The organism is Devosia lucknowensis (assembly GCF_900177655.1).
Lineage (GTDB): Bacteria > Pseudomonadota > Alphaproteobacteria > Rhizobiales > Devosiaceae > Devosia > Devosia lucknowensis.
Window position 1 is genome coordinate 1 of the sequence record NZ_FXWK01000002.1, and the last position, 57671, is coordinate 57671.

Here is a 57671-nt window from a genome sequence, read left to right on the forward strand (position 1 = left end):
AGATTTGCACCCAGACCAGTTCGCAAGAACCTCGCCGTCCACGTTTCTCTTTCTTCTTTTCTTCACAATGTCAAAGAGCTGACCCATCACCGTCACCGGCAGAAACGTCACTTGGAAGCATAACTTCCGTATTCCTTCAAGGAACAAGATACTCCATCCGGTTGCCCGGCAGCATATCTGCCCTTTCAGAGATCGTCGATCAGTGGGAAGCACCGGGGCGCGTCGCGTCGTCGACAAGCGGGGTTATATGGGAGGGCTATTCTGGCGTCAACACCCATATGAAAGAAACATGACATTTCTTTCCGACGCGATGGAACCAATGTGCATAAGTCGATTCAGGTGTCAGGTTTTCCCGGCGTCTCCAGCACATTAGACCTTCTGGCGCGTGCTGCCTTCGCCGCTTCGCTAGATCGCGCGCTCATGTGACAGGCCTGTCCGCTTTCGGGGCGGAGCCTGCAATAGGGGCCGGCCTTCCGGTATCCCGGCCGAGTGCGGGCTCTTGAACCAGTGAAAGGGCCGGCGAACGAATTCTCGCATGGCGCGCAGCGTGGCAAACGCGATCAGCAACCAGTATGCCGGAAGCAGTACCTGCCATAACCACAGGTGCCTCTGTCCGGTACGATGAAGTCCGACAAGGTTGGTCGCGACGGCACAGGCATGGCCGGTCACCAAAACGAACAGGCAGGCGATCGGCCAGAGCTCCGCCATGGGCAAGGCGGCTTCACCACGAAGCAGATGAACGAAAAGGACCAAAAGGAAGCCGGCATGCAGGAGCGGCGCAAGTATCATGCCGAGAAGCACGACCTGGAACATGGCCCAGCCGCGCAAGCCAAGGTCGCGAACGAGCGCGCCGGAGTGGCGGTTATGGACTGCGTAGGTCTGCATCCATCCCTTCATCCAGCGCGTCCGCTGTCCGAGCCAGGGAGAAAAGGTGGTCGGCGCAGTCTCATAAGTGGCCGACACACTCGTGCCGCAACGCAAGCCCCGACGAGCCAGGCGCACGCCGAGATCGGCGTCTTCGGTAACGTTGAAGGCGTCCCACCCGCCGAGCTCTCGCAGTACGTCGGTGCGAAAATGGTTGGACGTGCCACCAAGTGGCATGACGAATCCCCAGCGGGCCAAGGCCGGCAAAAGCACGGCGAACAATCCGGCATACTCGCCCGCAAAGAGTGATGGCAGGGCGATGGCGCCGCCGTTGTCGATGACGAGACGCGCCTGGATACAGGCAAGATCTGGATCGCGGCGGAACTGGTCGATGACCCGCCGCAATTGGTCTGGCTCCGGTCGGTCCTCGGCGTCGTAGACCACAAGAAACTCGCCGCGACAGAGCGGCAGGGCAAAAGCGAGTGCCTTGGGTTTGGTCCGCGGGGCGGCATCGGGCACGACGACGAGAGAAAAACGGGCGTCGACCAGATGCCGTTTGACGGCGGCGATGGTCGAGGCGGAAACGGCCTCGACAACGAACATCACCTCCAGTTTTTCCGGCGGGTAGTCAATTTTCGCGAGAGCGGCATGAAGCTGCCCCACCATCGACGCCTCATCGCGCAGCGGCACCAGAACCGAGTAAATGGGCAGGTCAGAGTCATCCGTAGGCGGCACGACCGGGGCTAGTTCCGGGTCTGGCGGGCTGCACAGCGCTGCAAGGCGCAGCAGGGCCGGAACCACAACAAGCGCCAACCAGATCGGTGCAAACCATTCCCACCCCCAAAGCGGTGCAACAAGGAGCAGCCCGGTCACGGCCATCAGCATTATGGCAAACGTCCACCGCGCCCACCGGGTAAGGTCCAGTTGCGCAGCAGCGCGTGGCCAACGCCGCGCCATGGTCTGCCGCGCCCCATCAAGGAGGGCCTGCCCCGCTTGATCGACGATAAATGTCCTGAAAGCGGTGGCAGGAACCAGGCACAGGATACGGGAGAGATGCGGGCGACTAGCCTGGGCGGCCCGGAGACGAAGAACGCCATAGAAGTCGGGAGCGGCGAAAAGGACGTCCCGTCCCGGAAGACGAGTTCGATAGATCCGGACTTCGGCAAGGCTTTCGAGGCGCGCCGGAGCAAGGTCGAGGCGATCGATCCTCGGCACAGCGTCCAGGAAGCTCAATCCGGCCCAATCGGCGACACGCCGCATGATCTCGGCATCGCTGACGCCAAGATGGACAGCGCACCAATGGAGAGGATCGACCTGCGCGGCAAAGGCCTGATCAAGCGCGTAGTAGGCGTCCTGAGGGGTAGACCCGGGGGCCAGCAATGCCTGCATCAGGCTGGTGGCCGCGGACATGGCCTGGTCACATCCTCAAAGGGGCGCCAGGAGCCGAACCGCCGACCGATCCGGAACAATCGGCCGACCGAGCTTCTTGACCGACCATATGCTGCGCTTCAGCCAAGGCATGTTCAAGAACGCGAATTCTTGCCGCAATTGCAGACCCCGCCTTACCCATGTCCGGCGCCCCGACGGGCGTGATCCGTCAGACGGAGGCGGTACCTCACGCGAACCTGTGGCCAGGAAAAACAAAGGTGATGAAGCTCCGGCCCCAACGCGGAGCGCATTTCATCACCGGGCATAAAAGGGCTGCAGACTCGGGCGTGCACCGCCATCCTTCGCGTCGACCACGTCGCCCTTGAAAGCGAGTCCGGTCGGCCCCTATCGAGGGATGAGCGGGGAAATCTCCTAGCACTAACCCGTTGAAGACAGTCTGCAGCAAGTTCGGTCGATCCAATGGTGTGGGGCGCGCTCCATCCACCTGCACCATTGAAGTCAGTCAAGACAAGGCTGGTCGCGCGGCCGTTAAAGGGATCGTGTCCATTGCCCCCACCAGCACGAGCGAGCGCCTTGGTGCCCCAAGCGACAATTCCTGGTCGCAACCCGAAACCTTGCCCGAGCAGTTCTCTGCTCTGCTGGCGCCCAGGATGGCGGACCATGTGCATTGTCATCGCGTTGCCCCTACGCGAACGAATTCAATATTCATGATTAAGGCACGCCGCGCGGATGGTGTGGAATTGGTAAAAATCCCAATAATTCGGATAATATTCGGTATCAGAGCGTAATCAGCTTGTGCCGTATCGCCTCGACGACCGTATGCAGCCGATTATTCGTACCCATGCGCTTCTGAGCATTCTCGCAGTGCTGATTGACGGTGCGGGCCGTGAGGCCGGTTATGTCGGCGATCTCGGACGCGGTCTTGCCCGCGGCGGCCCATTTGAGGATCTCAGCCTCGCGCGCGGTGATGATCCTGCGGGCGTTCGGGCAGTCCACGTGGCTATTGAGGTATCGAAGGCGTCCATGCGCGTAGAGTGCGAGCATGTGGAGTTCAAGCCGTGCTTTTTCATCCAGGTGACTGGTCTGCCCGGCAAGCGACACAACACCCTGCATGCCGCCCTCCATATGCACCGGAATACATAGGCCCTCGTCCATGCCGAAGTCGCGCGCTTCCTGCATCACCCGCCGTGCCGAGCCGTCGTTCTCCCGGTCATAGGGCGCATCTGACCAGTCAAACGGAAGCGCCGTTGAAAAGCAGTGACGCGCGACGGGATCGAGATGGACATATCCCTGATCGGTATAGCGCCTGTACCACTCGTCCTCCCATCCGGACAAAAGGACGAACGGGCGAACGTCGACGCCTGAATCCGGGAGGCCCGATATAATGAACCGCTCGAAACCGTAGTTTCCAATGGTCTTGAAGATTATCCGCAGAATAACTTCGGGATCCGATTGTTTTTGAATAGCCTCGATTGTTGACATGATATCGGCATTCATCCGGAGCCCCTATTTCCGCTTGAACACCTCTGGAGATTGCCGCTGTTTGCTCCCAAAAACAAGACGAACGAAACCGGCACCCACGTGCGGGATGCCGGCGTTCGTCCATGATTATTTTGCGATCATTGAAATTGGTGCGGATTGAACCGGTACGCTGTCGAGCAGAACTCGCAAACGACTTCGATTTCGCCTTCGACAGCCATCTCTTCACGCTCCTCCTCGGAGAAGCTGTTCGCAAGCATGTCTTCGATGCGATCCGCCGAGCAGGTGCAGCGCTCGACGAGATCCTGCGGGGGAAATACGCGCACGCCGGTCTCATGATAAAGTCTGAACAACAGGCGCTCGGGCGACAAATCAGGGTCAGTCAGTTCAAGATCGCCAACCGTCCCCAACAGCGCCTTTGCTTCAGCCCAACCGTCGGCCTCGACAAAGTCGGGGTCTGCGGAGTCGGGGTTGTCAAAGTTGCCATCACCGGGCAGGTCGGCCATCACCGACATGCCGTTTTCCGGCAGGTGCTGTACCAGCATTCCACCCGCCCGCCAGCGCGGACGATGGTCCCCGCGGGTCGTCATCTGTGCGACGGCGAGGCGCACCTGGGTCGGGATCTGCTCGGACTGCATGAAATAGGTGTGCGCCACTTCTTCGAGCGAATTGCCGTCGAGCGCTACGATCCCCTGATACCGCTCGGTATATGCGCCCTGATCGATGGTCATGGCCAGATGCCCCTTGCCGAGCAGGTCGGCCGGGCTGGTCGAGCCAGCCTCGGAGGCCTTGAGCAAGGCATCGTGGTCGTAGCGTGCGTAGCCCCTGACCCCGTCGGGGGCATCGAAATCGACGACAATCAGGTTCACCGGCCCATTGGTCTGGGTCTGCATGATGAAGCGCCCCTCGAACTTGAGAGACGAACCAATTAACGAGGCCAGCACGACGGCTTCGCCAAGCAGTCGGGCGACCGGCACGGGGTAGTCATGCCGGCTGAGGATCGTGTCGAGAGCGTCGCCCAGACGAACCACGCGACCACGCGTGTCGAGCTTTTCGAGGGTGAATGGCACCACCGCGTCGTCGCCGGTCTCGGGGCGATCGAGCCCCAGGCTGGAGAGCAGGCTTTCGGTCATGGTCGTTTCCGTCGTCATTCGCTTTCACTTTCCTGAGGCTACGCTCTCAGGGTCGATAGCGCCACCTCTACAGCACAAACCCACCCATGCCGCCTTCGCGAGGCTGGCAGGGTGGGTCATCGATGCAGCTTGGAGCAGCTAGTTCGTTTCGACCCCGAAGGCCCAGCACAAAACGGCTTTTTGGGCATGGAGGCGGTTTTCGGCCTCATCAAACACTACCGACTGGGGACCGTCGATCACTTCGTCGGTCACCTCGTCGCCGCGATGGGCGGGCAGGCAGTGCATGAACAGGGCGTCCTTGTTCGCCAAGGACATCAAGTTGGTGTTGACCTGGTAAGGTTTCAAGACCCGGCGACGCTCGGCGGCATCCACGTCGCCCATCGACACCCACGTGTCGGTGATCACAAGGTCGGCGCCTTCCACGGCTTCGCGTGGGTCCTCGATCAACTTTGCATATTTGCCGGCCCGCGTGATGTCCTGCATCAGGTCCTTTTCGGGGCTATATTCATCCGGAACGGCGATTGTGAGCTCGCATTCGAAGAGCTCGGCGGCGTTTACCCAGGAATGAAGCACGTTGTTGCTGTCGCCCACCCAGGCAATCTTGGCGCCTCTGATATCGCCGCGATGCTCTTCGAACGTCATGAGGTCGGCCATGATCTGGCAGGGGTGAGCGCGCCGGGTCAGGCCGTTGATGACGGGCACGGTCGCCGCCTCGGCAAGCTCGAGCAGATCGGCATGGCTGAGGATGCGGATCATGATGGCGTCCACATAGCGGCTCATGACCTTAGCCGTATCGGCCAGCGTTTCCTCGCGAGACAGCTGCATTTCCTGACCCGAGAGCATCAAGGTCTGGCCGCCCAGCTGACGCATGCCCACGTCGAACGACACACGAGTGCGTGTGGACTGACGCTCGAAAATCATCGCCAGCACCTTGTCCTTGAGGAGCTGGGGCCGGTCACCGTCCTTCAGGCGCGCCTTGAGCGCTGTGGCCTGATTGAGCATGCCGCGAAGTTCGGCATAGGAGAAATCGTCTATCGAGAGAAAATGGTTGAGGCTGCCGGTCGTCATGGCCGGGCTCCTTATATGACGCAATGAACAGATCGGGCGGCTGGGCCGCGGGTCGACGCTCCGCCTCAGAGAGGCGGAGGAAAGAGACCGCTTCGGCGCCGCCCGAAATGATAGAAGGTCAGCATGGGATCAGCCTGCGGCAGCCGTCGAGGCGGTTTCTGCTTCGATGGCATCGAAGGCTGCGCCGAGCTTTTCCATCGCCAGCTCGATGTCGGCCTCGGTCAGGATCAGCGGCGGCAGCAGGCGCAGGACGTTGTCACCGGCGCCAATGGTCAGCAACTGATGGTCATCGCGCAGCCGCGATACGAAATCGCGCACGGGCGGAGAAATCTTGATGCCGGCGAGAAGACCCTTGCCGCGCAGCTCCAACACGTAATCAGGGTACTTCTGAGCCAGTTGCTGGAGATGCCAGGCGAGGCGCTGGCCCATCTGGGCGACATTGTCGAGAAATCCCGGAGCCAGGATGCGATCGAGAACAGCATTGCCCATGGCGCAGCCGAGAGGATTGCCGCCATATGTAGAGCCATGGGTGCCAGGAACCATCGAAGCGGCTGCCGCCTCGGTGGCAAGGCAGGCGCCCAGCGGGAAGCCGCCGCCGATGGCCTTGGCCACCGCGACGATGTCTGGCGTTACCCCGGCCCATTCGAACGCGAAGAAACGCCCCGTGCGACCGAAACCGCATTGCACCTCATCAAAGATGAGCAACATGTCGTTCTCGTCGCAGATCTTGCGCAGGCCCTGCAGGAATTCTGTGCTCATGGCGGTTACCCCGCCCTCGCCCTGCACCGGCTCGATCAGGATGGCGCAGGTCTGGGGTCCGACGAGGGCCTTGACCGCTTCGAGGTCGCCTGGTGCCGTATGCTTGAAGCCCGGCATCGGCGGGCCGAAGCCTTCCAGATAGGACGGGTTGCCGCCTGCCGCGATGGTGCCCATGGTCCGGCCGTGGAACGATCCGGTGAAGGCGATGACCTCATAGCGATCGGGCTGGCCCTTGGCAAAGAAGTAATGGCGGGCCGTCTTGATGGCGCATTCGAGCGCCTCGGCACCGGAATTGGTGAAAAAGACCTTGTCGGCAAACGTGGAATCCACGAGCCGCTGGCCCAACCGTTCCTGCTCTGGAATGGTGAACACGTTCGAGGTGTGCCAGACCTTGTCGGCCGCTGCCTTGAGTGCGGCGACGAGGTGAGGGTCGCCATGTCCCAAGGCATTCACGGCGATGCCGGAATGAAAATCGAGATATTCTCGGCCCTGCTGGTCATACAGGCGCATGCCCTCGCCCCGCTCGAAAGCGAGATCGGACCGGGCATAAGTGCCGTAGAGCGCAGACATGGCAATTCCTCGTATTGGGGTATGGTTGAAACGAGCGTGGCAAAGCTGCCACAGAAATCAAAAACGCGCCCTCTCGGCCGCGCGTTTGGACCTCAGAATTAGGCGAAAAACACGCGGCAAGTCAACGAATAACGGGCCAAGTGCCTGATTTGACTCGCGGATCGTTAGGGCAATCTTAACCAATGAATAAACGGGGAAAAAACGCCCCGACTCTTGATCCTGATTCCTGCGATGTCGTAATCTCCGAGGCGTTGGGGGCACGACATCTCGTGCGGCGGACCCGCTCAACATACGATCTGTAGAGTCAAAAGGCTGCCATGCCGTTTTGGCAGCGCAATGAAGGATTCTGTTTTGTCGATGGTTTCAGGAGCGCAATCGATGGGCTGGACTGACGAGCGCGTCGAACTTTTGAAGAAACTCTGGATGGAAGGCCTCAGCGCCAGCCAGATTGCGGCTGAGCTGGGAGAAGGCGTGACGCGTAATGCCGTGATCGGCAAGGTGCACCGCCTCAAGCTGTCGGCCCGCGCCAAGCCGACCAATACCACGCCACGCGCCCGCCCCGCTGCCGCCCGGCCCGCCGCGCCGCGCCGCGTCACCGGCCAGACCTCGGGCGCGACGCCAATGAGCGCCAAGCCGCGGGTTTCGATGGCCCGGCCGCAGGTAATGGGCGCGACCGCCCTGGCCGCCGCACCAGAAATGGAGACCGAACTCTATGTCGCGCCGGCGGCCGCCGAGCTCTTCATCCCCGAAGACAAGCGCCTTAACCTGTTGCAACTCAACGAACATACCTGCAAGTGGCCGATCGGCGACCCGCTGACCAAGGACTTCTACTTCTGCGGCCAGCACAGCCTGGAGACTGGTCCCTATTGCGAATTCCACTCGCGCCGCGCCTACCACCAGATGGACAAGAAGCGCCGCTGAGAGCCGCAAAAATCAAGAAAACGGGCGCCGAAAGGCGCCCTTTTTTGTTGCATTCTTCGCTCTGGAGGCACGCATGACGCGTTCAGGGTAGCATTACGTCAACGCGCAGGCCCTCGCCCGGGCGAGACTTGATGTTCAGCTGACCCCGGTGCCGCTGAATGATGTGCTTGACGATGGCAAGGCCGAGCCCGGTGCCCTTTTTCTTGCGACTGGCCTCGGCGTCGATGCGGTAGAAGCGCTCGGTCATGCGCGGCACATGCTCGGGCTCGACGCCCGGACCGTGGTCGATGATGCTGACCATGGTGCGCATGCCCAGATGTTGGACAGGCGTCAGACTGACTTCGACGCGCTTGCCGTCGGCGCCATATTTGATCGCGTTGTCGATCAGGTTTTCGAACACCTCGTAAAGCTGGCCACGATCACCGGTGACCATGACCGGCGTGTCAGGCAAGGACATCACGATCTCAAGCTCGGCCGCCTTGGCCTGGGTCTGCAAGCCTTCGCGGACTTCGCGCAGCAAGGCGCTGAGATCCACCGAACCGGTGGGGCGCACATGCTGGTGCATTTCGATGCGGGACAGGCTCAGGAGATCGTCGATCAGCCGGCTCATGCGATCGGCCTGGCTGCGCATGATGCCGAGGAATTTCTCGCGCGCGGCGGTGTCGCGGGCGGCGGGGCCCAGGAGGGTGTCGATGAAGCCGATCAGCGAGGCAAGCGGGGTGCGCAATTCGTGGCTGGCATTGGCGATGAAATCGGTGCGCAGGGCATCGACGCGCTTCAGTTCCGTCAAACTCTGGAAGGTGACCAGAAGCTGGCGGTTGGCATCGGCAAACCAGTCCCGATCGGGCCTGCGGAGCGGCGAAACAACCACGCGATCCCACGTCTCGGAGGGAACGGTCTCGTGCAGTTCCAGGCTGCGCGGCTCACCGCTGCGCTGGCAGCCCTCGATGGCGGCGACAAGATCGGGGTTGCGCATGACGAGCGTCATGGCGCGACCGGTCAGAAGGTTCGGATATTGCCGCGCGGCGGCGGCATTTCGGTAGAGCACGGCGCCACGGGCATCGAGCACCAGAGCCGGATCGCCAAGGGCTTCGACGAATGAGGGGAGCGACTGCTGATCGATGACGCTCGGGACCGGCATCGGCGCGACACGCTCGACCGTGTGGGTGACTGTGATGACCGGCTGCTTCAGCAAAGCCAGCAACACAACCAGCACGGCCAGACCTGCAGCCGCGAAATCGAGGCGCAGGCCACCGAAAAGGACAAAGGCCGCAACGACCAGGATGAGCCCGACCAGTAGCGGCAGATGCCCAACAAGACGCGCCAGCGGCGTATCTGGTTTGTCGGTCAGTCTGGTGCTGCGGAGATCATCCATGTCTTGGGGTCGAATCAATGCTCAGCCCGCCACTTGCGCGGGAGAGAAGTTCATAGCACGGTCTTTATGACAGCGGAGAGACAGCGTGACCGATCCCATCGAGAGCTTTGACATCAATGATCCCGAGCTGCCCAAGGCGATCAGGAAAGCCGCCTTTGGCTCGGGCGGGTTCCCGTACGACACGAAGCTCGACGACGACGAGTATGACACGCAGATGTATGCACTGCAAAAGCAGCTCGTTCTGCACCAGGCCCATATGGCCAATGCCGGATCACGCACCATCATTCTCTTCGAGGGACGCGACGCCGCCGGCAAGGGCGGCACGATCGAGCGGTTTCTGGAAAATCTCAACCGCCGCTACAATTTTAGCGTCGCCCTGCCCAAGCCGAGCGACCGTGAAGCGACGCAATGGTATTTCCAGCGCTATGTCGACTGGCTGCCGGCCGCTGGCGAAATGGTCCTTTTCGACCGATCCTGGTACAATCGCGCTGTCGTCGAACCAGTGATGGGTTTCTGCACGCCCGAGCAGACCGAGCATTTTCTGGAAGAAGCGCCGGAATTCGAGAAGCGCCTGACGAGAGACGGCATCAGAGTCTTCAAGTTCTGGCTGTCGATCGGCAGGGAAATGCAGCTCAAGCGCTTCCACGACCGCCGGCACGATCCGCTCAAGGGATGGAAGCTGTCTCCTGTCGATCTCAAGGCGCTTACCAAGTGGGACGAATATTCGGCGGCACGGGACCGGATGCTGAAGCGCACCGATAGCGATCATGCTCCCTGGACGGTGATCCGCGCCAATGACAAGAACCGCCTGCGGCTCAATGCCATCCGCACCGTGCTGCACGGCCTCGACTACGAAGGCAAGGACGAGCGGGAAATCGGCGCGATAGACCGAAAGATCGTGATGAGCGCCGATGAGTTTGAAAAGGTACGGGGGGAGTAAAGCCCGCGCCTCGCGGCGCCCCACGTTCCTCGTCACCACCGGGTTTGCTCCAGTGGTTCGGGCCTGTTCCCATGGGATTGCCGGGACAAGCCCGGCAATGACGCAGCTGGCACCCGGCGCCGCGGGAAAAACAAACGGGCGCCAAATTCAATCAGCGGGGCGGCGGCTTGCGGCCCTCGGGACAAGCCCGAGGGCGGCACTGTGTTTGTTGCTGGCGCGGCGCCAACCAGAACGTCAATTCACCCTTTTGCATGACGGGTTCGGTCGTCCCGTTTCACACACCCGGCGCGGCCCTCGGGTCAAGCCCGAGGGCGGCACTGGGTTTGTTGCTGGCATGGCGCCAACCAGATCGTCCATTCACCCTTGTGCATGACGGGTTCGGTCGTCCTGTTTCACACACCCGGCGCGGCCCTCGGGTCAGGCCCGAGGGCGCTACTTCGCCTGTTGCAGGTCAGGCGCCAATCAGAATGCCCACTCGCCCTTGCGCATGACGGGTTCGGTGGTGCCGTCGGCGTGCACGCCGTCGATGTCGACCTGATCCGAACCGATCATCCAGTCGATGTGAATGAGGCTCTTGTTGCCGCCCTGGGCGAAAATCTGGTCCTGGGTGAGCGTCTTGCCATTCTCGAAACAGTCGGCGTAGCACTGGCCCATGGCGATGTGGCAGGAGGCGTTTTCGTCGTAGAGGGTGTTGTAGAAGAGAATGCCCGACGCCGAGATCGGAGAGGAATGCGGGACAAGGGCGACCTCCCCGAGGCGACGCGCGCCTTCGTCGGTATCGAGCACCTTGTTGAAGACTTCCTGACCCTTGGTAGCCTTGAGCTCGACCATGCGGCCTTCCTCGAAGCGGGCCTGGATATTCTCGATCAGGGTGCCGTTGTGAGACAGCGGCTTGGTCGCGGCCACGGTGCCCTCGACGCGCAGCCGATGCGGAGTGGTGAAGACTTCCTCGGTGGGAATGTTGGGGTTGCACGTCACGCCATTCTTGGCTTCGGACGCGCCCCCTTTCCAGCGGTGGCCGTCGGCAAGGCCAACGGTGAGATCGGTACCCGGACCCTTGTATTTGAGCGAAGCGAACTTCTTGCCGTTGAGCCAGGTCCAGCGCGCCTTGAGGTTGGCGTTGTGCTGCTTCCACTCCGCGATGGGATCGGCACGATCGACACGGCTTGCCTTGAAGATCGCGTCGGCAAGCTTTGCAATGGCTACATCTTCCGGATCGTTCGGGAAGACCAGCTTGGCCCAGTTGGGCGTGGGATAGGAGACGATGTTCCAATTGATATCGAAACCGGTGATCAGCTCGAGCGCCGGGCGATAGGCGGCCGAATTGGCGCGGTTGGCACGGCTGACCTTTTCCGGATCTTCGTTGGCCAGCATCATCGGGTTGTCGCCCGAAATGGCGAGACGCGCGGCGTTGTTCTTGTAGGCCTCGGCCATGCCGGCATAAAGCCAGCCCGCGGCACGATCAAAGCTGAGATCGCGGGCATGGCGGAACCGCGAGAGCGTCGCTTCTTCGTCCGAATAGATCGTGGTGACGACGCCAGCGCCGGCCTTGTAGGCGTGCTCGGTGATCCGGCGGACCAGCGGTGCAGCGGTCATCGGCCCGGTGATGATCAGGTCCTGCCCTTCGGCGAGCTGCAAGCCAACCTTGATGGCGACTTCGCCAAGCTTGTCGAGTTTGACCGGATCGATGGGTGAATTGCTCATTGGGCGGGAAGCCTTCTTGCTCTTGAATCAATTGGAACGAGCCTAGCCTCCCCGATACCGACGCGCTACCCCGAGCGGCCCAGCATCCAGTTTGACGCCGATCAAAGCATTGCGTGTTGCGCAGTGCGAAAACCATGGCGAACAACAGGAGATGGTCATGATCCCAATTCAAATCCTCATCGTCGCAGTTGGATGCGTATTCGGCGTCTTCGCCGCAGCGGTCGGTTTTGCCCAGGTCAAGACACGCGGGATGGTAGCGCCCGGCGCACTGAAAGTGGATTGAGGGCCAGACTTCGGGTGGGATGGTAGAGGCCAGAGGCGACTATCCCAGACCGGAGTGACGGCCCGGGCTGGCGCTGGCGAAACGTTCTCGTCCTGACGCCCTGACATTTACAGCATTGGCAAAGGCGGACGGTTTGGCTACAAACCGTCCGCCGCTTCATTTCGAACAAGGGGGGCTGTGTATGAAACTACCGTACTATTCGTCCCTCGCCGGCGACGTCCGACCTTAGGTCCTCGCCTGCCGCGGCCCGCCCCGGGACTGTCCCGGTGTCCGCCGCCCGCGGTCTCTCAATTTCCTGCGCAGCCGATCATCCGGCCTTTGCCGCGTCGTAGCGTGCTGCGCCTTCCATATTCCGTTTCAAGGAACCGGATGCCGGACAACGGCACCGGACATCAAAATGAGTCGCAAGAAACTCGACTTCCGGGCCGACGCTTTTCGCAACGTGCTCGGTTTCACATTCCGTCACTGGCGGCACCAACCCATCCGCATCGCCGCCATCGCGCTGCTGGTGCTCTCGGCGACCGTGGCCGAAGCCCTGAGCCCGGTCTTTGCGGGGCGACTGGTCGATGCCGTGGCCTCGGGGCAGGCGGGCTGGGATGTTGCCGTTTCCGCCTTCTGGTTCATGTCGGGGCTCTACCTGGCATCGGTCGCGCTGCGGCAACTGGTGTTTCTCAACATCATTCCGCTGACGCTCAAGATGATGAGCAGCGTGGCGGCGCAAGGCTTCCACCGGGTACAGCGGTTTTCCACCGACTGGCACGCCAACAGTTTCGCCGGCTCGACGGTGCGCAAGATCACGCGCGGCATGTGGGCGCTTGACCTGCTCAACGACACGCTGCTGCTGGCGCTGCTGCCTTCGGTAGTGATGCTGGTGGGTGCGACCATCATCCTGGGCTCGTCCTGGCCGGTCATGGGTCTCGTCGTGGGCCTGGGCTCGCTCATCTACATTTCGGTGACCGTGTGGCTCTCGGTAGGGTTCGTGGCGCCGGCCGCGACCCTTTCCAATGCCTGGGATACCAAGGTCGGCGGCGCGCTGGCCGATGCGGTGAGCTGCAACAGCGTGGTCAAGGCCTTTGGCGCCGAAAGCCGCGAGGATGGCCTGCTCGACCGTGTCGTCGGCAAGTGGCGCAAGCGCACACGCCGGACCTGGCGGCGCGGCACATTCAATGGCGGCATCCAGGGCGTCATGATGGTGGCGATGCAAACCGCCATCCTGGGCACGGCGCTGATGCTGTGGCAAAGTGGGGCCGCCAGCGCGGGTGACATCACCTTCGTGCTCACCATGTTCTTCCTGCTGCAGGGGCACCTGCGCGACGTGGGCCAGCACATCCGCAACCTGCAGAAGTCGGTCAACGACATGGAAGAGCTGGTGAACCTGCATGCCCAGCCGCTGGGAATTGCCGATGCCAAGGGCGCCAAGCCGATCGTCATCGGCGACGGGCACATCCGCTTCGACAACGTGACCTTCCAGTACGGCGCACATCCCACGCCGCTCTATCGCGACTTCTCGGTCGAGATAAAGCCGGGCGAGCGCGTGGGTCTGGTGGGTCATTCCGGGTCGGGCAAGACGACCTTTGTCAAGCTGATCCAGCGGCTCTACGACCTCAAGGACGGCGCCATCCTGATCGACGGGCAGAACATCGCCGAGCACCAGCAGGCGTCGCTGCGCAACCAGATCGCCATCGTGCAGCAGGAGCCCATCCTGTTCCACCGCACGCTGGCGGAAAACATCGCCTATGGACGGCCCGATGCCAGCCGCGCCGAAATCATGGAGGCGGCCCAGCAGGCCAATGCGCATGACTTCATCATGAGCCTGCCCAAGCAATACGAGACCATGGTGGGCGAGCGCGGGGTGAAACTTTCGGGTGGCGAGCGCCAGCGCGTGGCCATTGCCCGCGCGTTCCTCGCCGATGCGCCGATCCTCATTCTCGACGAGGCCACATCCAGCCTCGACAGCGAGAGCGAGGTGATGATCCAGCAGGCGATGGAACGGCTGATGCAGGGTCGCACCACGCTGGTGATCGCGCATCGGCTTTCCACCGTGCGTGCCCTCGACCGACTGCTTGTGTTCGACAAGGGCCGGATCGTCGAGGAAGGCGATCACCAGGCGCTGATCCGGCTCAATGGCGGCATCTATCGCCGGCTGTTCGAGCGGCAGGCGCTCGAGTTGACCAAGGGCCTCGTGGCCTAAGGAAAAGGCGCCCCCGGAGGGGCGCCTTTTTTCACGAGGGGTCGCGGTCCTCGCGCTCATATTCGCGCTTGGTCTCGACCTCTGTCATGACGCGCTCGCCCAGGGTCCGCGTGCGATTGCGCATCGTGCCGTAGATCATTGCGGCCGCCAGCACCACCACGCCCAGCGTGAGCAGGATGAGCCACATGGCCTGTCCACCAAATTCCATAGCCGTTCTCCTTCCGCAAGGGGAACGGCTATCGGGTCAGGCGGTTGCGAGCGCTAGAACACGCGCCCTTGCTGGTCGCGCATATAGGCCAATTCCTCGGGCGTGCTCTGGCGACCCAGAGCAGCGTTGCGGAAGGGAAAGCGGCCGAAGCGGGCGATGGTGTCGCGATGCGCCTTCATGAAATCGAGCGCCTTCTCGTCGCCATAGGCTTCAAAGAGCCGGACGCCTTCTTCCTGCACGACCAGCGATTCGGCATGCATATAGGGCATGTAGAAGAACACGGCCCAGGCATGCTCGACGGCCATGTCATGCCCACCCGCCACGGCCTCCTGAGCCAGGGCCAGCGCCATCTTGTCCTGCGCGAAGGCGACCGGACTGTCGCGATGCAGCTGGCGGGAGAACTGATCGAGCAGCACGAGTTCAGCCAGGCGCCCCTCGGGCGTTTCGCGCCAGGCCCAGGCCTCGCCGCGCGCCACTTCGGCATGGAGCGCCTCGAACTGGCGGCATTTGCTGTCGAACGCGGCCTCGCCGCTGAACCAGTCGTCGTAGCTGTGCTCGACGAACCAGAAATGGATGATGTCCTGATATGTTTTCATGGCGGCAGTCTAGACCGAAATGATGGCCTTGATCAGCCCCTGGCGTGCCTTGGCCCAGACGGGAAGATTGGTCACGGCATCCTCGAAGCTGGTGGCGTGCGTGGCCAGACGGTCGGTCGGGACAGCGCCCGAGCGGATCGACGCCATCACGTGGTCGAAGTCTTCGCGCGTGGCGTTGCGGGAGGCGCGGATGGTCAGTTCGCGGCGGTGGATTTCGGGATCTTCCCAATTGAGCGTGCCCTTGACCACGCCGACAAGCGTCAATGCGCCGCCGTTGCGGCAGTAGGCTACGGCAGCGTTCATGGCCGCGATCGAGCCGGTCGCGTCGAAGACGGCATCGAAACCGCTGCCCATGACGGCCTGAAAGGCCGGTCCCTCGCGCTCGTCCAGCGCTGCCGCGCCGAAATCGAACTGCCGGGCGGCATCGAGCTTGTCGGCGGCGGCATCGAGAATGGTGACCGACGCGCCGGCGATGCGGGCGAAGAAGGCCACGCCCAGGCCGATGGGGCCGCCACCGACGACGAGCACCCGCCATCCGGGGCGGAGTTCGGTGCGCCGCACGGCATGGGCGCCGATGGCCAGGAACTCGACCATGGCCGCATCGCGCAGGCTGAGGCCGTCGGCCGGATAGAGATTTTCCGCCGGCAGCACGATCTCCTCGGCCATGCCGCCGTCGCCGTGCACGCCGAGGACGGTCAGCGTCTCGCAGCAATTGGTCTTGCCTTCGCGGCAGGCCGGGCAATGGTGGCAGGGAAGGTAGGGGTTGATGACCACCGCATCGCCGTCGGTGAGGCCGGTCGCGCCGTTGGCATCGAGAATACGGCCGGACAGTTCGTGGCCCATGATGCGCGGATATTGCAGGAACGGGTGCTTGCCCTCGTAGATGTGGTAGTCGGTGCCGCAGATGCCGATGTGGCTGATGGCGACGCGGACCCAGCCGTCCTTCAACTCGGGCCGGTCGATTTCCACCAGGGCGAGTTCACCCGGTGCATCACAGCGAATGGCGCGCATGACAGTCCTTCCCCAATTCGAGTGGGGAAGGACTAACATGTTAGTTAGTCGGCAGCCACGATTTTTATGCGGTTGCCGAATGGATCGCTGGTCTCGAAATCGTTGCCGACCACGGCAAGCGGGGCGCCAGCGCGTTCCAGCCGTTGCCTGAGTGCGGCGAGGCTATCGGCATCGGGCATGACAATGGTGAACCAGCGAAGACCCGCAGCTCCGGCAGGCGGCAGCGTGGCGTCGGGGCCGGACCAGATGTTGAAGGCCAGCGTATGGGGCATGTAGTCGAGACCCACATCGCCCATGCCGAACGACTCGATCAGAAGGAACCCGGCAAAGCCAAGAACGTCGCGATAGAAGTCCATGGCCTGGCGAAGATCGTTCACATGGACATGGACGTGTCCGATGCGGGTACCGGCCGGCATCCTGGCAGCGAGGGTCGGGGTCTCACCCAGTTCGCCCAGCAGGCCATCGAGGTCGATCGGTTCGCGGCCCGAATGCGGCTTGCCTTCGGCCGTGACGGCATAGGTCTCACCCTTGTCGGGATCGCCCAACGAACCGCGCCAGGGCGTTTCGAAGGTGATCTCGATGCCGTTGCCATCGAGGTCCCAGAGATAGATGGCCTCGGAAACCAGATGATCGGTCGGCGAAATGCGAACGTTGCGCTGCAGCGCACGAACGGCCATCTGCGCCAGGTCGGCGCGGGCGGGGACGTGGATGGCGACGTGATAGAGGCCGATGGTGCGCGGCACGACCGGTCGGGTCGCCCCGGTTTCGAGGACAATCAGGGTCTTGCCGCCTGCGCCCATGTGCAGGGCATTGCCCTGCTCCTCGATCAGGTCGAGGCCGACGACATCCTGCCAGATGGCGAGAGCCTTGGCCCGATCGGTGACGGCAAGGTGGACGGCGCCCAGCTTCGTCGTAAGGGGGAGGACGGGTTTGGAACGGACGTTGCTCTGGACAGATGTGTCGATCATGTCGACCTCCATGAATGGATCAATTGTCCAAAAGATAGTCCTCACCGGCGGCAACAGAAAGTGGACGATGGCGAAGGCATCGTTCGCTGATCGGCTCCAGTCAGAGCCCGGCGCGGGCGGCGATGTCGCCCCACTGACCCATCACTTCGTCGCGGGCGCGCAGCCCGCCGGAGACGTCGTGGCGACGGTCGTCCTGGTTGAGGCGCGCGAAGACCACCCGCCTGCCCTCTTTTTCGGCCCAGCCCACATACCAACCCCATCCGCGCGCATAGTTGAGGGTATAGTCGGCATTGCGCGGATAGGCCGACCCCGTCTTGCCCCAGACGCGCCAGCCGTCCGCCTCACCGGGGCTTTCGACAAGGCTCAGCGCACCATCCATGGCATGAGCTGAAACCGGCAATTGCCTGTTGACCAAGGCCGCGACGAAGCCGGCCTGTTCGAGGGGCGAAACCTTGAGCGACGACGATATCCATGCGCGCATGAGGCCGTTGTCACGGCCGGCATCGCCAGAGAAATCGGCATTGCCGAGATTGAACGCCTGAGCATAGGCGGTGAGTTTTGCGGCGCCGAGCTGTTCAGTGAGGCGCTGGGAGTACCAGACGTTGGAATAATGCATCCACATGGTGGGATCTGTGTCCTGCCGCCAGTCCGCAACCCAATCGGAATACCCTTCCTTGAAGGGGTATTTCGGCTCGGTGGGGGAGGCGATGATGCCGGCGTCGAAAGCCATCACCGCCAGCGGCACCTTGAAGGTCGAGGCGGGGGTGACGCGCGTTTCGCAATCGCCTTCGGCAAGGAGCACATTGCGCGTATCGGCATCGGCGACGATGGTACAGATGGTCGCTGCGTGCACCGGCGCCGGCAGCAGCGCGAAGGCAATGACGGCCAGAACGGCGAGTGGCTTGGTCGGGCGCATGCGTGCTCCTAAGGCAGGGGTCTCGGGATCGATTGATGTTTATACAAATCCGGCGCAAACGGGGCGACGGACAGACGCGGGAAGACGTTGCGCGGACATGCTTAGCAAATCCTTTTTCGATCGCCCCGCACCAGACGTCTCGCGGGACCTGATCGGCGCGACCCTCCTTTACGAGGGTGTCGGCGGCATGATCGTGGAAGTGGAGGCCTATGACGAAGCCGATCCCGCCTCGCACAGCTTTGCCGGACCGACGCCACGCAACCGGGTGATGTTCGGGCCGGCCGGACATGCCTATGTCTACAAGATCTATGGCATCCACTATTGCCTGAACTTCGTTTGCCGGCCGGGCAGCGCCGTGCTGATCCGGGCGGTGGAACCCCTGCATGGAATCGCAACCATGCAGATGAGGCGCGGCGCGATGCCGGAAAAGAACCTCTGCTCGGGACCGGGCAAGCTGGCGCAGGCGCTGGGCATAGACCTGACGCAAAACGGCCTGGCGCTCGACGCTCCTCCATTCGAAGTGCTTGCGGCCGATGGGGTGCACGAGATCGGCATGGGGCCACGGATCGGCATTACCAAGGGCGTCGAAACGCCGTGGCGCTATGTCTTGAGTGGTTCGCGCTATCTCAGCAAACCCATGGCCTGACACGATTTTCGCATTTTGTGATCGAGCAGGCGCAACCACATGGGAGGGGCACCGTTGGCCCGACCACGAGACCGGTGCGTGTCAACCGGACGCGATGGCATAGGGAACGGACCAGGTTTTTCCGGTTTCCCGGTCCGGCCAACGAAACGGCAGCCGAGCCCTTATCCCATCCGCACCGCGTCTCGCCCGATTGCAACGTGGAGAGAGGCGATGCCGCAAGGTGACAAGTCAGCCTATACCGACAAGCAGAAGCGCAAGGCCGAGCATATCGAGGAAGGCTACGAGAAAAAGGGCGTAGGCAAGGAGGAGGCCGAGCGCCGCGCCTGGGCTACCGTCAACAAGGACGATGGCGGCGGCAAGAAGTCGGGCTCCGGCCGCGGCAAGGAAACCGGCCACCCTGCTGCCCACAAGGGTGGCAAGAAGGGTGGTGAGGCGGCCGCGAGCCGCTCCGCAGCCGATCGCTCCGCCTCGGCCAAGAAAGCCGCCGCCACGCGAAAGCGCAACGCCGAGCACCACGCCCATCATTGACCCATCCAGCGGCGGCCAGACGGCCGCCGCGCGCATTTTCAGCACAGAGCCATTGCCATGTCCGAACAGATCAATCCGCCGCAGACCCAGGACCACCAGCCCGGTCGCGAAACCGAAATGCATCCCAAGCCCGAATACATGCCGCGCTATCCCGGCAGCGGACGGCTGGCGGACAAGGTTGCGATCATCACGGGTGGGGACAGCGGCATCGGGCGGGCAGCAGCAGTGCTGTTTGCCCGCGAAGGGGCGCAGGTGGCGCTGGTCTACCTCGAGGAAACAGAGGACGCGGCGATCACCGCAGACGCGGTCAAGCGCGAAGGCAGGGAAGCGCTGCTGCTGCGCGGCGATGTGGCCGACAAGGCGTTTTGCGAGGCCGTCGTGGGTCAGGTGATCGAAAACTTCGGCAAGCTCGACGTCGTGGTGAACAACGCCGCCGAACAACACCCGCAGGAGGAACTGGGCGACATATCGCCCGAGCAGCTGCGGGAAACGTTCGAGACCAATTTCTTTGGTTACGTCTACCTGACGCAGGCGGCCCTGCCCTACCTGCAGGAGGGCGCCGCCATCATCAACACCACGTCGATCACCGCCTATCGGGGCTCACCGTCGCTGGTGGACTACGCCTCGACCAAGGGGGCCATCGTCGCGTTTACGCGTTCGCTCTCGGCTCAGCTTGCGGAGAAGAATATCCGCGTGAATGCCGTGGCTCCCGGACCGATCTGGACTCCACTGATCCCGGCCACCTTTCCCGCCGACAAGGTGGCAGAGTTCGGCGCCAGCCAGCCGCTCAAGCGGCCGGGGCAGCCCAACGAGGTGGCCCCGAGCTACCTGTTCCTGGCATGCGAGGACAGCTCCTACATCACCGGGCAGGTGCTGCATCCCAATGGCGGGGAAGTGATCAACGGTTGAGCGGCGGCCCGAATTCGGTGGGGGCGAAGATCAAGCCGACCTCGCCGCCACGCCTCCAGATGACTTCGCAGGGCTCAAGGCTGTTGCCGAACAGGACATAGAATGTCGGGGGCAACATGGTCCCAGCGATGCGAATCCGCGCACCCCAGCGATTGATGTTGGTGATGGTAATCGGCGCGCGCGTGAGGCCATCCTCGTCCACGGCAGTGGCAAGGATCTTGACCGGTTCACGCGGGTGTCGACGACGTTCCATCGGCCATAGTTAGGCGCCGAACCCTAAGCACTCAACGTGTGCGCTCAGCAGCATTTTACTCAAATGCCGCTCTACTCCCCGGATTTGAACATCGGGCTCGGTTGCCTCCTTACCGGCCGCGTGATTCAACAGGGGCGTGGAAGCCATTGAGTCGCTCGACCTGTTCTCGCCCCACCGCCACGAGCGGCCGAGCCCGCTCGCGGTTCTGCGCGATATTTTCGGCCATCGGGAATTCCGTGGCCAGCAGGCCGACGTGATCGACCATGTGGCCGGGGGCGGCGACGCCGTCGTGCTGTTCCCGACCGGCGCAGGCAAGTCGATGTGCTACCAGATTCCGGCCATCTGCCGGTCCGGCGTCGGCATCGTCATTTCGCCGCTCATCGCCCTGATGCGCGATCAGGTGGAGGCGCTGAAGCAGGCGGGCGTCGCGGCGGCGGCGCTCAATTCATCGCTGAGCGCCGAGGAAAGCGCCGAGGTGCGGCGCAAGCTGCGGCGAGGCGAGCTCGATCTTCTCTATGTTGCGCCCGAACGCGTGGCGACGCCAGGCTTTGCCAACATGCTGGCCGATGCCGACATCGCGCTTTTCGCCATCGACGAGGCGCATTGCGTGAGCCAGTGGGGCCACGACTTCCGGCCCGAATATCGCGAGCTCATCCACCTCGTCGAGCTTTTCCCCGGCGTGCCGCGCATCGCGCTGACGGCGACGGCGGACCCGACGACGCGCGAAGACATCATCGAACGCCTGGGGCTCGAACAGGCCGAGGTGTTCACCACCAGTTTCGACCGACCCAACATTTCGTATTCGATCGTCGAGCGCGACAAGCCGCGCGAACAATTGCTGGACTTTCTCGCCGGCCACAAGGGCGAGAGCGGCATCGTCTATTGCCTCTCGCGCGCAAAGGTCGAGGACGTCGCAGACTGGCTCTCGAACAAGGGCATCCGCGCCCTGCCCTATCACGCCGGCATGAGCGCCGAGCTGCGCAGCGCCAACCAGGACGCCTTTCTCAAGGAAGAAGGCCTCTGCCTCGTGGCCACCGTGGCTTTCGGCATGGGGATCGACAAGCCTGATGTGCGCTACGTGGCGCATATGGACCTTCCCGCGTCCATCGAGGCCTATTACCAGGAAACGGGACGCGCCGGGCGCGACGGCCAACCGGCCGATGCGTGGATGAGCTACGGCATGGCCGACGTGGTGCAGCGCCGCCGGATGATCGACGAGGGCAATGCCCCGGACGAGATCAAGCGGCTCGAGCACGGCAAGCTCAATGCCCTGCTGGGGGTGTGCGAAACCGCGTCGTGCCGACGCCAAGCCATACTCAACCATTTTGGCGAGGCGCATGCGGGCGGTTGCGGCAATTGCGACACCTGCCGGGCGCCAGTGGAAAGCTGGGACGGGACGGAGGCGGCCATCAAGGCGATGGCGGCCATCTATCGTACCGGCATGCGCTTCGGCGCCGCCCACATCATCGACGTGCTGGTGGGCAAGGAAACCGAGAAGGTCACCCGCTTCGGGCACCAGCACCAGAAGGTTTTCGGCCAGGGGCAGGAGCTGGATGCCAAGGCCTGGCAATCGGTAATCCGGCAACTGACGGCCATGGGCCTCATCGTGGTCGATCACGCCAATCATGGCGCATTGACGCTGAGCGCGGCCGCGCATGACGTGTTCAAGCGCGAACGCAGCGTGACCCTGCGGAAGGACCGCCCCAAAAAATCCGTGGAGGTGCGCCGGTCGCTGGCCCGATCGGTGGACGTGCCCGACCATGCCAAGCCACTGTTCGAAGCGCTGCGCTCCGAGCGCCTGCGGCTGGCCAAGGCGCAGGGCGTGCCGCCCTATGTGATCTTCCACGACGCCACGCTCAAGGCCATGGCCCTGGCGCAGCCGACCCATCCGCACGACATGCTCAACCTGCCCGGCGTGGGACAGGGGAAACTGGACCGGTATGGGGATGCGTTTCTGGCGGTGGTGCGGCGGCATCTGGTGGATGGTGAAAACACCTAAGTTGTGCTCCTGAAACCAATGTTCTGCACTCAACACCGGTGTCTACACATTGTTCATTCGTTCGACCGGGCCGGGCGGGACTGAGGCGAGCCGGCTACGGGGCGTTTGGGCTTGGTTCTTGGCACCGCCGAGACTGATCATTTCGGTCTCAAGACGGCTGAGATCATTAGCATCAATTCCTTCAGCCTTCATACGATGGTGGAGCTCGACGAGGCTGAGGCGGCGTTTGATGATCTCGTCTACTGCTTCATTTCGGATTCGGCGCCGGACTAACCAGCCGATGGCCGCTAAAAGGGATCCGGCCATGATTACCAATATCTGCAGCATCTACTTCCTCCTGGTGAGAAAGATAGTAAGCGGTTGGCAGGTGCGGGGGATAAGTCGCGTCACTGATGACGTTCAACCAGATCCAAGAGAGAATGGAGGTCCTGCCGGTTTGGGAGTCGTGGCGGCAGTTACCGACAGTCATGGCAAGAATCCCTGAAAGGAGACGCTCCACGTGCTTTCAGCTTTGGATACGTTTGATAGGAGTGTGCTGATGCAACATAACAACAGATACTGTTTGACTTTGTATCACTGCCAGGTTTTGTTGCTTGGCTAAGAGGATCAAGCCTCGGCGGTTGCAAATAGAGATCGGGAGGTATCTTTGGAGCATGCTGGAAACCATGTTGGCAGACTCGAGCTTTCTACAGCTCTAGTCATCCGCGCTTGGCGTGACGCCGACTTCCTTGCCTCTTTGAGCGAGGAGGAACGGGCTTCCCTTCCTGCACACCCGGTCGGCTGGCTGCAAAGCAGCCCTGACACGACCGGCACTTTTGAACGCCAAGCCGGTACTGTCGCCACCACCTGCTCAACGGTTGCTACGACGTGCTCCACCGTTTCTACCAAGTGCTCCACCGTTGCGACGGCATGCTCCACGGTCGCGACGACCTGTTCCACGGTGGCGACAAGCTGCTCGACCGTGTCGACGTCTTGCAGCAGCGTGTCTACCAGCTGTTCTACCGTTGCCACCACATGCAGCACTGTTTCGACGAAGTGCAGCACGGTAGCCACCAGTTGCTCCACTGTGGCAGCAGACTGTCGCCCCCGTGAGCGTAGACGCTGAGCGAAGTCGAGCCTGCAGTTGGATACTCGATCCATCGTCCGCTGGCCGGCAGCGCTCGGCATCGGTGAACGACGAACGCTGCTCCGCAACGTGGCCGAGGAATGTTTGCCGGGCAGCGACCAAACGGGCCGCGGCTTTCCGCCCGGTTTCTTGGAGACGGAAGATTGTGCGATTGCCGAGGTTCCTTTCCTGCCGAATACCGCCGAGGTCGTCCGAGTTCTCAAACCAACAAATGCCCCGACCTGGGCCAGTCCTGGCTGGGTCCTCAACCGATCGACCGGAGGATTGATAAAGAGCATAGTCCTATCGTTCCGCCGTCAAGTGTCGGCAGATCTTGATCAATTTATCGGCGCGAACCTTTCGGCAAAGAAGGTCTCGGCTTCACTCGCTAGGGCGCTTGGCGACGAACTCGATGAACTGTTGTTCAGACCCCTCACGCTGGAAAAGCGGATAGCGGACCTTGAGGGACGAGGAACGGATTGGGCGCACGCCGATTTCCGCGACCACCTAGAAGATCGACGTTCTCAGCGAGAATTCTTCGAGAACTATCCGGCGCTCCTCCGACAAGTGCATTTGCGTTGCGACCGCTGGTTGGCGGCAAGCTTGGAGATGGTCCGACGGCTCCAAAACGACCGGGGATGCATCGAAGAGGAATTCGGGATAGCCGCCGCGGATCGCCTCGTTGCGGCACGCGCCACGTCAGGCGACCCGCATTCTGGCGGGCGGAGGGTGACTCGCCTTCGCTTCGCTAGTGGAGCGGAATTAATTTACAAACCACGACCGCTCGGCTCAACGAAAGTGTTTCAAGACCTTATCGGGGCCATGAACCGAGCTGGCTTGAAAGACTCGTTGCGGACCGTATGTGTCATAAATCGCACGAGTTACGGCTGGATGGAGCATGTTCGTTGCAACTCCTGCCGAAGCGACGCTGCGGTATCCAGATACTTCCGGCGCGCAGGTTCTCTTCTCGCGGCCCTACATGTCATGGGCGGCAGCGACTGCCACTTCGAGAATCTCATAGCCGCCGGGGAACAGCCCATCGTGGTCGATCTGGAGACCCTGCTGGCACCTCAATTCAAAGCCGCTGACCGATCCGCATCCGCGGCAGCTGAAACCGTTAGAGATAGCTCCGTGCTCGGCGTCGGCATGCTGCCCTCTATCGATGGAAAGGAGCTTGGCGCCTTGGCCGCCGCTCCGGGACAGAATACCCAACTCATGACCCTCGCGCTGGTGGACGCGGGTCTGCCCGAAGCGAGAGTCGAACGTGTCGCCTGGCAACTCGGTGACGTGGCCAGCCTGCCCCGCCGAGGGACGGTCCGAGTACCAGCCATCGATTATGTGGCTGAGATCGAAGCTGGATATTCGGATGGCTATTCCGCGCTCCAAAGGATCCGTCAACCATTGGCGGCTGCGGGAGGTATCCTGGATCAGCTCGGAGGACAGGCTGTCCGGTTGGTGCTGAGACCGACCGCTTACTACGCAGATATGCTTCGAGAGAGCACCCATCCATCCGCGCTCCACGACGCCATTCAAGCCGACCGTATTCTTGCAGCATCATGGACCAATGCTCCGGATGCACTTCGGCTCGCTGCCGCGCCCTTCGAATTGCGACAACTGCGCGCCGCGGACATACCCTACTTCAGCGTTCGGGGAGCCAGTTCATCTATCGGATTCGGCCCAACACGCTTTAGGTTCGCGCGCTCCGGAAGAAACGCCGCTGCTGAGCGGCTAAAGGGCATGGGTGATAACGATCTTGAACGTCAGCTTGGTCTCATCCGGGCAACATTCGGCATCCAGCCCAGCACCATCATCGACGTAGTACAGCGATCGCGCGCGGTGGATGAAGCTAAGCTAATCGGTGAACAACTGATTTCGGAGGCGATCACGACCTCCGATGCAGCCAGTTGGTTGCAACTCTCACCAGGGGACGATGGAGCAAGCAACGCCATCGGACCAGTTCAGGGAAGTCTTTACGACGGGCTTCTCGGCATCGCTTTGTTCCTAGGCCAACTGGATGCAGCAACAGGGGACGGTCGCTTTGCGACGCTGGCCCACATGGCGCTTCGTGAAACCCGAAGCCGTACATTCGAACAGTCAGGGTTGGGGGTCTTTGATGGGTTGGGCGGCGTGGTATATTCACTGCCGCATCTCGCCCGCCTGTTGGGCGACGACAACCTTATCGAACAGGCCGAGCAGGCAGCGGAAGAAATCACGCTGCGCTTGGATGATACCAGGGTCACCGCCGACCTAGTTTCGGGTACGGCCGGTTTGGTGTTGGCTGGACTGTCGCTGCACGCAGTCCGCAGGTCTTCCGCAAGCGAGCGTCTCCTCCAAGCAACGGCAAGGCATCTCCGTAACGCTATCGAGGATATGGAGAATACACAGGTCGGTTCGAAACTCCCATTCTCGCGTGGCGCAGCGCATGGCTGGAGCGGTGTTATGCTCGCCTCGGCGCGCCTTTCATCGGTGCTGCCGGAGTTAATGCCTCAAGAGCTTGTCCACGCGGTAATATCGACCGAACTCAATATTACGTCTAGTGACCGCTGGACTGATCCCGATGACGATTTACATCGTGATCAAGCAACATGGTGTCACGGCGCTCCAGGGATCGCCCTTTGCCGGATTGCGGCAGCTCAAGTGAACAACTCCGAGGATTTAGTTGATGGTGCGCTCAAGGCTCTCGTCGCCACCGAACTCCTCCAATTGGACCATATGCAGGAACCGGGACTTTGCCACGGTAGTATGGGAGTCACAAACATCGGCATTGCCGCTAGCGCGATGAACTTGGGCGGGAGACCTCAAGTAGACTGCATGGTCTGGCAGCGATTTTCGTCCAATGCGCCCCATCTATTTAGGCCTGGCCTTATGACAGGCTTGGCAGGAATAGGCTACGGGTTGCTAAGGATGGCGGATCCATCGATCCCAGACGTGCTTACGTTGGATCCTCCTTCATACGGTAAGCGATACGTACGCTTAGACGTATGATTTGCCATTCGGGCCAAATCGGACCTGGGTCGACACCAAGATTTTATGGGTCGATGCCCGTTGCCTCGAACGGCGATCATTCAGCCGTTGGGCTATCCAGTGCGCGCGACCTACAGGTTCGCCCCGACGCCGATGAAAACAGTTCTTGTTTTGTTCGGTAACGTCGACGATCCTTTCAGGAATCGACGCCGGAGAAGACATGCCCCTCAACGCCGCCATCGCCGACCACCGCATGCCGGTACCGCTCTCCTCGCTGTTCCAGCTGAGCGTTCCCCTTGTCGGTCGGACCGTCCACGCAGGTTTCCCGTCGCCGGCGGACGACTTCATCGAGGACATGATCGATCTGAACCAGGTGCTGGTCCAGAACCCGACCGCAACCTTCCTGTGGCGGGTGGTCGGGGACTGCATGGTGGACGTCAAGATATTCCCCGGGGACGTGGTGATCGTCGACCGTTCGATTTCGCCGAAACACCGGTCGATCGTGTTGGCGATTGTCGACGGTGAACCCACCCTCAAGCGCCTGAACCGGCGCGGCGGCACCTTCGTACTGCAGAACGAGAACGCCAAGCTGCCGCCGTTCTTGGTATCGGATGGCACCGAAGTGTCGGTCTGGGGCGTGGTGACTGCCACCATCCGCGATCTCAATAAGTGACCGCCTTCGCCCTGGTCGACGGCAACAGCTTCTACTGCTCTTGCGAGAGGGTGTTCGACCCCAAGCTCGAAAAGCGTCCTGTCATCGTCCTCAGCAACAACGATGGCTGCGCCGTAGCCCGCACCAACGAGGCCAAGGCGCTTGGGATCCGGATGGGCCATCCGTATTTCCAGATCAAGGACCTGTGCCGGCGGGAGGGCGTGGTGGCCCTGTCCTCCAACTACGCGCTCTACGGCGACATGAGCCGGCGCCTCAACCAAATCTACGACCGCTTCAGCCCGGACGTGGAGATATATTCCATCGACGAGAGCTTCATCGACGTCAGCCGACTTGAGGTGAAGGACCGCACCGCTTGGGCGAAGGACCTGCGTTCCACGGTCAAGCAGTGGTCGGGAATTCCCACCTGCGTCGGCATCGGCCCGACCAAGACCTTAGCCAAGCTCGCCAACAAGGCCGCCAAGAAGTTGCCCGAAGGCGTCCTCGACCTGAGTGAACCCACGGAGCGGGCCCGCCTCATGGCCGACTTCCCAATCGGCGACGTCTGGGGCATCGGACCCGCCAACCAGGCCAAGCTGGCTGCCATGGGCATCCAGTTCGCAGGCCAGGTGCGGGACCTCGAGCCGCGGCAGGCTCGGCAACTGATGACCGTCGTCGGCGAGCGCCTGGTGCACGAACTCAACGGGCGCTCCTGCATGCCGCTGGAGACGGTGGCTCCCGTGCGTCAGGGCTGCGCCGTAACCCGCTCTTTCGGCCAACGCGTGACCCGCAAGCAGGAGATGGAGCAGGCGGTCGCTGGCTACGCCACCCGGCTGGGCGAGAAGCTGCGGCGCCATGGCCTCGCAACCGACCAGGTCACCGTCTTCATGCACACCAGTCGTTTCGACGATGACGAGCCGCAGCGGAGCGTCTCCATGTCGGTGCAGCTGCCGGAAGCGACCAACGACACCATGGCACTGCTTAAGGCCAGCCGAAGCGCGGTCGACCAACTCTGGAAGTCCGGATACCGCTACGCCAAGGCCGGCATCATTACCCAGGATCTGGTGACGCCGACAGGAACGCAGAAGGCTTTGTTCGACGGCCTCGACCATGATCGGGCCACCAAGGTCATGCAGGCCCTAGACGCCGCCAACAAGCGTTGGGGACGTGCAACGGTGTTCCCGGCGGCGATGGGGATAAGGCGGGAGACGTTCTCGACCAAGTTCGAGATGCGGACGCCCAGGTACACGACGCGATGGGACGAACTGCCGGAATGCCGGTGAGGATCGATTGCCATCGTAGGACGAAATGAACCGGAAACGCTTACTTGCTATGGTGATGGCATGAGCATCATCCGTTTCGACCCAAAGCGGCGTCCATATAAGCCGCGGACCTCCGGCAAGCCCGACGCGATAACCCCGGCGCTCGCCGTTGCGGCGCTGGTGAGCGTCTGTACGCTCGGTTGGATTGCAGCCGACACGTTCCTGCCCGGTGGGGGACAAGCGGTCGTCGCCTCCGAGATGCGGGTTCAGTTCCGCATGTGCGGATCCGGACAGCGCCACACATGCGTGGTCGATGGCGACACCATCTGGCTGGACGGCATGAACCTGAGGCTGCAGGCATACGACACGCCGGAGCCCTACAACGACATCTGCGGCGGCGAGGCAGAGAAGGCCCTGGCGCACCGCGCGAGCTCCCGCCTGCTCGAACTGTTGAACGGCAACAGCTTCACGGTGGAGACTTTCGGTACCGATCGCTACGACCGGACGCTCGCGACGATCAGGATCAACGGCACCGATGTCGGTGACATCCTCATCTCCGAAGGGCTGGCCCGCCGTTGGCCAGATGGCCACGAGTTCTGGTGCTGATGCGGGTTCCTGCCGTCGACCCCAAGCGCGACAAGCTTATCCGCCATTTCGAGAAGAAGCTCGCTTACTTCCAAGGCATCCCTTCGCATCGACGGGAAGACGAGGCCGCCGACGAGGGCGAAGCCACGTGCCGATCGATGCTGGCCGGGCTCAGTGCCTCGAGAAGCAAGGACGGGAACGACGCATCGGATATTGTGTCGCTGGAACAGTGGCTCGATGAGATCGAAAGAGATAATGGCAGCGACAAGGGATGAAACGGTCGCATCCGCTGCCACGCTAAAACCAACTGGTAGTCGGTTCAAGATGATTAGTGTCGAGAGTGGATGTGATGCCTTTATCTTGAGCATCTCGGCCTTTCTGGTTCACGAAAGTTCGCTTATGGACTACTTTAGAGATCTTCGTAGAATACATCATTCTTGATTAAATCGCTGATTTATAAGTGGTATTAGGCCAACATGGCGCCTCAGAGCAGTTGACTGTATCTAGATAAACCTGCCCCCTCGTCGCATTTTTGGGTCCACTGATGCCGAAAGGACCCCCGATGGAAACGGTGAATGAAATCATAGAGACGCTCGGTGACCTCCCGTCGTCTAGCCTCGCACTTCTTGTCGTCTTGGCAGGCTTTGGCCTCGCCGCGTGGGCGATCTATGTCGTCCATGAGCACTCGAAGCAGGGGCCGAAGCGATAAGATGGCCATGCTGAACTGGGTGCGTTTTCCGACGCACTGGATCGAAGCCGAGGAACACCACCTCAGAGATATCGATTGGGCGGAGGATGGTATCGATGGGCTTGCGGGTTTGATGACGTTAATCGTCATCGTGCAGCATGCCGATCAGGAGACGGGCGAGGCCAAGGTCACCTACGATCTGCTGCAGAAGGGAACCGGCCTCAGCCGATCAACGATCGCGCGCGGCCTTGGCTTTATCGAGGGTAAACTTGTGAAGAAGCTCTCGCAAAGCCGATATAGTATCGTCGGTTACGATGCGGGCAGCGGATGGGCAATGCTACCGGCAAAGCCCTTGTACACCGGCAATGGCGAGATCAGCTTTTTTCAAGAGTTCCGTTGCCGGAAGGCCGTCGAGCTCAACGCGCTGAAGCTTTATCTGCTCTTCGTGTCTCGGCGTGATCGTAACGACAACATGGCACATGTCACCTACGACATGATCGAGGACTACACCGGTATCTATCGCGACGACATCAAGCCGGCGCTAAGCTTTCTCGCTGCCAACGGCATGGTCCACATTGAGCATGTGCCGAGCAAGAAGAGCAAGTTCGGAGTCGCCAATGCATACCGCATCACCCGTCTCGAAGCCTACCGTCATATGGGGACCACCGGACGGCAGCACGACGCTGGCGGATACTTCAACGGTCCGAACGAATAGACTCTTGGTAGGACCCTGGGACGACGCTTAGTGTGCAGACATCCCTGCCCGCATGCCGCTGGTCGATTGCTCTTCCACAATCACACTAGGCGCACTGCCTCGATAGAGTCCCTCGCGACAGCCACCATATTTGCCCTTCACGGGGAACAGTTATCATTCCGGGACTGAGCTGCTCATTTCACCCTCATCCGCGGTTGTGCGTGCCAAGTCTTCGCGAATTCTACGTTCGAGTGCGTCTTCCTTGACGTACCGGTGCAAAGAGTGCCCGACATATTCCGATGCTCGCTCGACTACACGGGGATCGAAACTGATGAAACCCAGAGGCACCGGTAGGCCGGCCTTGGACCCAATGGGAGCGTGGATTGACGCCGCTACCAAGACACCCGGTACTATCAGCAACTCGAGCGTTTGAGGGAATGCTGGCGCATCGCTTTTGCAGACCTGGGCGAACGCTTTTTTGACGTGAGCATCGGGCCAACCTGACACCAAGCCAACAGTGGTGGCCGGACGGTCACTATTGTTATCTGCTCCATTTCGCGACGCCATCATCCGCAGCAATTCGGGAAGTGTTTTCGTCGCGCCCCAATGCTTCACGATGGGGATCAACCACAGCAAGGTTGACGGTCGTGACCTTGACCGAAGTGCTATGCTGTAAGCCTCGGTAAGTTTGCGCACGTTGTCGCGGGTGAAAAGAGAACCTACGAAGGCGATAGTCTGACGGTTCGATCGCACTTCACCAACACGGTTGAAGGTTTCGCGATAGTACTGATCGACGGCTAGACCGCTCTTGCGGACGAATTCCTTGAGGAACTCGGGAGCTAGCGATATGAGCACCTCATAAGCTTCCCGATCTCCACTTCTCTGGGTGACCGAGAGGTCATCAACGAAAGCTGCCACGGCGTCCAACACCTCGGGGCGGTCTTCCTGTTCTACCTCGTTGCGCCATTCGCTTAGATCAGCCACACCTGCCCAAGGACGGAGCCCAGTGGACTTGATGGTCAACTTCACTGAGCTCGAAAAGCGATCTCCCGGGCTCACGTGATCAATCGAGTAGAGCGATCGCTTGTCGAACGACGCCTTGTCCCTTCTGCTGGCAATCTCCGAATACGATTTCCGGAAGGCCGAGTAGATGTTTCCAGCTGCGGCGCTGGCACGCTCAGGCTGTAGGAGTGGCAACTCTGGAAGAGCCCTCGAGAAGTCATCGAGGCCTCGAGGATGTTCATAGGCAAGGGAGATGAGGTCGAAACCGACATTCTCACGCCGAGCTTCCACATCGAATATCTTCGGTTCGTCCGATCCTTCCAAAAAAAGGCTCATACCCGAAAGGGTAATCCAAAGCCTACCTTCTCGCCGCTCGACGTATCCCAGCCCCGCGACCTCGGCGAGAACGAACGACATGTCCCTCAAACCGAAGCCGAAGAACAAGGCAGCCTCGTTCTCGTCGATCCCATCGACCGACTTCACCAATCGCAACAAGAACTCGGCGGTGAGGGACACCCGACCGAGAACAGCTACCTTGTGATCGACATCGAACCGGCGGCAAGGAAGAAGTACATCGTAGCTCGCTAGTTCGAGATCCTTATCTTCCTCTGGTTTCAATAGCCCCGTCAGAGACAGGATCGGTCTTGTTTGCGTGATCATGCCGTGGCCACCGTTTCCTTGACCGCATCTCGCCGGTCTCCAACGTCCCCCAGCAGCGCGGACGCCGATATCACCTGAGCATCTCCGGCGCTGAAGCGCTCCTCTACTGCTTCCGAGAGCCGCTGCATTGGACTACCGACTTGCCAACGTGATTTCGCGCCAACAATAATCAAGCGATCCATGGCGCGACTGACAGCTACGTTGATGCGGTTCGGTCGCTGCAAAAAGCCTGGCTTTATGGTGGCGAGCCCTCGCTCCGCTTGGCCCGAGACATTGTTGCGCACAAGCGAAAGGACAACGATCGGGTTTTCCTTGCCTTGGTAACTATCTACGGTATCGATCTTGATAGAGCGACGGAATGCTTCAGGTAGGTTAGCCGCCTGGATCTTCTTACGGATGAGATCCCGTTGCGCTGCGTACATACAGATCACGCCTATCACGTGGGCATGCTTCGTTTGTTCCGCGACCCATTCTGTGAAGGAAGCGGTTGCCGACCACTTCTTGAGCAGTGCAACTATACTATCGGCCTCCGCCGGATTTATCCTGCTGGTACCGGTGCTTTCGGTACGTTCTTCGCCGGAAGCACCTAATGAGTCTGTGGTTATCCAGGTGAGCGGCTGCTCCAAGCCCTCCGGCAATATCTCCGGATCTATCTCAGGCGTGGTCCGTCCAGCTTCGAGCATCCCTTCATAGAAGGTATCCGAAACAACCTGCCCGATAGGAGGAAGCATGCGGTATTGGGTCTTGAGCCTGGCGCCTGCCGACTTGCCATAACCATTCTCGAACAGGCGCTCGAAATCGCTTTGCACAACCGCGAGTTCCGAGGTGCCGAGTTCGCTCGCGACTTTCGAAACGACGGTGGCGGGGTGCTGGGGCTCCAACTGCGCATGGTCGCCAACCAACACCACCCACCGCCCTGACTGCATCGGGACCGCTAACTCACTTGCGGTACAACGTGCAGCCTCGTCGATGATGACGAGATCGAAGGGGGTCGTGGTAAGGCCTAACGACGTGCGACCAAGTCCGACGCATGTCCCGGCAACGATCTGCCGAGTACCGGCCAGGAATGCTTCGTAGCCTCGCTGCTGCGTAGATACGCTACCGACGAAGTCTTTGGCTAAGTTGAACACGGACCGCATCCTGCCGATCCTCTCGGGCGCTGGACGCTCACTTGCTGTCAGACGGTCAATTACAGCTCGCAAGGTGTCGTCTAGCACCTCCAGTGGATCCTCCTCAAACACCAGCACGCCTGCTCCAGCTACGCTCTCGCCAAGAGCCTCCAGCGTGTTCGACAAGCTGTTTATCCGTTCATCTTCCGGCTCTGGCTGCTCCCGTAGCTTTACGATTCTCTCGGCGACGGGTCGCATGTGAACCTCGATGTCGATCATCGCTTCCACTACAGGCAATGGAATTCCAAGAGCCCTACCTGCTAACCTCATTCGGTCACGAAACTCGGCACCGAAGCGATCCTTGTAGAGCTGTTCCAATCGGTCCGTATGAAATGGCATCAGCCGCCCGGAGACCACGCCTTCGTTACCTACGCGGAGAATGCTGGGTTGCTCATCCTGGTTGGCGAAAAGCCTTAGCACCGCTTCGGCGGCATTGTTGACGGCCTCATGCGATTGGCTGGCAAGAAGGATGTTTTTTGCCATGCCACGCGTGAGCGCGAAATGCGTGAGGGCGGCGATGAAGAGGGTCTTCCCTGTCCCGGGAGGACCCTGAAGGGCGCCTAAGGGGCGCACGGCGACAATCTTTCTGAAAGCCTCTCTCTGATCCTGGTTTAATCCGTAGCGAGCAAGATCTTCATCGCTCACCGCAAGATCCAGAGATGCCGGACGATATTCGGTCTTGGGCTCGAACAAAGTTGGGATCGATTTTATACGAGCCTGCCCACTCAGTGTCCGACCGATTGCAGATTCCCTACGGCGGAGGCTTTGAATTTCGAAGTGGCTTATGAAACGCAGGCGCTGCTCTTCAGTCACGAGAGCTGCATTGCCGGTCGTACTCCAGTCCGCCGCGTCGATGAAAACCCGATCGGGCTTCGACCTGGCGATATCGAGTTCACCTATACGTTGCCAGGCGCCCTTGCGATCGAGTCGCTCGACACCAACGCGATCGTTTCGGTTAAAATCGAATGTTCCGCTAGTCAGCTCGAAAGGCACGATATGGCGCTTAAGATCGCGATTATACCCGCTGTCGGCCGCTGCCACGCCATCGGTGGTAAGATCACTCTCTGCCGTGATGAGTGACTGCCATAACCGCCGTATATCAACGGTTGGTAGCTTGGGGATTGCTGCTGCGGCTTGGTTGTCATTGAACGCATCATAAGCCGTGTCGTCGAAGGTAGGCTCTGGCTGAGCTTCGGGTATCTCTTCTCCTGCAGCGGTATCGACCCCCTTGGTAGCCTGGTTACCCCAATTCGACAGGAAGGCCTCATCAGCGAGGAGAAAGTCGATATCGGTAAAGTCACTGGCCACCGAGCTGGATATTTCTATCTCAGCCTCGAATTGCATGAACTCAAACCTCGCCAGTCGACTTATCTGCTTCTGATCGATCGTGCACCGCCGCGCGCGGACAGGACGCATTCGATCATCGAGGAAGACCTCCAGTTCTTCGCACGCGCCACGTATGAAAAGGCTCGATCGATTCACAGCTCCCTTTCGTACATAGAACTGGCCCTCGTCCGACAGCAGGGGACCTGGGGATATTCCAGGCACCTGAATCTTGACCTGGCGTGCCGATGCTTGTTCGAGCTGTGGAAGCAAAGCTAGTTCGAGCGCCTCCATCAACGGAAGAAGCGTGCCGTTTTCAGGCACGGTGTCTCGGCAACTATCGAGGGCAGCTGAGATCTTGATTGCGACAGATGCATCAAGACCCGCCTCGGCTAACACCTCTTCCGTGATTTTTGTGACCGCGAAGCGGTCTCGCTCAAGTCGACCACCGGATGCAGGCGAGTAAGCCGTGTTAGTTGGCTCACCGTCATCGCTGGCCTGGAAGTCGAGAATGTCGATCAGAACGGGGGCGCCGTCCTCTGCGACGATTATGTTCTGGGGCTTGATGTCGCCGTGTGTGAGACCGACGTCATGGATCGACTTCACTGTATTGGCAAGCGATAGGCAGAACTCGATCGATTGCACCTGCTGACCATGGAAGCGTCCTGCTTCGCGAGCGTCCGTTAGTACGCTGCCATCAACCCACCGCTGAATGATGGCCATAGCGTCGCCGAGCCAGTACGCGCCTTGAATCACTGCACATCCATCCAGGGGGGACAGCTGCATTTCGTGTGCGTTGATAAGGAAGTCTAGAATGCGGGGACCTTCTCGAGTCTGGTCACCCCAAGCGGCCCTCTTCCACAGCTTCACAAGTACCGGAAGGCCTTCCCCATCTTCGCTCTTCCAAATGTCGACCCTGTCGCTTTCCTTGAGCATCTCCATCTCGGGGAAAGCAGAAAACAGTTGTCTTTGCGAACGATACGTCTCCCGAAACCTTTCCAGTCCCCGGATTACCTCTGCGGCATTAGGTCGGTCGGCGGTGGCCGAGTTGAACGCATCCAACGCCGATTGGGCATCCGCGAACCTGTCGTTGGGGTCTAGTGATAGACAGCGTTCAAGCCATGGGTGAAGAGACGCGAACTTCCCTTCTGCGTCGATTGAAGGGTCCCACTCGAAAGGCATATCCTCCCCGCTGTCCCGAGCAGGTTGAACGCCCATCAGCAGCCAGTGAACCGCTACTGCCAGGAGAAAGACATCTCGGCGCTTCGGAATGTTTTCGCCACCAAGCACGTCCTCGGGGAGCTTTGCACTGGCGAGGAACTGGTACCTGCGCTCCCCAAGGGATTCGACTTGGGGGAACTTCGCTGCCATCAGGTGGGACAGTTTCACCGTTGAAGGAGACTCTAGCCAAATGCTGTGACCTCCCAAATCGAGATGGGCAGCGTCGGCAGCATGGAGCGCAGCCACTCTAGCTATCAGTTGGCGTGCCAGTTCGATCCGATGGTCACGCGCCAGGTGTGAATTTTCGGACGTCACGAATTCGGATAGACGCCGCAGGCGCTGACGCCGATCGAAAATTTCCCAGTATGCAACTCCCCGCTCGGGATCTTCGGCCCGCGGGTGAAGGATCGCGTTTTCGCACGCCTCGCTACGGTCTTTCAAATACTCTACGACACTGCGTTCACGACCCGCGACTTCCTGACGGGCCTCGTCGTTCTGAAAACGTGTATCGGCCTTGGTGAAATCCCAGATGCGTAAGGTCCCGAGGGTCTGGGCTGCGTTTTCGTCTACCGCATCGTACTCGCTATAAATCTTGCCCGGGTGCTGAAAGGTAGCTTCGTCAGAGTTGGAGACGAAGTTGTTGTATCGACGTCTTCCGGGGACGATCGGGCCGGTTCTAGCGTTAAAGAATTTGCTGAGTTGGTCTTTCCAGACTTTTTCCGTGAGAAGACCATGCGATGAGATAGCTACTTTTCCGAACGTATCGATCCGCGTGCCGGTCTTACTAACCGCCGAGATGAATTGCTCGTCGGTGAAAACGGATCCCTTCTCGGTTTCTGAGATGCCTGTCGTGTCTGCCTTGCCAGTCACGACTACCAGTCCAATTACTCGCGGAACTATCTCGCCTTTCATGTGACGCTTCAGGTGCTCCGTTAGGAGCTGCCAGACCGCCTTTGCGTTCGCATGGATCTTGCCAACAGGGGACGGACCGGTATCCCTGCCGTTATGTATCCAGTTTCCGCTGCCGTCGCTCTCTATACGACCATGCCAATCTTTGAGATCGATTAGGAAAATACGGTCTTCGGAAACCAGCACAAGATCGATCTCGCGCGATCGCCCCCTCCCGGTAGCAAGATCAAGATTAGTGAACCCATACCATTCATTGGGCAGCTTCCGCAGACGGTCGATGCCAACAACCTCGCGTATGTGCACGCCCCGCCCACAGGTTGTAATCTGCATGAATCTTGCCCCCAAGTGTTCGACCCACGGTCGTTCGGAAATGACTACTTTGCAATAGTTGTTTGCTCCCAAAGAGATGACGTGCCCAGAAAAGACGCACGGCTACAAATTAACCCTACTGGCTTCAGGCTCTCTCAGGCTGGTTGACATCTTTGACCTTGTTCTCTATCTGTTCACGCATGATCACCACTCAAACCAAACGCGGACCTGTTATCTCGGCGCCTTCGGGCAGCCGCGCGACCGCGTTCGTCTTCCGGCGGTCTACCTCGCAAGCATAGGCTTGCGGTTCATCGGGAAGACGCCATCGAGTACCTTCCCGTGTTCTATCCCCTCACCACCGACATCGACGCGACGATCGAACCCGACAAGCGAAAGCCTCGCTCGCCGGGCGCCTCGCCGCGTCTGCTGCCTTTCTGCATGGCTGGCTCGATGGCCGGCTTCCGAAAACATCTTCCGGTGACCCCATGAACAACCACAACCCGACGCGCCCGATGCGGCGCCATATGAACCGGCCAGGCACCGCGGCATAGATGCCCGTGTCCTCGCCGGCGCGAGGACACCTATGACTTCGAGACAAAACGACTTCGATCCCGATGACGACTTCGACGAGGAAGCGTCCTACCTTATCGAGGTGACACCCAAGGACCAGCAGTTCGGACTTGTGGCCGCGAGCAACGCCCTGCCCCGCCTGATGATCGAGCAGGCGACGACGGCAGGGGAGCTCGGCGTGTTCCGCAAGGCCCCCGGCATCGTCGCCGTCGTGGAGGCGCCGGGCGCCGCCTGGGTCAAGCCGCTGCTGCAGGCCGCCAAGACCATGGCGCACTGGGACCTGCACCTATCCGAATCCGCCAAGCAGAAGGCCGGGGCGGATAACAGCCGCGACCAGGCCATCCATGCCGTCGACAGGGGCCACCGCATCCTGGGGGTGTCGCAGAACCCCTCGGGATACCTCCCGGAGGGCTTGGCCGGATCGGCGGACATGACGGTGAAGGTCAACCTCCCCGACGACACGGTCATCAGGCGGACCATCCGCGCGGCCACGGGCCGCTATCCGAAGACCATGCCGAAGGATATCGCGCGGGGACTTTCCTATACCGACATCTGCCTGGCCATCCGCAAGGGCAGCAAGCCCGCCGAGTGCGTCACCCGCCTCATCGCCGCGGGACAGGCCGCCTCTCGTCAGGACGACGATCTCTCCCAGGTCCCGCCGCTGGCCAGCCTCTACGGCTACGGCGAGGCCATGGTGTGGGCGCGCGGCCTCGTCGCCGATCTCGATGCGTGGCGTCGCGGGGAGATCGACTTCTCCGCCCTGCAGCGCACCGTCGTGCTCGCCTCCGAGCCCGGCATGGGCAAGTCCACCTTCGTCCGCAGCCTCGCCAGGGCAGCCGGGGTTCCCTTGGTCGCGACGTCGGTGAGTACCTGGTTCTCCAACAGCACCGGATACCTCGACGGGGTCATCAAGCAGATCGACCAAGTTTTCCTGGGCGCCGCGGCCAACGCGCCGGCGATCGTCTTCCTCGACGAGATCGAAAGTATCCCGGATCGCGCCCAACTCACCGCCCGCGCCGCGGAATGGTGGATGCCCGTGGTCGGGCATATGCTGCTTACCCTCGACAGCGCCAGTTCCGGCGTCTCCTCGAGGCTGATCGTCATCGGCGCCACCAACTTTCCCGAAAAGCTCGACAGCGCCCTGACAAGGCCCGGCAGGTTGAGCCGGATCATCTGGATCGGCAGGCCCGATAAGGCCGCGTTGGCCGGCATCCTTCGCCAGCACCTCGGCGACGATCTTGCCGGCGTGGACCTGTCCGAGGTGGCTGCCCTGGGGTGGGGCGCCAGCGGCGCCGACGTCACCGAATGGGTGAAGCTGGCGAGGAGCGTCGCCCGCAAGGCGGAACGGCCCATGGCGATCGCCGACCTACTCGCCCAGGTTGCCCCTCCGGAGGATCGTCCTGACGATCTGGCGCTTCGCATCGCCGCTCACGAGGCCGGGCATGCGGTGGTCTTGCAGGTGCTTGGCCTTTCCGAAGTCACCGCGGTCTCCAGCATCGGCGCCGGGCCCTCGGGCGGCAGGACGGTGATCGGTGCGATGCCGGACGTCATGTCCAGGGAACAGGTCGACGGTTACGTGACCTTCCTGCTGGCGGGACGCTGTGCCGAGGAGGTGATCGTCGGCAGCGCCAGCAGCGGATCCGGCGGCTCCACCAAGAGCGACCTGGCACACGCGACCAACCTCCTGGCCAGCGCCTATGCGAGTCTGGGCATGGGCAACGAACTGCTGTACCGGGGCACGCCCGAGGAGGTGGGGCACATGCTCGCCATCAACGACCGGCTCGCCAAGGCCGTCGAGGCGGAGCTGCAGCGCCTCTATGCCGATGCCAAGGCCATCGTCACCGAATATCGGGCGGCGGTTCAGGCGGTCGCCCTTGCCTTGATACGCGAGCGCTACATCGACGGCGACAGGTTCCGCGAGATCTTCCTCCGCCACTCGCCAGGATCGCGGACGATCGAAATGGATGGCCGCGATGGATGACCTGATCGTCAAGGTCGTGGTGCGGCTGGCCGGGGTCTACGAGAACCACGGGGAGCGCGTCTATCTCGATGCCGGGCACCGTGCCCTGCTCGGGATCGCCCGTGCCGTCCAGGACGAGGCGGAGCGCCGTGCCGGCGTCGGCGGGAACAAGGTCGAAGGCCCGGTCATCAAGTTTCCCCTCGACCGTGCATGGCGTGAGAAGAAGGACCGGGACGATGCATGATGAAGAACTTGTTGTCCCGATCCCCACAATTGCTTTCCGGATTGTAACCGGCGATTCCCTGACGTCGGTAATTGGCGGGTTCACCGTCTTGCACCGGGCGCCGTGTCGTGGTTTCTGGACAGACCATGACCAGCACGCCCCTTGTTCATATCGCCCGCATTACGGGCCGGATTTCCGCCAGGTAACCCCTGCCAGGTCGCTGCTGACCATTGGCCGGGGACACCCGGTCGACCTCCACCCGAACGACAACAACACTAACCGGGACCATTCCCGGCGGGGGACACCTATTCGCACCATCCCTAAACACTCTGCGACACCACTGCGCTAGCGAACGCGCCGGCCTTTGTCCCCGGCTTCGCGCGAGCGTTGGCAGACCACGTCGGTTCACGTGGATGGCGGAGCCATGTCCGCCATCCCAATCACCCCTCCATCGGAGACTACGTCCATGACCTCGGTAACGACTGACCATAGCAATCAGCCTTTCGCCCCGGTCTTTGCGGGCGTCGGATTCCGAAACAAGTCGCCAGGCTTCGCGCCGGTGACGGCGAACATGGAGATCGCCATGTATTTCAAGCACGGCTTGCTTTTACGGCAATTGCAGTTGGGTGCACTTCGCGCGAACCAGCGTGAAGCCGAGGGACCCGAGTGCCTTATTTCGGAACGGAGGCGGTCGAAACGGTGCCTCGTCCTCGCCGGCTGGTGACCATCGCCGACAGCATTGCACACCGTAAGCCGGTGCGGCACCGTTATGGATCGGTTGTCGGGCTGGAGGTCGATCCATTCAGGCAACGCGGCATCTACTATGAGAGCGGCCTCGAAAGGGATTGGCTCCAGGTGATGATAGCCGACCCGGATGTCTTGGACGTCAGGGAACAGCAGTTGCTCGAGGTCAGCACGGCAACCGGCGACGTGGTCAAGCACTATGTCGACTACGTCGTTACTCGCACCGACGGATTGGTCGAGGCCAACGCCTGCAAGTACGAGAAGGACATCGACGATGAACTCCTCGACTTGCTGAAGCAGGCTGCGGCCACGGTCGGCGATGCTTTTGCTGACGAGTACAAGACCCTCTCGGAGGTCGGCCTGTCGCATCGTCGTGTCATGAACGCCCGCCAGGTAATCGACTGTGGCAAGGACTTCGACTTCCCGGCGCAGGACGCGATACGGGAGGCGGTGCCGTCCTTCGGTCCGTCCGTGTCCTTGGTCGAACTGGATGCAGTCGTCGGTGATAGGGACAGGGGCAGCCGTGCCGCCATCGCCTTGATCCAGCAGGGTCTGTTCGGTGTGGGGCCACACGAGCGGATCGGGCGCGTTCGCACGCTTCGTAATCTCTTCACCAAGTAACCAGATGGAGGGCCGACCCGGCCCTCCGTTAACCCGTCATTCTTCACCCGATACCCAAGTTCGCGGCAAGACGATCGGAATGCGCGATGAATGCAATAGCCAAGACCAATTATGCGTTCGGGGACTATGATCGGATTACGATCAGTGGCGCGTCGTATCGCTATGTCGGGTTCCTGCACGGAAAGCATGAGTTCCAGCTCGTCACGGACGACGTGCTGGAAAAGTACTTCGCGAGCTATTCCGACGACGAGGTCCATGACCTCGTCCGACGCAAGAACCTCCGCAACGAGGAAGGCTATTACTCGAAGGCGCTTGCTGAACTCAGGATGCGTCAAGACAACACCGATCTTGGCGACCTCGACGAGGAAGACGTCAGGACCATGTTCTGGAAGCGCGAGTGGTGTATCCGGTTCAACAGGGCCAGGGTTGGGTTGGATGGTTTTCCCGACCGGCTTACCATGACCCATCGGCACCTCACTTTTTTCATCGAAACGGTGAAGGAGGAAATGCGCACCTGGTATTTCCGACGCTACCGAGCCAATCGTCCCATGGGACGTCCGGTGCGTGTCAGGCTCCCCGATGGCACTACTGTGATTGAGCCCAAGCCGTTCGATTACCCGAATGCAACGGCTCTCAGGAACTGGTTGCGCGCTTACCGCAATGCCAATGAACGCATCGAGGCGTTCATCCCTGCATATGGCAACTGCGGCAACCGGCAACAGATGCATCCGGAAGTCGAAGACATCGTGACCCGTCGTGCACGGCAGTATGGGTCGCTGCGACGCCCGACGCGGAGCGACATATTCGAGGATATCGAGGTCGACCTGCGCAAGCTCAACGCTAAGCGGGGCGCCGCGCAGCCGCTCAAGGTAAGCCTGACTACGGTCAACCGCCGCATCTCCCGACTGAACCCCTTCATGGTGGAAGCCGGTCGGCTGGGTCGGGATGCGGCTTTGCGGAATTTCGCTCCTGTCGGTCGGGGTGTGGAGGTTGAGGATTTTCTCGAGCGCGTGGAGATCGATGACTGGACGGTGGACCTGTTCGCTATCCTTTGTAGCTCCGCTCGCTGGAAGACCCTCACGAAGGCACAGCGCAAGGCCATTCCGAGGGTTCGGGCCACGGTTACGATAGCGATCGATTGCGCTACCCGATGCATCGTCGGCTTGAACATCTCCGAGACAACGCCCACCACGGCGGCAGCCAAGAGCACCGTTCGCTCCATGGTGTCTGACAAGACTTCATTGGCTGCATATGCCGGTGCAACGAGTGACTGGCCGATGCAGGGGCGTCCGGGCTTGGTCGTCACCGATGGCGGTCCGGTGTTCAAGGCGGAGTTCGAAAAGGTCGTCATGCAGAGCTCTGCAAACCGCACCTTGCCTGGCCATGACCCCAGGATGCGGGGTTATGTCGAGTCGGTGAACAGGACGATGAAGGCCTTCTGCCGCTACTTCACCGGCCAGACCTTCGCCAACGTGGTGGAAAGAGGGGATTATAACAGCGAGGCCACCGCCAGCCTGGATTTCGAGAGCTTCCACAAGGCGTTCATCAGGTTCGTGGTGGACAAGTACCACCATCGAAGGCACCGCGGGCTCGGGGATATCACGCCGTATTCGATGTGGGAGACCTTGACCGGCGGACGCCGTCAGTTGCCGATGGATCCCGTGACCCAACTGGCCGTGTTTGGGTTGGCGAGAAAGGGGGTCAGGCTGGACAAGCATGGCGTCCTGCTCCTGAACGTATCCTATTGGTCGCGTGAACTAGGCCTGCTGTTCACCGAGATGGGTCACGGGGCTGCCGTCGATCTTAAGTCCGAGCCCGGCGACATCGGCAAGGTCTTGGTGGAGGTGCCCCGGCCCTATCGCAAGAAGTTGCGTGCCGCGGTCCTCAAGGCCGGGATCGCCGATGATCCGATGATTTCAGAAGGGTTTCTGCTGGTGCCTTCCGCAGACCCGCATTTCCACGGCATGGAATTGGCCATGAAGGCACAACAGGACAAGGTGCTTCGAGCAGCGGCAAAGGCGGCACAGAAGAAGGGCGAGCCGTTCAGGCTGGCTGCCCATGAAGCACTTGGCATCGAAGCGCGTCGGGCAGCTGCAGAGGCAGGTGGGCCGGAGCACCTCATCACGGAGGATGCCTGGAACGTGCTTCTCGACATCTACAAGCAGAAGATGATCGGCGCCACGCCACAAACCTTGGAGGATGCTCCTGACGACAGCGAAGAGGGAGGCGGATCTGGCACTTTGGTGGCCAAGGGTCGACCGACCGGTCGGGAGCGGACAAGAACGCAGCCGGTCGACAAGAAGGCACGTGAAAGAAGGGCGGCGACTCCCCCCAACGGCGAGCCTGACGGTAACGACCAATTCCACTTTCCGAACATAAACGAGATCGGGCTGGACGGAGACGACGAGTGACCGAGGAACCCTCTGCCGAGAACCATCCCGAGGGATTCGCCCAGCGCGACTACTACGCTTTAATACGCGGGAGACTGCCAGAAAAGCACAAGCGGGCCAGCGACATCATCTCCAAGGTCAACCAGGTCTACGTCGAGACGGGTCGGGACACCGCCCTTGCCGAGTCGTTCAGCAAGTTCGTGGTGTGGGTTACCGCGGAGCAGAACCACGGCTTCGTCGGCAAGGGCGACGCATTCTATGTCACGGGCGAAAGCGGCGCTGGCAAGACCGACATGGTCGAGCATCTGATTGCGCATCATGCGACGCTGGCACCCCTGATTACGCCTATAGGCACACTCTCGCCTTGTATCTCGATTTCCCTCCAAGGGCCCGCGACCTTATCTGTCTTGGCTCTTCGCATAGCAGCCGCCGCGGGTTTTCCGCTGAGCGACAAGCTTCGGGAAGGCAGGCTTTGGGACAAGCTGCCGGCCACTCTGAAGCGCGCAGGCGTTATGTTCATCCACATCGACGAGTTCCAGCATCTCTTCCACGCAGGGTGCGACGCGGAAGGTCTGGTGAAGTACATCAAGGGCCTGATGAACAATCCTCCATGGCCTGTCAGTTTTATCATCAGCGGCATGCCAGAAGTGCGGAATATAATCATCAATGACGAGCAGGCAGAACGGCGGAACAACAGTTTCACCTTGCCGCCAATCGACATCTCGAGACAGCGAGCGCTGGTTAAGCGGATAATCCGGCGCCTTTCTCAGGCTGCTGATATGGATGTCAAGGACCTGTTGGCATCGGATGTGCCTGAGCGCGTCGCTCACGCCGGGAACTATCAGTTCGGGCGCATCTGCGAAGTTACGATATCAGCGATACAGGAAGCTGCCTTGGCATCAGACAAGGTGCTGAACCGGATGCACTTCGCGGGGGCGTATGTCGAGCATTCCGACGCGCGCGACAGGAATGCCATGAATCCGTTTATCTCAGACGAATGGAAGTTGCTGAAGCCTGGGTATTTCATCCTACCGCCTAAGGGCGATAGAACCGAGCGTCTTGACCATGCCTCTGAATAGAGCGCCTGACGCTTCACCCCTGCGGTTGCGGCACGCGCTGAAGAACAACGAGGTGGCCACAGGCTTCGCGTCGAGGCTTGCAGCAGTCAATGGTTGCTCATTGGCCGACCTGTTGTTTCACCGGGGTATCCTGCTGTCCGACCTCGGCAGCGGCGACGCCGCTACGATCCGGTTGCTCGCAGCCATCGGGAGTGCTGATCCCGACCAGTTGCTCCACCAGGCCGTCCTGCCCACCCCGCAACTTCGTCGATGGCAGCTCGTAGGCGAGATCTTCGGACCGGACGGGATCAACCGCACCTTTTTCCGCTATTGCCCTCATTGTGTCCTCGAGGATCTGCACACCGCGTATGGCCCGCCGGCGGCAAGGCCCTGGATGCGGATCGAATGGACGCTAAAGCATTACAGGGTCTGTCATCGGCACCATTCCATGTTGCTGGCGGTGAAGCCGACCAAGGCGGCCGATGCACTGGATTTCTGCAACTCGCTCTCTCCGCTATTGCGTGGAATGCAAAATCATGCGGACGATGCAGGCATCGCCCGCCCGTCACCGTACCATGCCTGGATCGCGCGTCGCCTCGACATGGAAAGGGATCCGGATAACTGGCTTGATACGCTTCCTCTTCGCGTGGGCGCCGCCTGGTGCGAAAACCTTGGGGCGTCAATCCTGTTTCCGGACCGGATGACCAAGTTGACCGAGGAACAGATCGTCCAAGCTTGCGATGAGGGATTCAGGATCGCAAGCGCCGGCGAGCACGCCATGCGCGCAGCTTTTCTCGGAATGAATAAAGCGAAGCGGCGCGCGACAGGCCTTGTCAGACCCGTCGAGGTCTATCGGTATGCGTACCGGCTTCTGGGCCGTACACTCGACGACGAGGGGTTCCAGCCGCTGCGGAAGTTGCTGCGCGACTTCGGCACCAGCACGATGCCTTGGGCGGAAGGTACGGACTTCATGGGCGTGACGATCGACAAGCCTGAATTGGTCACCGTTACCCATACCGCACTGCAGGCGAACGTATCCAAGGCTACGATCCGGAGGTTGTTCTCGCGACACGGTCTCGGCGAAAGAGAGATCGCCGAGGGAAAGCCCAGTCGTGATATCGCCGTCCCGAGGCAGGAAGCCGAGCTGGTCGTCCGGCAGCTGAAGAGGTCGGTCGGCTATCGCGAAGCCATGGGATTGCTGGGCATCAAGCGGAAGACGTTCGACGGGTTGGTAGCGTCGGGCATCCTATCCGATTGCTTCGGTAGGGGTGCCGGCGACACCGAATTCTATCGCTTCTCCGTCGACGACATCCACGATTTGGTGGAGCGCATGCTGGAAGGTGCCGTCGAGGTGTCGCCAGGCGATCGGCAGTCGGACATCGTTGCGATACCTCGACGGTTGAACGCGAGGATAGCCGAAATCATCTCCCTGGTGCTGGACGGCAAGGTCAGGTGGAAGGGACGACTGGAAGGCCGGTCGGATTTCGGCGCCCTGGTGCTGGATGTGGATGAGGTCCATTCCTTGATCTTGGACAGCAGACCATCTCTCGTCCACCTCAGGAACTGCGATGTGCCCGGCGTTATCGTGGGCCTCAGCAAGAACTCGGTGACGCCTCTCATCGACCTCGACCAGCTCGATACCACCACGGAAGTCGTGCCGATCGCCCGGCGCGTTTCACAGGTGGTGACCAGGGCAAGTGCCGAGGCTTTTCACAGGAACTACGTTACGGCGACGGAGCTTAGCCAACGGCACGGGGTTAATCAGAAGAGTGCCAAGCAGCGGCTGGAGGCCGTTGGCGTCCTCCCCGCGTTCGATCCTGAGGTCGTCAACACAGTCATCTTCGATCGAACCGAAGTGGAGCGCGCGACCCATGGCCGCGATGGCTTCTGGGCCCAATCTGACTACAACCTCCTGCGTCGCGAACTAAGGGCGGCAAAGCGGTCGCTCGCTACGGATCGCCGTACCTGAAACCAGCTATCCGCCAACAGCCCAGGGATGGCTGTCGGCACCGGGGCAATCATCTTCCCGTTTCTTGAGATCTGAGGAGCCAGCCTAGGCAGCCGCTGCCGAGGTAGGATACGATTGCCTAACCATGGTGTCTGGAATCACAGATGCACAACTTTGGTTTCTGTGGAGGCACAACATTGAAGTTGCATAATTCGGGCGTTTCAGACCCCCAACAAAATCAATGCATTGCGTAGGCCCTGGTGCAGAACTTTGGTTTTCTCACCAGTGGAGTCTGCATGAGCATGGCAGACGGTGTGAAGCGCCCCCGCCTTCCTGTCATCGATATCGCCCGCGGCGTCGCCATCGTGGCCATGGCGATCTACCACCTGTGCTGGGATCTGGCCTTCTATCGGTTCATCGCTGTCGATGTCGGCTTCGATCCGGGCTGGGTGGTCTTTGCCCGCACGATCCTTTTCGCCTTCATGTTCCTGGTCGGGGTCGGGCTTGTGCTCGGTCACGGAGACGGCATGCGCTGGCGCAGCTTCTGGCGGCGCTGGATCTTCGTGGTCGGCGGCTCGGCGCTGATCACGCTGGGCACCTGGTTCGCCTTTCCCGACAGCTTCGTCTATTTCGGCGTGCTGCACGCCATTGCGCTGACCAGCCTTCTGGCCCTGCCCTTCCTGTTCACGCCGATCTGGCTCACCGGACTGGTCGCGCTCGTGGTGATCGGCCTGCATTTCGTCTATGCCGACCCGCTGTTCAACGAAAAGGCGTTTTCGTGGATCGGCTTCTGGGTCGTGCCGCCGCCGACCAACGACCTCGTCCCGGTTTTCCCCTGGTTCGGCGTGGTGCTGCTGGGCGTCATTGCCATGCGGTTGGTACGCGGCTCGGCGCTGGAAGCACGAATGGCCGCGATGCGTCCGGGCAATCCCGTGGCCCGGGTGCTGGGTTGGATGGGGCGGTGGAGCCTCGTCATCTACCTCGTGCACCAGCCGGTGCTGCTGGCGGTCATCATGCCGCTCTCGATGGCGATGGGCACGCAGGAGGCGAGCCGCGAGATCGACTTCCTCAATTCCTGCCAGGCCAGCTGCGAGGCGACCGGCACCACGGCCGCGCTGTGTGCCAGCTACTGCCAGTGCGGCCTTGAAGGGGTGGAGCGCGACGACCTCTGGGAGCCGGTATTCACCGGCCTCGTTTCGGCCGAGGACCAGGCCAAGCTCGATGCCAATAACCGGCAATGCTCGGCCCTGATCTACCCCGATCTCGAGCCGCCGGCGGTCAGTTCGCCAGCTCCGGAAAGTACGCCTTCGCCGTAGGTGCGAGGAAGGCCTCGAGATCGGCCAGCGGCACCGTGATGAGATCGGTGGAGCAGACCGAAATCACATGCGGATAGCCCGAGGCCGTGAACACCACCGACGGCCCCGGCGCGAAGCGGGCGCCCATATGGTCTGACAGCGCCTGTTCGCCATAGCAGTCGTCGTCCATTTCCACATCGTCGAAAAGCACGTCGGTGGGCAGGCGCTCGCGCACATAGGCGATCAGCGCCTGGCTCGGGCCCCAGACATATTCGTCCGGCGCCTGCGCAACGTCGCCGAGATCGGCCACATCGTCGGGGGCGGCACCCCAGCGCCGCGGCACCCATTCGGCGAAGATCCGGCTCCAGTCGAGCGGCTGGCCGGTGGCCGTGTCGTAGGTGTAGCTGTCGATGTGGTTATAGGGGTGAGCGCCGGTGCACCAGAGGCTGCCCGACTGGGTCCAACTGACAAGGCGCGGCGAGGCATAGGACAGCGTCACCAGCTCGCTGTCGTAATCGCCCAGATGACCGCCGCGAATGCTGTTCCGGCTCTCAAGTCCGTAGCTGGCATATTGGAAGGCGAGGCAATCGAAGGCAGCCAGGTTCATGCGCCCGTGCTGGGTGGCGAGGATAGTGTTGACGGCATCGACGCTTTCGCCGCCTGTGAAGGCGATGACGCGCGGAAAGGCAAAGCGCGTGCGCGGATCGGTGACGTCGCGGATCTGCGCTGCGCCGAGCCCGGTTGCTGGCCCCTCCTCCGCCGGCACGTCGAGCAGCGCCATTTCGAAGGGTGAATTGGTCCAGTCCAGGGCACCGCCATCGGCAAAGGACAGGTAGAACGAATGTTCGTGCAGCGACATGGGCGTGGCGCTTTCCGCCTCGCCCAGCGGACGCCAGGCGATGACTTCGAGCGCAATGTCCTGCGCCTTGGCCTTGCCGCCTTGAAGGCGCCGCGTGCCCGTGGCGACAAAGGTTGCGCTGTCGTAGTGCAGGTCCCAGGTGGCGGCGACGGGCGCCTCGAGCACATTGCCGCTGTCGTCGAGCACACAATCGGCCTCGCCGCAGACAGCCTCCTCATCGACGACCCAGGTCGCCCCGTCATGCGACACGGCGACGAGCGGAATATCGCCGCCCGTGTCGAGGTAGGCGAAACGGCCCGTCACGGCGCCTTCGTTGGGAGCGGTCAGTTCCACGACCACGTCCCGGCCCGCCACAGTGCCGCCCAGCGTCAGCACTTGCGCCATTGATGGCGTCGCTGCAAGCGACAGGGCGAGAATGACGACGAAGCGCATGGCGGAACCTCCCGGTTTCGCCTCTCCTACCATGTCCGGCTGAACCGGACATGACCGAAACGGGTGGGCTCAGGCAGTCCCGCGTCAGACCGGTTGCGCGAGGCCGCCGAACTGAGCCCGGTGCAAATGCGCATAGGCGCCGTCGCGCGCGAGCAGTTCGGCATGCGGACCGGCCTCGACGATACCGGTTTCATCGACCACGACGATGCGGTCGGCATGCTGGATGGTCGCGAGGCGATGGGCGATCACGAGCGTCGTCCGGCCCTTCGACAGCTCGGCCAGCGATTGCTGAATTGCCAGTTCGGTGGCAGTGTCGAGGGCGGAGGTGGCTTCGTCCAGCACCAGTATCGGCGGGTTCTTGAGAAAGATCCGCGCGATGGCGACACGCTGCTTCTGGCCGCCCGAAAGCTTTACGCCCCGCTCGCCGACCATGGTGTCGAGGCCAGCGGGAAGACGGGCGATAACGGTGTCGAGCCGGGCGCGACGGGCGGCGTCCATGATCGCCTCGTCGCTGGCACCAAGCAGGCCATAGGCGATATTTTCGCGCAGCGAGCCGCCGAACAGGAAGACATCCTGCTGCACGATGCCGATCTGGCTGCGCAGGCTGGTCTGGGTCATATCGCGGATGTCGATGCCGTCGATCGAAATCGCGCCAGCGCTGACATCATAAAAGCGCGGCAGCAAGGCGCAGAGCGTGGTCTTGCCGGCGCCCGAGGGACCGACGATGGCCACGGTCTCGCCCGCCTTGATCGCGAGATCGATTCCCTCGAGCACCGTGCGACCGGTATCGTAGGCAAAGCTCACGTTCTCAAAGACGATGTCACCTGAGAGGCGCGACACGACCTGTGCATTCGACCGGTCGGCAATGTCGGGCTCGGTGTCGATCAGGTTGGTGAAGCGCCTGAAGCCAGCAATGCCCTTGGGATAGCTTTCGAGCACGCTGGTGATCTTGTCGATCGGGCGCATGAAGACGTCCACCAGCAGCAGGAAGCTGACGAAGCCGCCATAGGTGAGTTCACCGCCGACCACGAGCCATGCACCGGCCAGCATGACGAGGAGCTGCACGAGACGGGTCGAGAGATAGGTGATGGTGATGCTGGCCGTCATGATGGCATAGGCCCGCAGCTTGGTGGCGCGGTAGGCCTGGTTATTGCCCTCGAACAGGCGCGATTCATGCGGCTCGTTGGCAAAGGCCTTGACCACGCGGATGCCGCCGATGCTATCCTCGACGCGGGTATTGAATTCCCCGACGCGGCCGAACAGTTCCTGCCAGTTCAGGGTCATCTGCGAGCCATACTTGCTGACCAGCCAGGTCATGACGGGCACGACGATCACGGTGATGCTGGCCAGCTGCCAGTTGGTCACGAACATCAGGATGAAGGCCCCGATAAAGGTCATGACGGCAAGGAACATGTCCTCGGGGCCGTGATGCGCCACCTCGCCGACATCCTCAAGGTCCTTGGTGACATGGGTGATGAGATGGCCAGTCTTGTGATTGTCGAAGAAGCGGAAGCTCAGTTTCTGCAGGTGGTCGAAAGCCTGCCGACGCATATCGGTCTCGATGGAGACGCCCAGCACGTGCCCAAAGTAGTTCACGATGGCATGCAGCACCGCATTTATCGCGTAAATGGCGAGGAGTGCTGCCCCAGCGAGGAGGACGATGCTGAACTCGCCCTGCGGCAAGAGTCGATCGATGAAATAGGCAACGGCCAGGGGGAAGGCGAGCTCGAGCAGGCCGGCGACGACGGCACTGCCAAAATCGAGGGCGAACAGGCCCTTGTAGGGGGCGTAGTAGGAAAAGAAGCGCTTGATCATATAACTGGACTGAACTGGTCTAGTTTTGTCCTAGCCCTATTGAGGCCCGTCCGACAAGCGCAAATCCCGTTCGCCCAGATCAGGTGCTCGCCGCCCTGGCGTTTGCCTGTGCCACCAATTCGTCCGGAATGTCGTCGAAGCTGGCGTAGTTCATGTTGTAGAGACGGGAGTAGAGGCCGCCCAGGTCCATGAGCTGATCGTGGTTGCCTTCCTCGATCTTTTCGCCGTTCTGCAGCACGATGATGCGGTCCGCTCCACGGATGGTCGCCAGACGATGTGCGATCACCATACCGGTGCGGCCCTCGAGCAGGATTTCGAGCGCCTTCTGAATCTGCCGCTCGGTATAGCTGTCGATATTGGCAGTGGCCTCGTCGAGGACGAGGATCTTTGCGTCGGCCACAAGGGCGCGGGCAAAGCTGATGAGCTGCCGCTGCCCCAGCGACAGGTTCGACCCGCGCTGCTCGAGCATGGTGTCATAGCCCTTGGCGAACCGGGCGACGAAATCGTGCGCACCTACTGCCTTGGCAGCGGCGACGACATCCTCGCGCGTTGCCGAGCGCTTGTTGTAGCGGATGTTCTCGAAGATGGTTCCGGTGAAGAGGAAAGGCTCCTGCAGCACCATTGCCACCTGTTCACCCAGGGACTCCTGGGTGACATCGCGCACATCGTGGCCGCCGACAACCACTGCCCCGTCCTGCACGTCATAGAAGCGGTGCACCAGAGCCATGGCGCTGGTCTTGCCCGATCCGGTCGGCCCCACCAGGGCGATGGTCTCGCCCGGATTGACCTTGAAGGACACGTTCTTGAGCACGGGCCGCGCCGGATCGTAGCCGAAGACCACGTTCCGGAATTCGACGGATCCATCCATTTCGCCCGTGAGCCTGACGGCTTGGGGCTTGTCCTCGATCACCGTTGGCAGGTCGAGCACCTCGGTGATGCGGCGGCCGGACGTCATGGCGCGCTGCATGATCGAATACTGCATGGTCAGCGAGCGGATGGGGTCGAAGAAGCGCTGGATATAGAACAGGAAGGCGACGATGACGCCGACTTGCAGCGAGCCACCGAGCACCATGGCACCGCCGACGACCACCACGGTGGCCATGGAAATGCCGGTCAGCGTGTCGACGATCGGCACCATGACCTGCGCGTATTTCGACCCGGTCAGCTGGGTGCGGAGGTTGTGGTAGGCCTTGTCGTCATAGAGATCGAAGTTGACCTTCTGGCGATCGAGGTTCTGCACCGTTCGCACGCCATTGATGCCTTCGGCCATGGCGCCAGCGGTCAACGAGTTTGTCTCGTGCGCCGCCCAGAACGCCCGCTTGGCCGGGGGCAGCCAGAAGATGCGGATGATGAAGAGGATCGGCATGGTGACCAGCGTCAGCAGCCCGAGCCACGGATCAAGGCTGAGCAGCACCACGATGATGCCACCCAGGAGAACGATGTCGCCGACCGACACGACCGAGGTTTCGAGAAATTCCTGCATGGAATTGACGTCGCCCTGCAGGCGGCTCATCAGGCGCCCGACTTCGGTCTTGTCCATGAAGCTCAGCGACACGCGCTGCAATTGCGCGAACATGGCACGGCGCATGTCGAAGAGAACGTTCTCGGCGACTTGACCGACCTGCGTCTCCTGGACATAGGACGCGCCAAAATTGAGCAGTACGGCAACGGCGAAGGCCACGACTGCCCGCATCAGGTTGGACGGATCGCCACCAGCCACCAGCGCCGTATCCACCGCGTTGCCAATGATCAGCGGAATGGCGAGCTGGGTGCCGGTGAAGACCAGTACGGCCATGACCGAAAGGTAGATCTTGGCACGATAGGGCCGCACATAGGCCCAGATGCGTCGCACCGTCTTGGGGTCATACGCCTTGCCAAAGACTTCTTCCTCGATGCGGTGGCTGCCGACGCTGGCGCGGGGCGGCCGTTGCCCGGGGAAGGCTGCGGCTTCGCGGTCTTCGTCATCGACGGCGCTCATTGGGCTGCCTCCAGATCGTCCGCGGGTCGGGTCTGCAGATCATAGAGCGCGCGGTAGCGGCCAGCCTGAGCCAGGAGCTCATCGTGGCTGCCGCGTTCGACGATGCGGCCATCCTCGAGGAAGAGAATGAGATCGGCATGCATAAGAGATGACAGGCGATGCGCGATGATCATGGTCACACGATCGCTGGCGTAGCGCCGAATGGCGGAGCGAATGCGATGTTCGGTTCCGGCATCGATGGCGGCGGTGGAATCGTCAAACACCATGACAGCGGGCTTGAGGACCAGCGACCGCGCGATGGACAGGCGCTGCCGCTGCCCACCCGAGAGCGAGACACCGCGCTCGCCCACGACCGTGTCGTAGTCGGCCGGCAGGCCCATGATGTAGTTGTGCAGCTGGGCGCTTTCGGCGGCCCGCTCGATCTTGCGCTCCTTGGCCCAGGGATCGCCATAGGCAATGTTGTTCTCGATGGTGGTGGTGAAGAGGAACGTGTCCTGCTGCACCACTGCCACCGACCGCCTGAGGCTTTGCAGCGTCACGTCTCTGATATCCTGACCATCAATGGTGATGCGGCCAGAGCCGACGTCGTAGAAGCGTGGCATGAGGTGGGCAAGCGTGGATTTGCCGCTGCCGGGCGCACCGACGATGCCGATGGTCTGGCCGGGACGCGCCTCGAAGCTGATCCCATTGAGCGCGGGCACCGATGCTCCGGGATAGGTGAAGTGGACATCCTCGAACTTGAGCACGCCATCGCTGATGCCGAGAGGCGTGGCTCCGGGACGGTCGGCGATCTCCTCGGGCGCGTCGAGCAGCGCGTAGAAGCGATGGCCGCAAGTCGAGGCGCGCGCATAGGAATTGACCATGAGGCCAAGCTGGCGCACCGGCATCTGCAGGATGGTCATGAAGGTCAGGAAGCTGGCGAGGGTGCCGACGCTCATCTCGCCGGCGATGACCTTGTTGCCGCCGAACCAGAGCACCAGGCCCATGGCTGCAAAGAAGGAGAAGGTCATCATGGAGGTGTTCTTGACGCGAACCTGCACGCGCTCGTGCGCCAGCTGCAGGGCATCGGTGGATGCATCGTCGAACTTTTCAAGCTCGTGCCTCTGCCCCGAAAAGGCCCGGACGACGCGGATGCCGCCCAGATTTTCCTCCATGACCCGCGTCAGCACCGAGAGCTTTTCCTGCAGCACCATCCAGGTGGCGCGCAGGGTGAGTTGCGCGACCGACGAGCGCCAGGCGACGAAGGGCACGAAGCTCAGTGCCAGCAGACCAAGGACCAGGTCGGTCGAGATAAGCATCCAGGCGCCGACACCGATCAGCACGGCGAGCAGGACGGTGCGGACCAGACCTGTGGCGAAGAACATCCTCAGCCCATCGAGATCGAGCAGGCCCAGGGTGATCAGATCGCCCGAATGAACCCTGTCGTGGTAGGAATAGGAGAGCCGCTGGACCTTGTCGTAAAAGGCCAGCCGCAGTTCGTAGCCGACATGATGGCCGACGCTTTCGGAATAGTAATTCTGGACCAGCGTGAACATGCCGCGCGCGACCGAGACCACCAGAAGCGTCACTGCGGTCCAGATCAAAGCCTGTTGAGCGCCCTCTCCGGCAACGGTGAGCACGTTTTGCGCCTGATCGATGGCCTGCCCCAGGAGGCGGGGGATCAGCAGCTGCAGGATAGAGGCGACCACGGTCGCACCGATGGCCAGGCTCGCCTGAAACGGGTGCCTGAGTGAAAATAGGGAGATGCGCATCAAGGGACCCATGCCCTTTCCGGCATGAGCAGCTGCAACATGTTCCCGAGCATCGCCGCGTGCACGATCGCGACCAGCCTTGAGGGTAATCAAGGAAGTATCCAGACGTCAGTTAGGTGGGGCCCAGATGGGAGGCGGGAGGTCCGTCGGCCGGCAGCCGGGCAAATCAAAAAGTACTCGCGCGCCTATAAAAGTCGGAATGGGCCTACCATTCAAGATGCAAATTGCGCAAAAAATGCGATGGCACGACGATTGTGACAGCGTGTCAACGGTCGGACATGCGTGTGAACCCCGTTCGAGACGGCGCTGGGGGCTTGTCGACCAATGGCATGACCCCATGCCACAAACGAAGTGGCGAAGGGCCGCGCTTGGGTCCATCACTAGGTCATGTTCGCGCCCCTGACCCTCGCCCTTGTTGCCCTATCGGTGTTCCTTACGTCCACGCTTTCGGGGGTGTTCGGCATGGCGGGGGGATTGGTCCTGCTTGCCGTCCTGCTGACCTTCCTGCCCGTGGCGACCGCCATCGCCGCGCAGGGCGCCATCCAGATCGTTGCCAACGGTTCGCGCGCCTGGTTCAGCCGCAAGCATATCGACTGGCGTGTCCTCAGCATCATCTGCCTCGGCCTCGCCGCAGCAGCGCTTGTGCTTTTCATCCTGCGCTACACACCCGACCTCGCCACCGTGTGCATCGCCATCGGCCTGATGCCGATCCTGGTCTGGATCCCCAAGGACTGGCTGGCGCTCGACGCGCAAAAGCCGCTGCATGCGTTTCTCTGTGGCTTTTTCGGTGGGGGGCTCAATCTTGCCGTGGGCGTGTCGGGACCGACCGTCGACATCTTCTTCATCCGCACGCCGATGGATCGCCACACGATCATCGCCACAAAGGCGGCGACGCAGGTGATTTCGCATGCGTCCAAGGTGGTGTTCTACGGCGGGATGGCGGCAGCCATGGGCCAGGGCGACTGGATCATGGTGCTGGTGGCCGCGCCCTTCGCCATCGCCGGCACCAATCTGGGTTTCCACATCCTGCAGCGCATGACGGACGACGGCTTCCGCCATTGGACGCGATGGGTCGTAACGGCCATTGGATTATTCTATTTCGGCCGCGGCGTCGTCTTGCTCGCGGGGTACTAATGGGTATGGTGCCGGTGGGAGACGACATGGCACCATTCGACAGCGTTACTGCACGGCTTATCCTGCTTCTGGCAGAAACCGGCTCCATTGGCCGCGCTGCGGAGCGTGAGGGCATAGCTTCCTCGGCCGTCAGCCGGCGCGTCTCGGACCTCGAGGGCCGCCTCGGCGTCGTCCTCTTCGATCGCTCCGCCCACGGCGTGAAGCTGACCAAGGCCGGCGAAGCCTATGCCGACGGCTGCCGTACCGTGCTCCGCTCCATCGCAGACCTCGATGCCATCATGGACGATTTCGGCTCGGGCCAGCGCGGCAGCCTGCGACTGGCCTGCACCAGTTCGGCGCTGACCGGCCGGCTGCCGGAGTTGCTCGCCAAGTTTGCCGGCAAGTTTCCCGGCATCGAGATCGCCATTTCCGAGATGGGCGCCGCCAAGGCCTTGCTGGCGCTGGACGAAGGCCAGGCCGATATCGCCATCGTTTCGGACAATTACGACTTCTCGCGTTTCGACATCCGCCCGTTCGAGGACGAGCGGGTCTGGGTGCTGGTGCCGCCCGAACATGACCTGGTGGCACAGATCGAGCCGCGCAAATCTGTCGCGTTCGCGACTGTGATGACCTATCCGGTGGTGGGCATTCACCATGCCGGGTCGCTCGATCGGCTGTTGACCGAAGCGGCCGAGAAGCAAGGGCACAAGCTGACGGAAGCGCTGCGGGTCGAGAGCTTTCCGGCGCTGGTGCGCATGGTCGAGGCAGGGTTCGGGATCGGCTTCCTGCGCTCTACGAGCCTGCACCTGCTGGCGGGTACCGACCTCGTCTGTGCCCCGCTGGCCGAGAAGTGGGCCATGCGCCAGTTGCTGGTAGCCCGGCGCAAGTCGAGCCCGCTTTCGGCCGCGATGAAAAGCTTCGTGGCCCTGGCCGGCGAGACCTACCTGCCGTCGGCCTAGCCGCCGTTCATTTCGGCGAAGGTGACCACGCAGGCCCTGCCGCGCGCCTTGGCGGCATAACAGGCCGCATCGGCCTCACCGAGAAAGCCGAGCGGGGAAGCGGGTTCGCTCGTGATCGCCGTCACCCCGGCGCTGGCGCTGATCTGGTATGGCCGGCCGGCCCAGGTAAAAACCAGCGCCGCGATGGCGCGGACGATCTTGCCGGCCACGTCGCGCCCATGCGTCAGCGGGCAGCCATTGAGGATGATGGCGAACTCGTCGCCGCCGATCCGCGCGGCCATGTCGTGACTGCGGCAGACGCCCTTGATGGTCTGGGCCACCTGGCGCAGCAGTTCGTCGCCGGCCGCATGTCCGGCAGAATCGTTGACCGGCTTGAAGCGATCCAAGTCGAGATAGACCAGGCAATGGTCGCGTTGCCCACTGCGCGCTTCGGCGATGGCGTCGGTGAGCGCACGTTCAAAAGCGGCGCGGTTGGGCAGGCCGGTCAGTTCGTCATGGGCCGCGGAATGCGCCAGCTGGCGCTGCAGGGCGCGGCTCTGGGTGACATCCTGGAAGACCAGGACCGCACCGGCCAGCACGCCATCGGCGGTCATCACGGGAGCGGCGGTGCAGCGCACGTCGCGCTGTTCCCCGTCCTGCCCGAAGAGAATGCCGTCATCGTCCACGCGGATGACGCCCTGCTTTTCAAAGCAACTCCAAACAGGA

At 61.5% G+C, this 57671-nt stretch carries 46 protein-coding genes (1 of these 46 running past the window's edge); 25 read left to right on the forward strand and 21 right to left on the reverse strand.

Features of this window, described 5'->3' with window-relative positions; genetic code table 11:
* Positions 1-405: 405 nt before the first annotated feature.
* The 5 genes from CCK88_RS12470 to CCK88_RS12490 form a co-directional block, all read right to left on the reverse strand.
* Positions 406-2274 carry a glycosyltransferase gene (locus CCK88_RS12470; protein ID WP_086470943.1) on the reverse strand — a complete coding sequence of 623 codons (1869 nt, stop codon included), beginning with the start codon at positions 2272-2274 and terminating at the stop codon, positions 406-408.
* 756 nt (positions 2275-3030) lie between these two features.
* Complete coding sequence (locus CCK88_RS12475) at positions 3031-3750, reverse strand: helix-turn-helix transcriptional regulator (protein ID WP_086470944.1); 720 nt, start codon at positions 3748-3750, stop codon at positions 3031-3033.
* Between the two features lie 122 nt (positions 3751-3872).
* On the reverse strand, positions 3873-4865 hold the full coding sequence (locus CCK88_RS12480) for an Hsp33 family molecular chaperone (protein ID WP_086471942.1): 993 nt from the start codon (positions 4863-4865) through the stop codon (positions 3873-3875).
* Positions 4866-5003: 138 nt separating this feature from the next.
* Positions 5004-5933 (reverse strand): ornithine carbamoyltransferase, encoded by a 930-nt coding sequence (argF, locus tag CCK88_RS12485; RefSeq protein WP_086470945.1) that lies wholly within the window; start codon positions 5931-5933, stop codon positions 5004-5006.
* 129 nt (positions 5934-6062) lie between these two features.
* Entirely contained in the window at positions 6063-7262 is a 1200-nt protein-coding gene (locus CCK88_RS12490) for an aspartate aminotransferase family protein (RefSeq protein WP_170926481.1), read from the reverse strand.
* Positions 7263-7640: 378 nt separating this feature from the next.
* On the opposite strand from CCK88_RS12490, the gene CCK88_RS12495 reads away from it, so the two are divergent.
* The gene (locus CCK88_RS12495; protein ID WP_086470947.1) at positions 7641-8183 is read left to right on the forward strand and encodes a GcrA family cell cycle regulator; all 543 of its coding nucleotides are present in this window, start codon (positions 7641-7643) and stop codon (positions 8181-8183) included.
* Between the two features lie 82 nt (positions 8184-8265).
* On the opposite strand, the gene CCK88_RS12500 is transcribed toward CCK88_RS12495, so the two are convergent.
* The gene (locus CCK88_RS12500; protein ID WP_086470948.1) at positions 8266-9558 is read right to left on the reverse strand and encodes an ATP-binding protein; all 1293 of its coding nucleotides are present in this window, start codon (positions 9556-9558) and stop codon (positions 8266-8268) included.
* Positions 9559-9643: 85 nt separating this feature from the next.
* Here CCK88_RS12500 and ppk2 point away from each other — a divergent pair, with 85 nt between their 5' ends.
* Positions 9644-10498 carry a polyphosphate kinase 2 gene (gene ppk2 / locus CCK88_RS12505; RefSeq protein ID WP_086470949.1) on the forward strand — a complete coding sequence of 285 codons (855 nt, stop codon included), beginning with the start codon at positions 9644-9646 and terminating at the stop codon, positions 10496-10498.
* A gap of 462 nt (positions 10499-10960) precedes the next feature.
* On the opposite strand, the gene CCK88_RS12510 is transcribed toward ppk2, so the two are convergent.
* Complete coding sequence (locus CCK88_RS12510) at positions 10961-12202, reverse strand: aminopeptidase (RefSeq protein WP_086470950.1); 1242 nt, start codon at positions 12200-12202, stop codon at positions 10961-10963.
* Positions 12203-12359: 157 nt separating this feature from the next.
* Here CCK88_RS12510 and CCK88_RS18785 point away from each other — a divergent pair, with 157 nt between their 5' ends.
* A complete protein-coding gene (locus CCK88_RS18785; RefSeq protein ID WP_280173821.1) occupies positions 12360-12485 on the forward strand; it encodes a hypothetical protein in 126 nt (41 codons plus the stop codon).
* A gap of 397 nt (positions 12486-12882) precedes the next feature.
* Entirely contained in the window at positions 12883-14676 is a 1794-nt protein-coding gene (locus tag CCK88_RS12520; protein ID WP_086470952.1) for an ABC transporter ATP-binding protein, read from the forward strand.
* Between the two features lie 31 nt (positions 14677-14707).
* Here CCK88_RS12520 and CCK88_RS18475 read toward each other — a convergent pair whose 3' ends face one another.
* The 5 genes from CCK88_RS18475 to blaOXA form a co-directional block, all read right to left on the reverse strand.
* Positions 14708-14884 (reverse strand): hypothetical protein, encoded by a 177-nt coding sequence (locus CCK88_RS18475; RefSeq protein WP_170926482.1) that lies wholly within the window; start codon positions 14882-14884, stop codon positions 14708-14710.
* 53 nt (positions 14885-14937) lie between these two features.
* Positions 14938-15480, reverse strand: coding sequence for a DUF924 family protein (locus tag CCK88_RS12525; RefSeq protein ID WP_086470953.1), 543 nt, complete (start codon positions 15478-15480; stop codon positions 14938-14940).
* 9 nt (positions 15481-15489) lie between these two features.
* On the reverse strand, positions 15490-16491 hold the full coding sequence (locus tag CCK88_RS12530) for a zinc-binding alcohol dehydrogenase family protein (RefSeq protein ID WP_086470954.1): 1002 nt from the start codon (positions 16489-16491) through the stop codon (positions 15490-15492).
* 44 nt (positions 16492-16535) lie between these two features.
* Positions 16536-17459: a VOC family protein gene (locus CCK88_RS12535; RefSeq protein WP_170926483.1), complete on the reverse strand. Its 924-nt coding sequence runs from the start codon at positions 17457-17459 to the stop codon at positions 16536-16538.
* A gap of 100 nt (positions 17460-17559) precedes the next feature.
* A complete protein-coding gene (blaOXA, locus tag CCK88_RS12540; RefSeq protein ID WP_086470956.1) occupies positions 17560-18375 on the reverse strand; it encodes a class D beta-lactamase in 816 nt (271 codons plus the stop codon).
* A gap of 97 nt (positions 18376-18472) precedes the next feature.
* Between blaOXA and CCK88_RS12545 the strand changes: the two genes are divergently transcribed.
* From CCK88_RS12545 to CCK88_RS12555, 3 genes are all read left to right on the forward strand, one after another.
* The gene (locus CCK88_RS12545) at positions 18473-19021 is read left to right on the forward strand and encodes a DNA-3-methyladenine glycosylase (protein ID WP_086470957.1); all 549 of its coding nucleotides are present in this window, start codon (positions 18473-18475) and stop codon (positions 19019-19021) included.
* Positions 19022-19231: 210 nt separating this feature from the next.
* Positions 19232-19549, forward strand: a complete 318-nt coding sequence (locus tag CCK88_RS12550) for a plasmid stabilization protein (RefSeq protein ID WP_086470958.1) — start codon at positions 19232-19234, stop codon at positions 19547-19549.
* Positions 19550-19606: 57 nt separating this feature from the next.
* Positions 19607-20458 carry an SDR family oxidoreductase gene (locus CCK88_RS12555; protein WP_086470959.1) on the forward strand — a complete coding sequence of 284 codons (852 nt, stop codon included), beginning with the start codon at positions 19607-19609 and terminating at the stop codon, positions 20456-20458.
* Here the strand turns inward: CCK88_RS12555 and CCK88_RS12560 are convergent.
* A complete protein-coding gene (locus CCK88_RS12560; RefSeq protein ID WP_086470960.1) occupies positions 20448-20711 on the reverse strand; it encodes a PilZ domain-containing protein in 264 nt (87 codons plus the stop codon). The genes CCK88_RS12555 and CCK88_RS12560 overlap by 11 nt on opposite strands.
* Before the next feature lie 136 nt (positions 20712-20847).
* Between CCK88_RS12560 and recQ the strand changes: the two genes are divergently transcribed.
* Complete coding sequence (gene recQ, locus CCK88_RS12565; protein WP_086470961.1) at positions 20848-22710, forward strand: DNA helicase RecQ; 1863 nt, start codon at positions 20848-20850, stop codon at positions 22708-22710.
* Positions 22711-22752: 42 nt separating this feature from the next.
* Here recQ and CCK88_RS18250 read toward each other — a convergent pair whose 3' ends face one another.
* A complete protein-coding gene (locus CCK88_RS18250) occupies positions 22753-23037 on the reverse strand; it encodes a hypothetical protein (protein ID WP_140048982.1) in 285 nt (94 codons plus the stop codon).
* 409 nt (positions 23038-23446) lie between these two features.
* Between CCK88_RS18250 and CCK88_RS18905 the strand changes: the two genes are divergently transcribed.
* The 7 genes from CCK88_RS18905 to CCK88_RS12600 all read left to right on the forward strand — a co-directional run bounded on the left by CCK88_RS18905 (position 23447) and on the right by CCK88_RS12600 (position 30678).
* Positions 23447-23815 carry a hypothetical protein gene (locus CCK88_RS18905; RefSeq protein ID WP_425290636.1) on the forward strand — a complete coding sequence of 123 codons (369 nt, stop codon included), beginning with the start codon at positions 23447-23449 and terminating at the stop codon, positions 23813-23815.
* A 105-nt stretch (positions 23816-23920) separates the two neighbouring features.
* Positions 23921-26800, forward strand: coding sequence for a type 2 lanthipeptide synthetase LanM (gene lanM / locus CCK88_RS12575; RefSeq protein ID WP_170926484.1), 2880 nt, complete (start codon positions 23921-23923; stop codon positions 26798-26800).
* 199 nt (positions 26801-26999) lie between these two features.
* Positions 27000-27452: a LexA family protein gene (locus tag CCK88_RS12580; protein ID WP_244557519.1), complete on the forward strand. Its 453-nt coding sequence runs from the start codon at positions 27000-27002 to the stop codon at positions 27450-27452.
* Complete coding sequence (locus tag CCK88_RS12585; protein WP_086470964.1) at positions 27449-28711, forward strand: Y-family DNA polymerase; 1263 nt, start codon at positions 27449-27451, stop codon at positions 28709-28711. The genes CCK88_RS12580 and CCK88_RS12585 overlap by 4 nt, the downstream gene beginning before the upstream one ends.
* Positions 28712-28771: 60 nt before the next feature.
* Positions 28772-29296 (forward strand): thermonuclease family protein, encoded by a 525-nt coding sequence (locus tag CCK88_RS12590; RefSeq protein ID WP_086470965.1) that lies wholly within the window; start codon positions 28772-28774, stop codon positions 29294-29296.
* Positions 29296-29550 carry a hypothetical protein gene (locus CCK88_RS12595; protein ID WP_086470966.1) on the forward strand — a complete coding sequence of 85 codons (255 nt, stop codon included), beginning with the start codon at positions 29296-29298 and terminating at the stop codon, positions 29548-29550. The genes CCK88_RS12590 and CCK88_RS12595 overlap by 1 nt, the downstream gene beginning before the upstream one ends.
* 435 nt (positions 29551-29985) lie before the next feature.
* A complete protein-coding gene (locus tag CCK88_RS12600; protein WP_086470967.1) occupies positions 29986-30678 on the forward strand; it encodes a hypothetical protein in 693 nt (230 codons plus the stop codon).
* A gap of 153 nt (positions 30679-30831) precedes the next feature.
* Here CCK88_RS12600 and CCK88_RS12605 read toward each other — a convergent pair whose 3' ends face one another.
* Both CCK88_RS12605 and CCK88_RS12610 read right to left on the reverse strand, forming a co-directional pair.
* On the reverse strand, positions 30832-32319 hold the full coding sequence (locus tag CCK88_RS12605; RefSeq protein ID WP_086470968.1) for a hypothetical protein: 1488 nt from the start codon (positions 32317-32319) through the stop codon (positions 30832-30834).
* Positions 32316-37271 (reverse strand): AAA domain-containing protein, encoded by a 4956-nt coding sequence (locus CCK88_RS12610; RefSeq protein ID WP_086470969.1) that lies wholly within the window; start codon positions 37269-37271, stop codon positions 32316-32318. Before CCK88_RS12610 ends, CCK88_RS12605 begins: the two co-directional genes overlap by 4 nt.
* Positions 37272-37833: 562 nt before the next feature.
* Here CCK88_RS12610 and CCK88_RS12615 point away from each other — a divergent pair.
* The 8 genes from CCK88_RS12615 (at position 37834) to CCK88_RS12650 (ending at position 48080) form a co-directional block, all read left to right on the forward strand.
* Entirely contained in the window at positions 37834-39801 is a 1968-nt protein-coding gene (locus CCK88_RS12615; RefSeq protein WP_086470970.1) for an AAA family ATPase, read from the forward strand.
* A complete protein-coding gene (locus tag CCK88_RS12620) occupies positions 39794-40024 on the forward strand; it encodes a hypothetical protein (protein WP_140048983.1) in 231 nt (76 codons plus the stop codon). Before CCK88_RS12615 ends, CCK88_RS12620 begins: the two co-directional genes overlap by 8 nt.
* 445 nt (positions 40025-40469) lie before the next feature.
* Positions 40470-40727: a hypothetical protein gene (locus CCK88_RS12625; RefSeq protein ID WP_140048984.1), complete on the forward strand. Its 258-nt coding sequence runs from the start codon at positions 40470-40472 to the stop codon at positions 40725-40727.
* Complete coding sequence (locus tag CCK88_RS12630) at positions 40703-41368, forward strand: hypothetical protein (RefSeq protein WP_140048985.1); 666 nt, start codon at positions 40703-40705, stop codon at positions 41366-41368. Before CCK88_RS12625 ends, CCK88_RS12630 begins: the two co-directional genes overlap by 25 nt.
* 86 nt (positions 41369-41454) lie before the next feature.
* On the forward strand, positions 41455-43779 hold the full coding sequence (locus CCK88_RS12635) for a hypothetical protein (protein ID WP_086470974.1): 2325 nt from the start codon (positions 41455-41457) through the stop codon (positions 43777-43779).
* Complete coding sequence (locus CCK88_RS12640; protein ID WP_086470975.1) at positions 43776-44837, forward strand: ATP-binding protein; 1062 nt, start codon at positions 43776-43778, stop codon at positions 44835-44837. The genes CCK88_RS12635 and CCK88_RS12640 overlap by 4 nt, the downstream gene beginning before the upstream one ends.
* Complete coding sequence (locus CCK88_RS12645; RefSeq protein WP_086470976.1) at positions 44824-46785, forward strand: TniQ family protein; 1962 nt, start codon at positions 44824-44826, stop codon at positions 46783-46785. Before CCK88_RS12640 ends, CCK88_RS12645 begins: the two co-directional genes overlap by 14 nt.
* A gap of 275 nt (positions 46786-47060) precedes the next feature.
* Positions 47061-48080, forward strand: a complete 1020-nt coding sequence (locus CCK88_RS12650) for an acetyltransferase domain-containing protein (protein WP_086470977.1) — start codon at positions 47061-47063, stop codon at positions 48078-48080.
* Here the strand turns inward: CCK88_RS12650 and CCK88_RS12655 are convergent.
* The 4 genes from CCK88_RS12655 to CCK88_RS12670 form a co-directional block, all read right to left on the reverse strand.
* Complete coding sequence (locus tag CCK88_RS12655) at positions 48043-49350, reverse strand: hypothetical protein (protein ID WP_086470978.1); 1308 nt, start codon at positions 49348-49350, stop codon at positions 48043-48045. The genes CCK88_RS12650 and CCK88_RS12655 overlap by 38 nt on opposite strands.
* A gap of 84 nt (positions 49351-49434) precedes the next feature.
* Positions 49435-51165, reverse strand: a complete 1731-nt coding sequence (locus CCK88_RS12660; RefSeq protein WP_086470979.1) for an ABC transporter ATP-binding protein — start codon at positions 51163-51165, stop codon at positions 49435-49437.
* A gap of 79 nt (positions 51166-51244) precedes the next feature.
* Positions 51245-53143 (reverse strand): ABC transporter ATP-binding protein, encoded by a 1899-nt coding sequence (locus CCK88_RS12665; protein ID WP_086470980.1) that lies wholly within the window; start codon positions 53141-53143, stop codon positions 51245-51247.
* Positions 53140-54906 (reverse strand): ABC transporter ATP-binding protein, encoded by a 1767-nt coding sequence (locus CCK88_RS12670; protein ID WP_086471944.1) that lies wholly within the window; start codon positions 54904-54906, stop codon positions 53140-53142. Before CCK88_RS12670 ends, CCK88_RS12665 begins: the two co-directional genes overlap by 4 nt.
* 375 nt (positions 54907-55281) lie before the next feature.
* On the opposite strand from CCK88_RS12670, the gene CCK88_RS12675 reads away from it, so the two are divergent.
* Positions 55282-56028, forward strand: a complete 747-nt coding sequence (locus CCK88_RS12675) for a sulfite exporter TauE/SafE family protein (protein WP_086470981.1) — start codon at positions 55282-55284, stop codon at positions 56026-56028.
* Positions 56029-56054: 26 nt separating this feature from the next.
* Positions 56055-56966, forward strand: a complete 912-nt coding sequence (locus CCK88_RS12680) for a LysR family transcriptional regulator (protein ID WP_210189947.1) — start codon at positions 56055-56057, stop codon at positions 56964-56966.
* Here CCK88_RS12680 and CCK88_RS12685 read toward each other — a convergent pair.
* A protein-coding gene (locus tag CCK88_RS12685) for a diguanylate cyclase domain-containing protein (RefSeq protein ID WP_170926486.1) crosses the window boundary here: on the reverse strand, positions 56963-57671 show its 3' end. It continues 1043 nt past the right edge of the window; the window shows 709 of its 1752 coding nt (coding positions 1044-1752); the start codon falls outside the window, past its right edge; the stop codon is at positions 56963-56965. The genes CCK88_RS12680 and CCK88_RS12685 overlap by 4 nt on opposite strands.

What these genes read in the sequence shown, in the direction of transcription:
- CCK88_RS12470 (WP_086470943.1), bottom strand. Translation starts at nt 2,274, where the DNA reads ATGTCCGCGGCCACCAGCCTGATGCAGGCATTGCTGGCCCCCGGGTCT.
- CCK88_RS12475 (WP_086470944.1), bottom strand. Translation starts at nt 3,750, where the DNA reads ATGAATGCCGATATCATGTCAACAATCGAGGCTATTCAAAAACAATCG.
- CCK88_RS12480 (WP_086471942.1), bottom strand. Translation starts at nt 4,865, where the DNA reads ATGACCGAAAGCCTGCTCTCCAGCCTGGGGCTCGATCGCCCCGAGACC.
- argF (WP_086470945.1), bottom strand. Translation starts at nt 5,933, where the DNA reads ATGACGACCGGCAGCCTCAACCATTTTCTCTCGATAGACGATTTCTCC.
- CCK88_RS12490 (WP_170926481.1), bottom strand. Translation starts at nt 7,262, where the DNA reads ATGTCTGCGCTCTACGGCACTTATGCCCGGTCCGATCTCGCTTTCGAG.
- CCK88_RS12495 (WP_086470947.1), top strand. Translation starts at nt 7,641, where the DNA reads ATGGGCTGGACTGACGAGCGCGTCGAACTTTTGAAGAAACTCTGGATG.
- CCK88_RS12500 (WP_086470948.1), bottom strand. Translation starts at nt 9,558, where the DNA reads ATGGATGATCTCCGCAGCACCAGACTGACCGACAAACCAGATACGCCG.
- CCK88_RS12510 (WP_086470950.1), bottom strand. Translation starts at nt 12,202, where the DNA reads ATGAGCAATTCACCCATCGATCCGGTCAAACTCGACAAGCTTGGCGAA.
- CCK88_RS18785 (WP_280173821.1), top strand. Translation starts at nt 12,360, where the DNA reads ATGATCCCAATTCAAATCCTCATCGTCGCAGTTGGATGCGTATTCGGC.
- CCK88_RS12520 (WP_086470952.1), top strand. Translation starts at nt 12,883, where the DNA reads ATGAGTCGCAAGAAACTCGACTTCCGGGCCGACGCTTTTCGCAACGTG.
- CCK88_RS18475 (WP_170926482.1), bottom strand. Translation starts at nt 14,884, where the DNA reads ATGGAATTTGGTGGACAGGCCATGTGGCTCATCCTGCTCACGCTGGGC.
- CCK88_RS12525 (WP_086470953.1), bottom strand. Translation starts at nt 15,480, where the DNA reads ATGAAAACATATCAGGACATCATCCATTTCTGGTTCGTCGAGCACAGC.
- CCK88_RS12530 (WP_086470954.1), bottom strand. Translation starts at nt 16,491, where the DNA reads ATGCGCGCCATTCGCTGTGATGCACCGGGTGAACTCGCCCTGGTGGAA.
- CCK88_RS12535 (WP_170926483.1), bottom strand. Translation starts at nt 17,459, where the DNA reads ATGATCGACACATCTGTCCAGAGCAACGTCCGTTCCAAACCCGTCCTC.
- blaOXA (WP_086470956.1), bottom strand. Translation starts at nt 18,375, where the DNA reads ATGCGCCCGACCAAGCCACTCGCCGTTCTGGCCGTCATTGCCTTCGCG.
- CCK88_RS12545 (WP_086470957.1), top strand. Translation starts at nt 18,473, where the DNA reads ATGCTTAGCAAATCCTTTTTCGATCGCCCCGCACCAGACGTCTCGCGG.
- CCK88_RS12550 (WP_086470958.1), top strand. Translation starts at nt 19,232, where the DNA reads ATGCCGCAAGGTGACAAGTCAGCCTATACCGACAAGCAGAAGCGCAAG.
- CCK88_RS12555 (WP_086470959.1), top strand. Translation starts at nt 19,607, where the DNA reads ATGTCCGAACAGATCAATCCGCCGCAGACCCAGGACCACCAGCCCGGT.
- CCK88_RS12560 (WP_086470960.1), bottom strand. Translation starts at nt 20,711, where the DNA reads ATGGAACGTCGTCGACACCCGCGTGAACCGGTCAAGATCCTTGCCACT.
- CCK88_RS18250 (WP_140048982.1), bottom strand. Translation starts at nt 23,037, where the DNA reads ATGCTGCAGATATTGGTAATCATGGCCGGATCCCTTTTAGCGGCCATC.
- CCK88_RS12580 (WP_244557519.1), top strand. Translation starts at nt 27,000, where the DNA reads ATGCCCCTCAACGCCGCCATCGCCGACCACCGCATGCCGGTACCGCTC.
- CCK88_RS12590 (WP_086470965.1), top strand. Translation starts at nt 28,772, where the DNA reads ATGAGCATCATCCGTTTCGACCCAAAGCGGCGTCCATATAAGCCGCGG.
- CCK88_RS12595 (WP_086470966.1), top strand. Translation starts at nt 29,296, where the DNA reads ATGCGGGTTCCTGCCGTCGACCCCAAGCGCGACAAGCTTATCCGCCAT.
- CCK88_RS12600 (WP_086470967.1), top strand. Translation starts at nt 29,986, where the DNA reads ATGGCCATGCTGAACTGGGTGCGTTTTCCGACGCACTGGATCGAAGCC.
- CCK88_RS12605 (WP_086470968.1), bottom strand. Translation starts at nt 32,319, where the DNA reads ATGATCACGCAAACAAGACCGATCCTGTCTCTGACGGGGCTATTGAAA.
- CCK88_RS12610 (WP_086470969.1), bottom strand. Translation starts at nt 37,271, where the DNA reads ATGCAGATTACAACCTGTGGGCGGGGCGTGCACATACGCGAGGTTGTT.
- CCK88_RS12615 (WP_086470970.1), top strand. Translation starts at nt 37,834, where the DNA reads ATGACTTCGAGACAAAACGACTTCGATCCCGATGACGACTTCGACGAG.
- CCK88_RS12620 (WP_140048983.1), top strand. Translation starts at nt 39,794, where the DNA reads ATGGATGACCTGATCGTCAAGGTCGTGGTGCGGCTGGCCGGGGTCTAC.
- CCK88_RS12625 (WP_140048984.1), top strand. Translation starts at nt 40,470, where the DNA reads ATGACCTCGGTAACGACTGACCATAGCAATCAGCCTTTCGCCCCGGTC.
- CCK88_RS12635 (WP_086470974.1), top strand. Translation starts at nt 41,455, where the DNA reads ATGAATGCAATAGCCAAGACCAATTATGCGTTCGGGGACTATGATCGG.
- CCK88_RS12645 (WP_086470976.1), top strand. Translation starts at nt 44,824, where the DNA reads ATGCCTCTGAATAGAGCGCCTGACGCTTCACCCCTGCGGTTGCGGCAC.
- CCK88_RS12650 (WP_086470977.1), top strand. Translation starts at nt 47,061, where the DNA reads ATGAGCATGGCAGACGGTGTGAAGCGCCCCCGCCTTCCTGTCATCGAT.
- CCK88_RS12655 (WP_086470978.1), bottom strand. Translation starts at nt 49,350, where the DNA reads ATGCGCTTCGTCGTCATTCTCGCCCTGTCGCTTGCAGCGACGCCATCA.
- CCK88_RS12660 (WP_086470979.1), bottom strand. Translation starts at nt 51,165, where the DNA reads ATGATCAAGCGCTTCTTTTCCTACTACGCCCCCTACAAGGGCCTGTTC.
- CCK88_RS12665 (WP_086470980.1), bottom strand. Translation starts at nt 53,143, where the DNA reads ATGAGCGCCGTCGATGACGAAGACCGCGAAGCCGCAGCCTTCCCCGGG.
- CCK88_RS12670 (WP_086471944.1), bottom strand. Translation starts at nt 54,906, where the DNA reads ATGGGTCCCTTGATGCGCATCTCCCTATTTTCACTCAGGCACCCGTTT.
- CCK88_RS12675 (WP_086470981.1), top strand. Translation starts at nt 55,282, where the DNA reads ATGTTCGCGCCCCTGACCCTCGCCCTTGTTGCCCTATCGGTGTTCCTT.
- CCK88_RS12680 (WP_210189947.1), top strand. Translation starts at nt 56,055, where the DNA reads ATGGCACCATTCGACAGCGTTACTGCACGGCTTATCCTGCTTCTGGCA.